The sequence below is a fragment of the Enterobacter sp. DC4 genome, from assembly GCF_000568095.1.
In the GTDB taxonomy this organism is placed as follows: domain Bacteria; phylum Pseudomonadota; class Gammaproteobacteria; order Enterobacterales; family Enterobacteriaceae; genus Enterobacter; species Enterobacter pseudoroggenkampii.
Genome location: NZ_AZUB01000001.1, coordinates 1 through 57,487, shown reverse-complemented (window position 1 = coordinate 57,487; position 57,487 = coordinate 1). Strand labels below are relative to the sequence as shown.

General features: G+C 57.5%; 52 protein-coding genes and 1 pseudogene (1 of these 53 cut by a window edge). 36 read left to right on the top strand and 17 right to left on the bottom strand.

Annotated elements, in window-relative coordinates; genetic code table 11:
- Window positions 1-534: the beginning of a (2,3-dihydroxybenzoyl)adenylate synthase EntE gene (entE, locus tag P349_RS23710; protein ID WP_032649606.1), read on the bottom strand. It extends 1,077 nt beyond the left edge of the window; 534 of the gene's 1,611 nt are visible here — the first part of the coding sequence; it begins with the start codon at window positions 532-534; the stop codon falls past the left edge of the window.
- A gap of 9 nt (window positions 535-543) precedes the next feature.
- A complete protein-coding gene (entC, locus tag P349_RS23715; protein ID WP_032649608.1) occupies window positions 544-1,719 on the bottom strand; it encodes an isochorismate synthase EntC in 1,176 nt (391 codons plus the stop codon).
- 188 nt (window positions 1,720-1,907) lie between these two features.
- Here entC and fepB point away from each other — a divergent pair, with 188 nt between their 5' ends.
- Window positions 1,908-2,867: a Fe2+-enterobactin ABC transporter substrate-binding protein gene (gene fepB, locus P349_RS23720; RefSeq protein WP_032649610.1), complete on the top strand. Its 960-nt coding sequence runs from the start codon at window positions 1,908-1,910 to the stop codon at window positions 2,865-2,867.
- 83 nt (window positions 2,868-2,950) lie between these two features.
- Here fepB and entS read toward each other — a convergent pair whose 3' ends face one another.
- Window positions 2,951-4,186, bottom strand: a complete 1,236-nt coding sequence (gene entS / locus P349_RS23725; protein ID WP_032649611.1) for an enterobactin transporter EntS — start codon at window positions 4,184-4,186, stop codon at window positions 2,951-2,953.
- A gap of 108 nt (window positions 4,187-4,294) precedes the next feature.
- Here entS and fepD point away from each other — a divergent pair, with 108 nt between their 5' ends.
- From fepD to fepC, 3 genes are read left to right on the top strand one after another with little or no spacing between them, the layout of a single operon-like run.
- Window positions 4,295-5,299: a Fe(3+)-siderophore ABC transporter permease gene (fepD, locus tag P349_RS23730; RefSeq protein ID WP_032649613.1), complete on the top strand. Its 1,005-nt coding sequence runs from the start codon at window positions 4,295-4,297 to the stop codon at window positions 5,297-5,299.
- Complete coding sequence (gene fepG / locus P349_RS23735; protein ID WP_152540083.1) at window positions 5,299-6,288, top strand: iron-enterobactin ABC transporter permease; 990 nt, start codon at window positions 5,299-5,301, stop codon at window positions 6,286-6,288. Before fepD ends, fepG begins: the two co-directional genes overlap by 1 nt.
- Complete coding sequence (gene fepC, locus P349_RS23740; RefSeq protein WP_032649617.1) at window positions 6,285-7,085, top strand: iron-enterobactin ABC transporter ATP-binding protein; 801 nt, start codon at window positions 6,285-6,287, stop codon at window positions 7,083-7,085. Before fepG ends, fepC begins: the two co-directional genes overlap by 4 nt.
- A gap of 67 nt (window positions 7,086-7,152) precedes the next feature.
- On the opposite strand, the gene entF is transcribed toward fepC, so the two are convergent.
- The 3 genes from entF to fes are packed head-to-tail and all read right to left on the bottom strand — an operon-like array spanning window position 7,153 to window position 12,429.
- On the bottom strand, window positions 7,153-11,010 hold the full coding sequence (gene entF, locus P349_RS23745) for an enterobactin non-ribosomal peptide synthetase EntF (protein ID WP_032649619.1): 3,858 nt from the start codon (window positions 11,008-11,010) through the stop codon (window positions 7,153-7,155).
- Window positions 11,007-11,219 carry an MbtH family protein gene (locus tag P349_RS23750; RefSeq protein ID WP_032649621.1) on the bottom strand — a complete coding sequence of 71 codons (213 nt, stop codon included), beginning with the start codon at window positions 11,217-11,219 and terminating at the stop codon, window positions 11,007-11,009. The genes entF and P349_RS23750 overlap by 4 nt, the downstream gene beginning before the upstream one ends.
- A 10-nt stretch (window positions 11,220-11,229) precedes the next feature.
- The gene (fes, locus tag P349_RS23755) at window positions 11,230-12,429 is read right to left on the bottom strand and encodes an enterochelin esterase (protein WP_032649622.1); all 1,200 of its coding nucleotides are present in this window, start codon (window positions 12,427-12,429) and stop codon (window positions 11,230-11,232) included.
- A 144-nt stretch (window positions 12,430-12,573) separates the two neighbouring features.
- Here fes and P349_RS23760 point away from each other — a divergent pair, with 144 nt between their 5' ends.
- The 7 genes from P349_RS23760 to P349_RS0123960 all read left to right on the top strand — a co-directional run bounded on the left by P349_RS23760 (window position 12,574) and on the right by P349_RS0123960 (window position 22,223).
- Complete coding sequence (locus P349_RS23760) at window positions 12,574-14,823, top strand: TonB-dependent siderophore receptor (RefSeq protein WP_032649624.1); 2,250 nt, start codon at window positions 12,574-12,576, stop codon at window positions 14,821-14,823.
- Window positions 14,824-14,985: 162 nt separating this feature from the next.
- Window positions 14,986-15,639 (top strand): enterobactin synthase subunit EntD, encoded by a 654-nt coding sequence (entD, locus tag P349_RS23765; protein WP_032649626.1) that lies wholly within the window; start codon window positions 14,986-14,988, stop codon window positions 15,637-15,639.
- 348 nt (window positions 15,640-15,987) lie between these two features.
- Window positions 15,988-16,206 carry a hypothetical protein gene (locus P349_RS0123965; protein WP_045909632.1) on the top strand — a complete coding sequence of 73 codons (219 nt, stop codon included), beginning with the start codon at window positions 15,988-15,990 and terminating at the stop codon, window positions 16,204-16,206.
- 140 nt (window positions 16,207-16,346) lie between these two features.
- Window positions 16,347-16,589, top strand: a complete 243-nt coding sequence (locus tag P349_RS23770) for a hypothetical protein (RefSeq protein ID WP_032649628.1) — start codon at window positions 16,347-16,349, stop codon at window positions 16,587-16,589.
- 132 nt (window positions 16,590-16,721) lie between these two features.
- Window positions 16,722-17,996 carry an HlyD family secretion protein gene (locus P349_RS23775; RefSeq protein ID WP_032649630.1) on the top strand — a complete coding sequence of 425 codons (1,275 nt, stop codon included), beginning with the start codon at window positions 16,722-16,724 and terminating at the stop codon, window positions 17,994-17,996.
- A complete protein-coding gene (locus P349_RS23780) occupies window positions 17,989-20,121 on the top strand; it encodes a peptidase domain-containing ABC transporter (protein ID WP_032649631.1) in 2,133 nt (710 codons plus the stop codon). The genes P349_RS23775 and P349_RS23780 overlap by 8 nt, the downstream gene beginning before the upstream one ends.
- The gene (locus tag P349_RS0123960) at window positions 20,118-22,223 is read left to right on the top strand and encodes a prolyl oligopeptidase family serine peptidase (protein WP_071995262.1); all 2,106 of its coding nucleotides are present in this window, start codon (window positions 20,118-20,120) and stop codon (window positions 22,221-22,223) included. The genes P349_RS23780 and P349_RS0123960 overlap by 4 nt, the downstream gene beginning before the upstream one ends.
- Window positions 22,224-22,269: 46 nt before the next feature.
- On the opposite strand, the gene betT is transcribed toward P349_RS0123960, so the two are convergent.
- Window positions 22,270-24,303, bottom strand: a complete 2,034-nt coding sequence (betT, locus tag P349_RS23785; protein WP_024906970.1) for a choline BCCT transporter BetT — start codon at window positions 24,301-24,303, stop codon at window positions 22,270-22,272.
- 128 nt (window positions 24,304-24,431) lie between these two features.
- Here betT and betI point away from each other — a divergent pair, with 128 nt between their 5' ends.
- From betI to P349_RS23825, 8 genes are all read left to right on the top strand, one after another.
- Window positions 24,432-25,019 carry a transcriptional regulator BetI gene (gene betI / locus P349_RS23790; RefSeq protein WP_032649635.1) on the top strand — a complete coding sequence of 196 codons (588 nt, stop codon included), beginning with the start codon at window positions 24,432-24,434 and terminating at the stop codon, window positions 25,017-25,019.
- A gap of 13 nt (window positions 25,020-25,032) precedes the next feature.
- Window positions 25,033-26,505, top strand: coding sequence for a betaine-aldehyde dehydrogenase (gene betB / locus P349_RS23795; protein WP_032649637.1), 1,473 nt, complete (start codon window positions 25,033-25,035; stop codon window positions 26,503-26,505).
- Between the two features lie 13 nt (window positions 26,506-26,518).
- Entirely contained in the window at window positions 26,519-28,183 is a 1,665-nt protein-coding gene (gene betA, locus P349_RS23800; protein ID WP_032649639.1) for a choline dehydrogenase, read from the top strand.
- 153 nt (window positions 28,184-28,336) lie between these two features.
- Window positions 28,337-28,900 carry a fasciclin domain-containing protein gene (locus P349_RS23805; RefSeq protein WP_024906966.1) on the top strand — a complete coding sequence of 188 codons (564 nt, stop codon included), beginning with the start codon at window positions 28,337-28,339 and terminating at the stop codon, window positions 28,898-28,900.
- 43 nt (window positions 28,901-28,943) lie between these two features.
- Complete coding sequence (locus tag P349_RS23810; protein WP_032649640.1) at window positions 28,944-29,498, top strand: RNA polymerase sigma factor; 555 nt, start codon at window positions 28,944-28,946, stop codon at window positions 29,496-29,498.
- Complete coding sequence (locus tag P349_RS23815) at window positions 29,495-30,142, top strand: anti-sigma factor (protein ID WP_032649642.1); 648 nt, start codon at window positions 29,495-29,497, stop codon at window positions 30,140-30,142. Before P349_RS23810 ends, P349_RS23815 begins: the two co-directional genes overlap by 4 nt.
- A 273-nt stretch (window positions 30,143-30,415) precedes the next feature.
- Entirely contained in the window at window positions 30,416-31,156 is a 741-nt protein-coding gene (locus tag P349_RS23820) for an SDR family oxidoreductase (protein WP_032649644.1), read from the top strand.
- 33 nt (window positions 31,157-31,189) lie between these two features.
- The gene (locus P349_RS23825; RefSeq protein WP_032649646.1) at window positions 31,190-32,884 is read left to right on the top strand and encodes a thiamine pyrophosphate-binding protein; all 1,695 of its coding nucleotides are present in this window, start codon (window positions 31,190-31,192) and stop codon (window positions 32,882-32,884) included.
- A 33-nt stretch (window positions 32,885-32,917) separates the two neighbouring features.
- Here the strand turns inward: P349_RS23825 and P349_RS23830 are convergent, their stop codons facing one another.
- A complete protein-coding gene (locus P349_RS23830) occupies window positions 32,918-33,616 on the bottom strand; it encodes a GNAT family N-acetyltransferase (RefSeq protein WP_032649647.1) in 699 nt (232 codons plus the stop codon).
- A 201-nt stretch (window positions 33,617-33,817) separates the two neighbouring features.
- Here P349_RS23830 and P349_RS23835 point away from each other — a divergent pair, with 201 nt between their 5' ends.
- The 5 genes from P349_RS23835 to P349_RS23855 all read left to right on the top strand — a co-directional run bounded on the left by P349_RS23835 (window position 33,818) and on the right by P349_RS23855 (window position 38,850).
- Window positions 33,818-35,386 carry an ABC transporter substrate-binding protein gene (locus P349_RS23835; protein ID WP_032649649.1) on the top strand — a complete coding sequence of 523 codons (1,569 nt, stop codon included), beginning with the start codon at window positions 33,818-33,820 and terminating at the stop codon, window positions 35,384-35,386.
- A 97-nt stretch (window positions 35,387-35,483) separates the two neighbouring features.
- On the top strand, window positions 35,484-36,497 hold the full coding sequence (locus tag P349_RS23840) for an ABC transporter permease (RefSeq protein WP_032649651.1): 1,014 nt from the start codon (window positions 35,484-35,486) through the stop codon (window positions 36,495-36,497).
- Complete coding sequence (locus tag P349_RS23845) at window positions 36,497-37,330, top strand: ABC transporter permease (RefSeq protein WP_032649652.1); 834 nt, start codon at window positions 36,497-36,499, stop codon at window positions 37,328-37,330. The genes P349_RS23840 and P349_RS23845 overlap by 1 nt, the downstream gene beginning before the upstream one ends.
- Window positions 37,323-38,159 carry an ABC transporter ATP-binding protein gene (locus P349_RS23850; RefSeq protein WP_032649654.1) on the top strand — a complete coding sequence of 279 codons (837 nt, stop codon included), beginning with the start codon at window positions 37,323-37,325 and terminating at the stop codon, window positions 38,157-38,159. Before P349_RS23845 ends, P349_RS23850 begins: the two co-directional genes overlap by 8 nt.
- Window positions 38,146-38,850 (top strand): ABC transporter ATP-binding protein, encoded by a 705-nt coding sequence (locus P349_RS23855; RefSeq protein ID WP_032649656.1) that lies wholly within the window; start codon window positions 38,146-38,148, stop codon window positions 38,848-38,850. Before P349_RS23850 ends, P349_RS23855 begins: the two co-directional genes overlap by 14 nt.
- Before the next feature lie 43 nt (window positions 38,851-38,893).
- Here the strand turns inward: P349_RS23855 and P349_RS23860 are convergent, their stop codons facing one another.
- The 4 genes from P349_RS23860 to budA all read right to left on the bottom strand — a co-directional run bounded on the left by P349_RS23860 (window position 38,894) and on the right by budA (window position 42,763).
- Entirely contained in the window at window positions 38,894-39,367 is a 474-nt protein-coding gene (locus P349_RS23860) for a cold-shock protein (protein ID WP_028019531.1), read from the bottom strand.
- A gap of 132 nt (window positions 39,368-39,499) precedes the next feature.
- A complete protein-coding gene (locus tag P349_RS23865) occupies window positions 39,500-40,270 on the bottom strand; it encodes a (S)-acetoin forming diacetyl reductase (protein WP_024906954.1) in 771 nt (256 codons plus the stop codon).
- A 20-nt stretch (window positions 40,271-40,290) separates the two neighbouring features.
- Entirely contained in the window at window positions 40,291-42,012 is a 1,722-nt protein-coding gene (gene alsS / locus P349_RS23870; RefSeq protein ID WP_443112202.1) for an acetolactate synthase AlsS, read from the bottom strand.
- Entirely contained in the window at window positions 41,984-42,763 is a 780-nt protein-coding gene (gene budA, locus P349_RS23875) for an acetolactate decarboxylase (RefSeq protein WP_061098944.1), read from the bottom strand. The genes alsS and budA overlap by 29 nt, the downstream gene beginning before the upstream one ends.
- Window positions 42,764-42,868: 105 nt before the next feature.
- On the opposite strand from budA, the gene P349_RS23880 reads away from it, so the two are divergent.
- Window positions 42,869-43,750: a LysR family transcriptional regulator gene (locus P349_RS23880; RefSeq protein WP_032649661.1), complete on the top strand. Its 882-nt coding sequence runs from the start codon at window positions 42,869-42,871 to the stop codon at window positions 43,748-43,750.
- Window positions 43,751-43,872: 122 nt separating this feature from the next.
- Here P349_RS23880 and P349_RS23885 read toward each other — a convergent pair whose 3' ends face one another.
- The 3 genes from P349_RS23885 to P349_RS23895 all read right to left on the bottom strand — a co-directional run bounded on the left by P349_RS23885 (window position 43,873) and on the right by P349_RS23895 (window position 46,779).
- Window positions 43,873-44,235, bottom strand: a complete 363-nt coding sequence (locus tag P349_RS23885) for a cupin domain-containing protein (RefSeq protein ID WP_032649663.1) — start codon at window positions 44,233-44,235, stop codon at window positions 43,873-43,875.
- 75 nt (window positions 44,236-44,310) lie between these two features.
- Window positions 44,311-45,129, bottom strand: coding sequence for an AraC family transcriptional regulator (locus tag P349_RS23890; RefSeq protein WP_032649665.1), 819 nt, complete (start codon window positions 45,127-45,129; stop codon window positions 44,311-44,313).
- A 96-nt stretch (window positions 45,130-45,225) separates the two neighbouring features.
- Window positions 45,226-46,779, bottom strand: a complete 1,554-nt coding sequence (locus P349_RS23895) for an MFS transporter (RefSeq protein ID WP_050597457.1) — start codon at window positions 46,777-46,779, stop codon at window positions 45,226-45,228.
- A gap of 106 nt (window positions 46,780-46,885) precedes the next feature.
- Here P349_RS23895 and P349_RS23900 point away from each other — a divergent pair, with 106 nt between their 5' ends.
- The 9 genes from P349_RS23900 to P349_RS23940 all read left to right on the top strand — a co-directional run bounded on the left by P349_RS23900 (window position 46,886) and on the right by P349_RS23940 (window position 54,915).
- Entirely contained in the window at window positions 46,886-47,770 is an 885-nt protein-coding gene (locus P349_RS23900) for a LysR family transcriptional regulator (protein ID WP_032649666.1), read from the top strand.
- A gap of 111 nt (window positions 47,771-47,881) precedes the next feature.
- Window positions 47,882-48,472 carry a hypothetical protein gene (locus P349_RS23905; RefSeq protein ID WP_032649668.1) on the top strand — a complete coding sequence of 197 codons (591 nt, stop codon included), beginning with the start codon at window positions 47,882-47,884 and terminating at the stop codon, window positions 48,470-48,472.
- A 232-nt stretch (window positions 48,473-48,704) separates the two neighbouring features.
- The gene (locus tag P349_RS23910) at window positions 48,705-49,562 is read left to right on the top strand and encodes a MurR/RpiR family transcriptional regulator (protein WP_032649670.1); all 858 of its coding nucleotides are present in this window, start codon (window positions 48,705-48,707) and stop codon (window positions 49,560-49,562) included.
- Between the two features lie 127 nt (window positions 49,563-49,689).
- Window positions 49,690-51,018: an aspartate aminotransferase family protein gene (locus tag P349_RS23915; RefSeq protein WP_032649672.1), complete on the top strand. Its 1,329-nt coding sequence runs from the start codon at window positions 49,690-49,692 to the stop codon at window positions 51,016-51,018.
- The gene (locus P349_RS23920; protein WP_032649695.1) at window positions 51,018-51,569 is read left to right on the top strand and encodes a carboxymuconolactone decarboxylase family protein; all 552 of its coding nucleotides are present in this window, start codon (window positions 51,018-51,020) and stop codon (window positions 51,567-51,569) included. Before P349_RS23915 ends, P349_RS23920 begins: the two co-directional genes overlap by 1 nt.
- Before the next feature lie 125 nt (window positions 51,570-51,694).
- The gene (glnH, locus tag P349_RS23925) at window positions 51,695-52,447 is read left to right on the top strand and encodes a glutamine ABC transporter substrate-binding protein GlnH (RefSeq protein WP_032649674.1); all 753 of its coding nucleotides are present in this window, start codon (window positions 51,695-51,697) and stop codon (window positions 52,445-52,447) included.
- A 51-nt stretch (window positions 52,448-52,498) separates the two neighbouring features.
- The gene (gene glnP / locus P349_RS23930; protein WP_024906945.1) at window positions 52,499-53,155 is read left to right on the top strand and encodes a glutamine ABC transporter permease GlnP; all 657 of its coding nucleotides are present in this window, start codon (window positions 52,499-52,501) and stop codon (window positions 53,153-53,155) included.
- Window positions 53,156-53,157: 2 nt separating this feature from the next.
- Window positions 53,158-53,880: a glutamine ABC transporter ATP-binding protein GlnQ gene (gene glnQ, locus P349_RS23935; RefSeq protein WP_024906944.1), complete on the top strand. Its 723-nt coding sequence runs from the start codon at window positions 53,158-53,160 to the stop codon at window positions 53,878-53,880.
- A 21-nt stretch (window positions 53,881-53,901) separates the two neighbouring features.
- A complete protein-coding gene (locus P349_RS23940) occupies window positions 53,902-54,915 on the top strand; it encodes an acyl-CoA--6-aminopenicillanic acid acyl-transferase (protein WP_032649676.1) in 1,014 nt (337 codons plus the stop codon).
- Here the strand turns inward: P349_RS23940 and gstA are convergent.
- On the bottom strand, window positions 54,909-55,514 hold the full coding sequence (gstA, locus tag P349_RS23945; protein WP_032649677.1) for a glutathione transferase GstA: 606 nt from the start codon (window positions 55,512-55,514) through the stop codon (window positions 54,909-54,911). The two genes, P349_RS23940 and gstA, sit on opposite strands and share 7 nt — an antisense overlap.
- Window positions 55,515-55,633: 119 nt before the next feature.
- On the opposite strand from gstA, the gene P349_RS23950 reads away from it, so the two are divergent.
- Entirely contained in the window at window positions 55,634-56,518 is an 885-nt protein-coding gene (locus P349_RS23950) for a LysR family transcriptional regulator (RefSeq protein WP_032649679.1), read from the top strand.
- Between the two features lie 294 nt (window positions 56,519-56,812).
- Window positions 56,813-57,268 (top strand): hypothetical protein, encoded by a 456-nt coding sequence (locus tag P349_RS23955; protein WP_032649681.1) that lies wholly within the window; start codon window positions 56,813-56,815, stop codon window positions 57,266-57,268.
- A gap of 132 nt (window positions 57,269-57,400) precedes the next feature.
- On the opposite strand, the pseudogene P349_RS26730 reads toward P349_RS23955, so the two are convergent.
- Window positions 57,401-57,487 (bottom strand): annotated as a pseudogene (locus P349_RS26730) (LysE family translocator); the annotation flags it as partial.

Sequence of the window (57,487 nt, the reverse complement as noted above, 5' to 3'; positions counted from 1 at the left end):
CGGGTTCGGGATGAAGTTGTCCGCCGGGCGCGCAATCGCCGCGTCCAGGGCATATTCACCCTTATCGCCGCGCAGGAGCACGACGCGCACCGAGCGATGTTCATCCACAAAGGCATGAAGAAAATCATCGCCCGCAAACAGCGCATGGTCGCGATCGGCGATCAGCACGGCGGGGTTGATCTGCGCCGCGTAGGCGTTCAGCTCGCTGCGCTGGTGGCTAAAGAGCGCGTTGACCGGCGCGACGCCGATTTGCAGCAGCGCGAAGAAGGTCATGTAGAACTCGGCCACGTTGCCAAGCTGCACCAGCGCCGTCTCGCCACGCTGCAGTCCACGCGCCTGAAGGGCTGAGGCCAGGTTGTTTACGGCCTGATTCAGCGCGCGGTAGGTAATGTGGCGATCGCCATCGATAATCGCCACCGCATCGCTGTCCGCCCGATCGGTCAGGATGTGGGTCAACGGCAGATCCTGCCAGTAGCCTTTTTCACGGTAGCGGCGGGCAAATGCCTCAGGCCAGCGGGTAAAGGGAATGGTCATGAGTCTTCCTTAGTGCAAACCAAACACGTTGAGCATGGTGGAGAGCTTCACGCCGGTTTCGCGCCACTCGCCCACCGGCGAGGAGGCAGGCACAATGCCCGCACCGGCAAACAGGCGAACGGTATTTTCGCGAAGACGCGCGCAGCGGATGGTCACCACCCACTCGCCGTTGCCTTCGCTGTCGCACCAGCCGACGATGCCGCCGAACAGCTCGCGGTCGAACGGCTCCAGCTCGGCGATCAGCTCTTTCGCCACCTGATGCGGGAAACCGCTCAGCGCCGGCGTCGGGTGCAGAAGGCAGGCCAGGGTCAGGGCGTTTTCGTTTTCACGCGCGTCACCTTCAACCGGCGTCGCCAGATGCCACAGCGTCGGCGTGGTAATCAACTGAGGCGAATCCGGCATGCTGAGATGGTGGCTGCGCGGTGCCAGAATGGCTTTCATCGCCTGGGTCACCAGGTCGTGCTCGTGACGGTCTTTTTCAGAGGCCAGCAGCTTGTTGCCTGCTTCACGATCAAGCACGTCGTCCGGCTGACGGCGCGCGGAGCCTGCCAGCGGCAGCGAGCTAAAGTGCCCACCCTCTTTGCGCAGCAGCAGCTCCGGGCTGGCGCCCAGCAGCACGCCGCCGTCTTCCAGCGGCACGTGGAAGTTAAAGCTCGCCGGGTTCTGGGCGATCAGGCGCTCCATCAGCGCGCCGCTATCAATGTGTTTGTCGGTCGCGATATCAATCAGGCGCGACAGCACCACCTTGTTCACCTGCGGCGTGGCAGTGAGCGACGCGGCGCGGGCGACCATCTCTTCGAACACAGGCTGCGGCGGGATCTCGGTGCGTTGTTCCACCTTCAGCGCCTGCGAGCCGGAAAAATAGCGTGAAGACTGCTGACGCGCCGGACGGGAAAAGGTCTGCCAGCGCTGTGGAATAAACAGAGAGGATGGCTTGCGGGTATCGAACGGGATAGCCCCTACCATCACCGGATGGGCGATGCCGCTGGCCTTCGCGTTCTGGAAAGCCTGGGCTAATTTCTGCTGGAAACGGCCTGCCGGATCGTCGCCGCCAACGGCGGGTTCACTGAAGCGGGCAAAGCAGCCGGACGTGGTAAAGCTGCGGTAAGGCGACATAAAGAAAAAGCGGTCTGATTCGAGCGTGGTTGCGGTGTGCTGAACTTCCTCAGCCAGGGACGTATCCATATCATCCTCCTCAAAATGATAAAAGAAGCAATAATGATTATCATTTATATTTTCGTCGGCTAACCTAATCCCACATCGCTTCGCTGTCAACCGTCGGGCAAATAACTTGTGCGACAAAAGCTTGCATCCCTTCGCGGCAACCATAAAAATGAGAAGCATTATCTTCAACAAAAACAGGATGTCGCGCTGTGAAATTCCCCGCCGTATTTCGTATTACCCTGCTTTTACCTGGACTTATTGTTTTCGGACTTGCCTCAGCCGCTGCCGCCGACTGGCCGCGTCAGGTAACCGACAGCCGCGGCGTTCACACGCTTGAGAGCAAACCGACGCGCATTGTCTCCACCAGCGTGACCTTAACCGGCTCCCTGCTGGCGATTGACGCACCGGTCGTCGCCAGCGGCGCGACCACGCCGAATAACCGCGTGGCTGATGGGCAGGGCTTCCTGCGCCAGTGGGGTGATATCGCGAAGCAGCGGAAGGTTGCGCGACTGTACATTGGCGAGCCGAGCGCTGAAGCGGTCGCCGCGCAAATGCCGGACCTGATTTTGATCAGCGCCACCGGCGGGGATTCCGCGCTGGCGCTGTACGATCAGCTCTCCGCCATCGCCCCAACGCTTATCATCAACTACGACGACAAGAGCTGGCAGGCGCTGCTGACCCAGTTGGGCACCATCACCGGACAGGAAAAGCAGGCCGCAGAGCGCATTGCCGCGTTTGATAAACAGCTCGCGCAGGTGAAACAGCAGATGAAGCTGCCGCCGCAGCCGGTGAACGCCATCGTCTACACCGCCGCCGCGCACAGCGCCAACCTGTGGACCGCGGAATCCGCGCAGGGCAAGCTGCTGCACCAGTTGGGCTTTGCGCTGGCGGAGCTGCCTCCCGGATTGCAGACCTCAACTAGCCAGGGTAAGCGCCACGACATTATCCAGCTGGGCGGGGAAAATCTGGCGACGGGGCTGAACGGCGAGGGGCTGTTTGTGTTTGCCGGTGACGAGAAAGACGTGAAGGCGATTTACGCCAACCCGCTGCTCGCGCATCTGCCGTCGGTGAAGAACAAGCGCGTCTGGGCGCTGGGAACGGAGACGTTCCGCCTGGATTATTACAGCGCGATGTTGGTGTTGCAGCGTTTAGAGGCAATTTTCGGGTAATGCCTGCGCCCGGTGGCGCTTCGCTTACCGGGCCTACGGGTGCAAAATGTAGGCCCGGTAAGGCGCAGCCGCCACCCGGCAAATCACACCGGGGCACTCTCCTGCCTGAACCGCCGCAATTCCACCAACGCCACGAACAAAATCCCACCAACCATCGCTAACGCAAACCCGCTGCTGCTCGCCGACGCCGCCGGGGTCATTATCGCCCCCAGCCCGCCGAGGATCGCCGCGCCGATGGCATCACCCGTCACGTTCTGCGCCGTCCACAGGCCGTTGATGCGCCCGAGCATCCCTTCCGGCGTCTGGGTCTGGATCAGGGTGTACTGCAACAGCGAGCTGATGGCGCTCAGCCAGCCGAAAATCACCAGACACAACACGCCCAGCGCCCACACCGGCATCAGGCTAAAGAAGCCGATGGCGATAAACGACGCCAGCGTGGCAAGCAGCATAATCAGCCCCGGACGCTCGCTCTGCGCCAGGTTCCCGCTGGTCAGCGCCCCGCAGGCCGCGCCGAGCGGAATGGCGGCGTACAGCACGCCAATTTCCGAGGCGCTCATTTGCCACTCTCCCGCTAATGCCGGGTACAGCACGCGCACGGCGCTCGCCATCGTCAGCAGGCCGCCGAGCAGCGCAATCCCGCCAATCAGCGGGTTGCTGAACAGAAAACGAATAGCGGCCATCAGCGATTTTAGCGGATGCTCGCGCGGCTGCGGCGGAGGCGGCAGCAGCGGCAGGCGCAGCAGGGTCAGCGTGGTGATAAAGGTCCCCGCCGCCGCCAGCCCGTAGTTCCACGCCACGTTGCCGGTCGCCAACAGCAGGCCGCCTACCATCGGTGAAATCACCGAGCCGAGGCGCACGGTGAGCATAGTAATCGCCCCCGCCTGCATCAGGTTCTCGCGCCCGACCAGCGCGGGCGTCGCCGCCAGCAGCGCCGTCACGCCTAAGGAGGCAAAGAAACCGTCCCACAGCCCGAGGGCATAAATGGCGATCAGCGACGGCTCCGGCAGCATCGCGTTCAGGCACAGCCCGATAAAGCCCACGCCGCAGGTGCCGCGCGCCAGCAGGATCAGCTTCTTGCGCTCGTAGCGGTCCGCCATTACGCCGCCGACCATCAGGCCGATAAACATCGCTCCGCCGGTTAACGTCACCGATAACCCCACCAGCCAGCTGGAGTGGGTCATAGTCTGGATCTGGACCGGCACGGCCACGCCGAGCAGGCCGAGGGATAAAATGGAGATAAAACGAGCGATAAAAACGGCGCGATACGCCGGGTGCGTTTTGAGCAGGCTGAGGTTGAGCAGCCAGGATTTTTGATTCATGACAAAGCCTTGAGTGTAATTCTACCCATTCCATGGGCGCACATGCTAACATAGCCAAATAAGATAGATAACGATAATCACTATCATTACCAAATCATGGATGTTGCTATGTCGTTTTCCTCTTCTTCGGTGCGCGCCGTTGCCGTGCCCGTTTTATTGCTGCTATTGAGCCTGGCGATTGCACTCAGCCTGCTGGTTGGCGCGAAGCCTCTGCCCGCGTCCGTTATCGTTGATGCGCTCTCCGGTACCTGCCAGAGCGCCGACTGCGTCATTGTGCTCGACGCCCGCCTGCCCCGCACCCTTGCCGGACTGCTGGCCGGTGGCGCGCTCGGCCTTGCCGGTGCCCTGATGCAAACCCTTACCCGTAATCCGCTGGCGGACCCCGGCATTCTCGGCGTCAACTCCGGCGCCAGCTTTGCCATCGTGCTCGGCGCGGCGCTGTTCGGTCTGAGCTCGCCCTCTGAGCAGCTGGTAATGGCCTTCTGCGGCGCGCTGGCCGCCTCGCTGGTGGTCGCGTTTACCGGCAGCCAGGGCGGCGGGCAGCTGAGTCCGGTACGCCTGACGCTCGCGGGCGTGGCGCTCGCGGCGGTGCTGGAAGGCTTATCCAACGGCATCGCCCTGCTCAACCCGGACGTTTACGACCAGCTGCGCTTCTGGCAGGCCGGTTCGCTGGATATCCGCACTCTTGAAACCCTAAAAGTGGTGGCATTCCCGGTCATTATCGCTGCCGCCGTGGCGCTGTTTTTAAGTCGGGCGCTCAACAGCCTGAGCCTCGGCAGCGACACCGCAACAGCCCTCGGCAACCGCGTGGCACGTACGCAGATGATTGGTCTGTGCGCCATCACCGTGCTGTGCGGCAGCGCGACCTCCGTGGTCGGCCCGATCGCCTTTATTGGCCTGATGATGCCGCACATGGCGCGCTGGCTGGTAGGTGCGGATCACCGCTGGTCGCTGCCGGTGACGCTGCTGGCCACCCCTGCCCTGCTGCTGTTTGCCGACGTGCTGGGCCGCCTGCTGGTGCCCGGCGAACTGCGCGTCTCGGTGGTCAGCGCCTTTATCGGCGCGCCGGTGCTGATCTTCCTGGTTCGTCGTAAACGCGGAGGTGGCGCATGATGGCCCCGTCCCGTCGTTTACTCACCAGCGTCTCGCTGCTGCTCATCGCCATTCTGTTGCTGGCGGTCTGGAGCCTGCAAAGCGGCGCGGTGATGCTCGATTTTGCACAGGTCTTTGACGCCCTGCTCGGCAGCGCGTCACGCAATATCACCCTGGTTGTCACCGAATGGCGACTGCCGCGCGTGGCGATGGCGATTCTGGTCGGCGCCGCGCTCGGCGTGAGCGGTGCGATATTCCAGTCGCTGATGCGCAACCCGCTCGGCAGCCCGGACGTGATGGGCCTCAATACCGGGGCCTGGAGCGGCGTGCTGGTGGCGATGGTGCTGTTTGGTCAGCACCTGACGGCCATTACCTTTACGGCAATGGCAGGCGGCATTCTGACCTCCTTACTGATCTGGGCGCTGGCCTGGCGCAACGGCATCGATACCTTCCGGCTGATCATTATCGGTATCGGCGTACGTGCGATGCTGATGGCCTTTAATACCTGGCTGCTGCTGCAGGCCTCGCTGGAAACGGCGCTCTCCGCCGGGCTGTGGTACGCCGGTTCCCTCAACGGCCTGACGTGGGGCAAAACCTGGCCCGCCGCGCCGCTGATTGTGCTGATGTTTATCGGCGCGCTGCTGCTGGTGCGGCGTATGCGCCTGCTGGAAATGGGCGACGACAGCGCCTGCGCGCTGGGCGTGGGCGTCGAGCGCTCGCGCCTGATGCTGATGCTGGTCGCCGTACTGCTGACCGCCGCCTCCACCGCGATTACCGGGCCGATCTCGTTTATTGCCCTCGTCGCCCCGCATATCGCACGACGTCTAAGCGGGACGGCGCGCTGGGGATTAACTCAGGCGGCGCTGTGCGGCGCGTTGCTGCTGCTGGCCGCCGATCTCTGCGCCCAGCGGCTGTTTATGCCTTACCAGCTTCCGGTGGGCGTGGTGACCGTCAGCCTCGGCGGTATTTACCTTATCGTCTTGCTCGTTCAGGAGTCTCGCAAGAAATGACAGATTCAACCACCCGCTTGCGCGGCGAAAACCTCACTCTTGGCTACGGCAAAAAAATCATTGCCCGTGACTTATCCGTTGCCATTCCGGACGGCCACTTCACGGCAATTATCGGGCCGAACGGCTGCGGCAAATCGACCCTGCTGCGCACCCTGAGCCGCCTGATGACGCCGGCTGAAGGCAGCGTATTCCTCGACGGGGAGCAGATCCAGCGCTTCGCCAGCAAAGAGGTGGCCAGGCGCATCGGGCTGCTGGCGCAAAATGCCACCACGCCGGGGGACATCACGGTGCAGGAGCTTGTTTCTCGCGGACGCTATCCGCACCAGCCGCTGTTTACCCGCTGGCGCAAGGAAGATGACGAGGCGGTGAACCGCGCGATGCGGGCGACGGGGATTACCGATCTGGCCCAGCAGAGCGTAGACACCCTCTCCGGCGGACAGCGTCAGCGGGCGTGGATCGCGATGGTGCTGGCGCAGGAAACGTCGATTATGCTGCTGGACGAGCCGACGACCTGGCTCGACATCAGCCATCAGATTGACCTGCTGGAGCTGCTGAGCGAGCTCAACCGCACGCAGGGGTATACGCTGGCGGCGGTGCTGCACGATTTAAACCAGGCGTGCCGCTACGCCACGCACCTGATTGCCTTGCGAGACGGTGAGATTGTGGCGCAGGGCGCGCCGAAAGAGATTGTGACGCCGGAGCTGATCGAGCGGATCTACGGCATGCGCTGCATGATTATTGACGATCCGGTGGCGGGCACACCGCTGGTGGTGCCGTTGGGAAAACGTGCGGTCTGATGCCCTCACCCCGGCCCTCTCCCACGGGGAGAGGGAGCAAACCCAACACCACCCGGCGCTTTTGACGTTACCCCAATATCTCCCTCAACACCGACCCTATCTTCTCAAACGCCTGCGGTGAAATGATATCCACGTGGGCGCAGTCCTGACTGTACACCTCCAGTTCCGCCACCCACGGCGCCCAGGCAACCTGCGGATCCATCGTTCGGGTGCGCTCGGCGACGAACAGCGTCGCTTTGCCGTCAAACCGCGCGCTGTGCGCCGTGGTGAGCAACCGCACCGCGTCGGCATAGTTGCCTTCAATCGCGTTAAACAGCTCGCTGGAGCCCTGCCCCTGCTGGGCGGCGATAAACGCCTGACGCTCGCGCTCGATTTCCGCCAGCACTTCCGGGTCGAGGCCGTTGGCCTCTTTCTCCGCCCAGTTCTGGGTTTCCGGCGGCCAGGTATCCAGCAGGCCGAGGAAGGCCACCTCTTCACCCTGCTCGCGCAGACGGGCTGCAATCCCTTGTGCCAGCGTACCCCCGAGGGAATAGCCGAACAGATAATACGGCCCTTGCGGCTGCTGCATACGCAGCGTATTCAGATGATGCTCAATCACTCCATCCAGATCCGCACACTGCTGCATCGGCCCGTCCGGACGCGGCGACTGAACGCCGACGATTGACCAGCGTGGGCTGAGGTAGCGCGCCAGCACGCTAAACTGCCAGGCGAAGCCGGACGCCGGATGGAAGCAGAATAGCGTCGGGCCGTCGCTCTCGCGCAGCGGCAGAAGCGTTTCATACCCCAGACGCTGCGCCTGCTCGTCACTCATCTGCGAGTCCAGCAGCGCGCCGAGCTTGCTCACCGTCGAGGCGACCATAATCTGCCCCGGCGTAACCTTGCGCTCGAACGCGCGGCTTAGCTGCGCGGCCAGGCGCATCGCCAGCAGCGAGTGGCCGCCGAGGGCAAAGAAGTCGGCCTCAATGTCGTTCACCTCGCAGCCCAGCAGCGCGGCAAAGGCCTGAGCGACGGCGATTTCGGATTCGCTTTCCGGCGCACGTCCGGAGGTTTTACCCGTCAGCTCCGGCAGCGGCAGCGCCTTGCGGTCTAGCTTCCCGTTCGCACTCAGCGGCAGCGCGCTGATTTGCAGCAGCACCACCGGCACCATATGCGGCGGCAGCTGCGCTTTGAGCGATTCCAGCAGCGCGTCGCGATCCAGCGGTAAGCCGGATTCGGAAACCACGTACCCCACCAGCTGCCGGGCATCGCCGCCCGTTGCCGCCGCCTGGTTGAACACGCAGGCGTGCGCCACGGCCTGGGCTACGTCCGGCAGCGACAGCATCGCCCGGTCGATTTCACCCAGCTCGATGCGCTGGCCGCGAATTTTCAGCTGATCGTCGCTGCGGCCGAGATATTCCACCGCGCCGTTGTCCAGCCAGCGGGCAACGTCACCGGTGCGGTACATCCGCTCGCCCGGCGCAAACGGGTCGGCGATAAAGCGGCTGGCGGTGAGATCCGGACGGCCAAGATACCCCTGCGCCAGCTGAATGCCAGTGAGGTAGAGATCGCCCGCCACGCCGAACGGCACCGGGCGCATCATCGCGTCCAGAATGCGCAGCCCCGTGTTCCATACCGGGAAGCCGATCGGCACGCTGTTGCCCTCCACCGCCGCCAGCTCGGGACCAAACGCCGGATACCAGCTGACGTCCACCGCCGCTTCGGTTGGGCCATAGAGGTTGTGCAGCGGCGCATGGGTCAACTGCTCCCACTCGCAGCACAGTTCGGTTGGCAGCGCTTCGCCGCTGCAGAACACCTGCTTAAGGGTTTTACAGCACGCAACGTTTTCCGGCGTCAGCGAGGCAACAAACGCCGCCAGCATCGACGGCACGAAGTGGGTGGTGGTCACTCCGTACCGGGTGAAGAAGCTCTGCATCGCCTGAGGATCGCGGTGCGCGTCCGGCTCGGCCATCACCAGCTTCGCCCCGGCGATAAACGGCCACCAGAACTCCCACACCGACACGTCAAAGCTGCACGGCGTTTTCTGCGCCACCACGTCCGTCGCGTCCAGCGGGTAATGATCCTGCATCCACTTCAGGCGGTTAACGATGGCGGTTTGGCCGACCATGACCCCTTTAGGGCGCCCCGTCGAGCCGGAGGTAAAGATGATGTACGCCGTCTGCTCCGGCTTTGCCAGTCGCAGCGGCTCAGCACCCGCAGCCGGTAACAGTGTGTTGTAACTAAACGTCGTAATCGGCAGATCGCTAAAGCGCGGAAGCTGTTCGTCGGTAGTAATGAGCAGGGACGGCTTCGCGTCTTCAAGCATCATCCGCAGGCGGTCGTCCGGATAGCCGGTGTCGAGCGGCAGCCACGCGGCGCCCGCCTCCACAATGCCGTGCAATGCTAACGTCAGGAATACCGAGCGCGGCAGGGCCACCGCCACGCTGTCGCCCGGCTTCACGCCGCGCGCGCGCAGCAGGTTTGCCAGCGCGATGACCTGCTCGCGCATCTGGCGATAACTGAGTTCAACGTGCGCATCCGCCAGCGCGGGCGCGTCCGGCGTTTTGCTCGCCTGCTCCGCCACCAGATCCGCGAGCGTGGTGGACGGCAGCGCCAGTCCGGTATCGTTGATGCGGGCCAGCTGAGCGTATTCCTGCTCTGAAACGGTTTCCACTTCGCCACAGCGCAGGTCCGGATTAGCCGCAAACTGCATTAGCATCGAGTTCAGACGCGCGACGTGTCGGGAAAGCGTCACTTCATCGTAGCGCTGCTTATTGGCGAGGATCTCAATGCTCAACCCGCCCTGCTCGTCCGGGAACAGCGCCAGCTCAAGGTCGTTCACCGGGCCGGTCGCCAGCGTGTGGGTGATGGCCTCCACGCCGTCGATATCCAGCTGGTAGTCGAACACTTTAACGTTCAGCACCGGGCCGAACAGCGCTTCATCGCCCGCTGCTTTCCCGCTGTCGCGCACGATCTGCTCGGCGTCGTAGCGCTGGTGGCGGCGCATTTTTTTCAGCTGGTTCGCCAGGCGCAGCGCCAGCGAGGGCAGGCTCTCCTGCGGATCGATATTGACCGCCAGCGGCAGGACGTTAAGCACCGGCCCGGTCGCGGTGAGCGCCGCGGAACCCATGCGGCGCATAAAGATAAACCCGGCGGCGTAGTCCAGCCGTCCGGTCAGGCGGCCCAGCCAGAGCGCTACCAGCGCAAGCGCCAGGTCGGTACGCTGCGCCTGCCCTGCCGCCTGTGCAAGCTGGCTGAAGGCGCGGCCGTCGGCGGCGATTTTCAGGCGCAGGATATCCGTTGTCGCGGCTCGGCCCGGCAGCGGCGTGGAGGAGAGCGAGACCGGAGAAGGCAGTTCCTTGCGCTGCTCTGCCCAAAAGGCACCGTCGCGCGCATACGCCTCGCTGTCGCGATAGCGCTGATACTCGTCCACCACCTCGGCAAACGGCGTAAACGGAGATGCGGGCGTAGGTTCGCCCTTTTTCCACGCGGCGTAAATCGCGGCGATCTGGCGGGTAATCGCCGGGAAACTGAAGCCATCCACCACCAGATGATGATATCGCTGATACCAGTACCAGTGGCTTTTACCCACCTGAATCAGTTGCTGAAACGCCAGCGGCTGACCGCTGTCGACGCGCAGGTTCTGGTCAAGATCGGATTCCATCAGCGTCATGGCGTCGTCATGAGAGTTAACGCGAACGATGGACGGCTCAGGCAGGATCGTGGACTCGTCCACCCACTGCCACACCTCGCCGTTCTCCTCGGCAAAACGCATCCGCAGGGTATCGGCCTGCATCATGCCTTCAGCAATCGCTTTTGCCAGCAGCGGCGCGTCGATCTCGCCTTTCAGCTCGGTGTAGTGCGCCACGCTCCAGGCGTTTGGCAGCGTGGACAGCTGTTCCGCCATCCAGATCCCCGGCTGGGCGGCGACGAGAGGAAGACGGATCATGCGTTCTCCCTCGCAAAATAAGACGGCTCAAGCGTTTGCCAGTGCCCGACAAGCCACTGCTGGCACGCCTCCTGAGACTGTGCTTCACACACCACGTGCCACCCCGCCGGCAGTTCGCACTGCTGCGGCCACAGGCTGTACTGCCCCTGGTCGTTTTGCAAAATGGCGAACTGTCCCTGCGGATTATCGAAAGGATTGCTGAATTCCATACAGACTCCGTTAGTGAATTAGCGGCTGCCAGAGGGTCATCAGCCCCTGCGTCAGCCCACCGCGCCAGCAAAGCGCATCGTGTCCGCCGTCAACCTGACGCCAGATAACCGGTTGGTGCGTGTGCAGCTCGGCGTAAATCGCCTGATTCGCGCGGAAGATGAGCGGCTCGTTGCGCCCGGCTTCGAGAATGATGCGTAGCCCGCGAGGGGATATTTCACCGGCTTTAAGTTGTTCGATTAACAGCCCGTCCTGCTGCCCACCGCGGTGTGGCCACCAGAAGGATCCGGACTGGCTGAGCACGCAGCCAAAACGCTGCGGCCAGTTGAGGCCAGCATAAAGAGACGCGAGACCGCCAAAGCTCTGGCCTGCCACCACCGTACGGTCGGCGCGGTCGCTGAACGGCGCGTGTTTCTGGACAAGGGGGAGAAGTTCTTCCTGCACCGCCAGCCAGAAATCGGGATTGCACGGCAGCTCGCGGTTGCGATGCTCCATGTCGATAACATCGATTAAGACGTAGACCGCGGGCGGCAGTTTGCGCTCGCTGGTGAGCGACGCCAGCGCAGGCCAGACGGGCATGCTTTCGGCCCAGAACTGGCCGTCGAGCAGCACCGCCAGCGGGCGTTCCGGGTTATCGTCCCCGCTGGTGAAAATCCAGACGCGGCGGCGGTTGTTCAGGCGCGCGCTTTCCCACTCAATGCAGACTGGCGGCTGATACGACGTATCGGGATGATTCCACCCCGGCTGAACGGGCGCGCCCGGCATTTCCAGCGCCGAGACGGCATGACCGCGCCCGCCGCGCCAGCTTTGCGGATTCAGCGGATCAGACACCGCGTGCGGCAGCAGCTTGCGCCACCCTTCGCGCAGCGCCATGCGTTCCGGCTGCTCGCCTTCAAACACTACGCTGGCAAAATCGTTTTCATTCACGGAAGGGATAAAACAGTAGCTTCCGCGCCACTCGGGGCTGAACTCGCCCTGCCACTGCCAGACGTCGGTATCCGGGATGCGCTCAAGAGATTGCGGGCGGGCATTTTGGTGGTGATCGGTCACGCCGGTGACGTAGAGCCAGACGCGTTTGATCGGTGACGTTCTTTGCGTTCCTGCCGGGTCACGCCACCAGAACGTGACGCGATAGTTTCCCTTTTCCGGCTTCCATTCAGGCCCGTTTTTCGACTGCCACCACGCTTCACTTCCCGTTGTTAACGCCGTCACCCTTATAACCTCATGTTTAACAGTCTTTTTTGTTTCAGAGCAAATTTTATTGATAATATTATTGATAACTATTTGCATTTGCAATAGCGTAGTGCCCGCGCTGTGGGAAGCGCTCATAAAACAACCACAAAAGCAGGACGTACAATGAATAAGAAGATTCACTCTCTGGCCTTGCTGGTCAATTTAGGGATTTACGGCGTCGCGCTGCCCGCTCTGGCAGACGACAGCACCGCCTCTGCGCAGCACGAAGACACGATGGTGATCACCGCCGCCGAGCAGAATCTGCAGGCGCCAGGGGTATCGACCATCACCGCCGATGAGATCCGTAAAAACCCGCCCGCGCGGGACGTGGCGGAAATCATCCGCACCATGCCAGGCGTTAACCTGACCGGTAACTCCACCAGCGGCCAGCGCGGGAATAACCGTCAGATTGATATCCGCGGCATGGGGCCAGAAAATACCCTGATCCTGATCGACGGCAAGCCGGTCACCAGCCGTAATTCCATCCGTCTGGGCTGGCGCGGCGAGCGTGACACGCGCGGCGATACCGGCTGGGTGCCGCCGGAGATGATCGAGCGCATCGAAGTGATCCGGGGTCCGGCCGCCGCGCGCTACGGCAACGGCGCGGCAGGCGGCGTGGTCAACATCATCACTAAAAAATTCGACGACCAGTGGCACGGCTCCTGGAACACCTACCTGAATGCGCCTGAGCACAAGGATGAAGGGTCTACCAAGCGCACCAACTTTAGCCTGAGCGGCCCGCTGGGCGGCGACTTCAGCTTCCGCATGTACGGCAATCTGGACAAAACCCAGGCCGACGCGTGGGACATCAACCAGGGTCACCAGTCTGACCGAACCGGTGCCTACGCCGACACGCTGCCCGCGGGCCGTGAAGGGGTGGAAAATAAAGACATCAACGGCGTGGTGCGCTGGGACTTTGCGCCGATGCAGTCTCTGGAATTTGAGGCGGGCTACAGCCGTCAGAATAACCTCTACGCAGGCGACACGCAGAACACCAACAACGACAACAGCTCCAGCGGTCTGGTGAAAAAGAACTACGGCAAAGAGACCAACCGCATCTATCGCCAGAACTTCGCGGTGACCTGGAACGGCGGCTGGGATAACGGCATTACCACCAGCAACTGGGCGCAGTACGAGCACACCCGCAACTCCCGTCTGGGAGAGGGGCTGGCGGGCGGTCTGGAAGGTCTGTTCAACAGTAATAAATTCACCGACACCGATCTGGCCGACGTGATGCTGCACAGTGAAATCAACCTGCCGATTGATTTCATCGTTAACCAGAACCTGACGCTCGGCACCGAGTGGAACCAGCAGCGCATGAAGGACTCGACCTCCTTCACCCAAACCCAGCAGGGCGGCGCGATCCCGGGAATGAGTAACGATCGCAGCCCTTATACCTCGGCAGAGATTTTCTCTCTGTTCGCCGAAAACAACATGGAGCTGACCGACAGCACCATGCTGACCCCTGCCCTGCGCTTCGACCATCACACCATCGTCGGCAACAACTGGAGCCCGTCACTTAACCTGTCGCAGGGTCTGGGGGATAACTTCACGCTGAAGATGGGGATCGCGCGTGCCTATAAGGCGCCGAGCCTGTACCAGACCAACCCGAACTACCTGCTCTACAGCAAAGGCCAGGGCTGCTACGCAAGCTCCGACGGCGTGGGCTGCTACATGATGGGTAACGACGACCTGAAGGCCGAAACCAGCATCAACAAAGAGATTGGTCTGGAGTGGAAGCGCGACGGCTGGCTGGCGGGCGTCACCTGGTTCCGCAACGACTACCGCGACAAGATTGAAGCGGGCTACGCGCCGATTGGTCACACCTCTTCCGGTAAAGTGCAGACCGACATCTACCAGTGGGAAAACGTACCGAAGGCGGTGGTTGAAGGTCTGGAAGGCTCCCTGAACGTGCCGGTCAGCGACACGATTAACTGGACCAACAACATCACCTACATGCTGCAGAGCAAGAACAAGGAGACCGGCGACCGTCTGTCGATCATTCCGGAGTACACGCTGAACTCAACCCTGAGCTGGCAGGTGCATCAGGACGTGTCGCTCCAGTCGACCTTTACCTGGTACGGCAAGCAGCAGCCGAAGAAGTACAACTACAAAGGTCAGCCGGTGACCGGATCTGAAAAAGACGAAGTCAGTCCGTACAGCATCGTTGGCCTGAGCGCGACGTGGGACATGACCAAAAACGTCAGCCTGACCGGCGGCGTGGACAACGTCTTTGACAAACGCCAGTGGCGCGCGGGTAATGCCCAGACAACCGGAAACACCACCACCGGTGCGTATATGTACGGTGCGGGTGCGTATACGTATAATGAACCGGGTCGCACCTGGTACATGAGCGTGAATACGCGTTTCTGATACAGGCAGTAACTCCCCCTCTCCCTGTAGGAGAGGGTCGGGGTGAGGGCGAGGTGAAAGCAAAACGGCAACCCTGTTGCCGTTTTTAGTGTTTGCTCCCTCTCCCCGTGGGAGAGGGCCGGGGTGAGGGCATCAGGCCGCACAATTCTGAAGGAAAAAACCATGCACACCACCCACAGCACGTTCATTCTCGCCGGCCACACCGTCCACCACGTTACCTTCGACCCAACCACCTTCACCGACGCCGATCTCCTCTGGCTCCCCCACAACGCTGAGCTTTCAAACGCCGGGCGCAAACGCAAAGCCGAGCATCTGGCAGGCCGCATCGCCGCCGCCCATGCCTTACCTGACCACATCGTGCCCGGCATCGGCCCCAGCGGTGAACCGCTCTGGCCGGAAGGCGTTTCAGGAAGCATCACCCACAGCGGCACGCAGGCGATGGCGCTTGCCGTCCGTCATCCAGATGCGCTTGTGGGTATTGATTCCGAAGCCATTCTTCCTGACCGTGAAGCCCGCGAAATCCAGGACGGCATCATTGATGCACAGGAAGCGATGTGCCTGAAGCGTTCGGGCTACCCCTTTGCGCTGGCATTGACGCTTGCATTCAGCGCCAAGGAAAGTTTGTTTAAAGCCCTGTTCCCTACGGCAAGGCACTACATGGGATTCGACTGTGTACGGGTCACTGCGTTGAATCAGAAAACTATCGCGTTGACGCTCAGCCATCCGGCGGGCCGTTATCAGCAGGGAAAATGCTTTAGCCTCGCCTGGCAACGTGTTAATGAAGAGGTATATACCTTGATTGTCGTTCAGGAATAATGCTGTCCTGTTTATTGCTCCAGCAATTTAGTTTTAATTAATACCAGATGAATAATAACAAAACCATCTTCCCCTATAGCCACCAATCAAATAAACGTACACCCCCAGAAAAAAAATGTTAAGCCCCTCCCTACCATTTATAATAGCCACCAAAATCTTCCTTGAGCTTTTAAAAGTATGCGAGCAGGTTTTTTCATAACAGAACTCAGCCATAAAACCTCGAGCCAGATCAAAAATGCTAAGATAAAAAAATCAATAAACACAAAATAAATTATTTCAATTTTATAACTTTAGGAACATTATGCTTTCGCTGTTTTACATTAACTCAATATCACTAAGGAAAGTATAATGCGTGAATTAAACCAAAATGAAATGAGCAGTGTCGCTGGTGGAATTGGTGCTGGTAACGGGAACGGTAATCATAGTGGCAATGGCAACGGCAACAGTGGTGGTAATGGCGGAACCTGTAACGGTGGCAATGGCGGTAATGGCGGTCGCGGAGGTAATGGCGGCAACGGCGGTAATGGCGGAAACTGCGGCGGTGGTAATAATGGCGGTCGCCGTTAATCACCCATAAAAGCAAATACGACGGCTCACGATATATTGTCATTGTGGGCCATCGTAAAGGATGGCCTTATTTCATCAGGAGATGAAAATGCGAGAACTACTGAATTCTGAGATGCAGCTTATTTCCGGAGGATCACAATGTGACGGCGGTAATGGCGGCAACGGGGGCGCCGGTGGGAACGGAGGCCGTGGAGGAAACGGTGGCACCTGTGGCTCAGGTAATGGCGGCAACGGCGGCAATGGCGGGCGCGGGGGTAACGGAGGAGATGGCGGTAACGGTGGTCCCGGCGGAAAAGGGGGGAAAGGAGGCAAAGGAGGCCCCGGTGGACATGACGGACGCAACGGTAAGGATGGCTGAATCTTTGCGGGGTCAGCACTACTGACAGAAAGCTAATGACCAGGACAGTATGTGAACGTTCTGGAACAGGCGGAATAACCAGGCGCCATTCAGCTAAAATTGTCGCCTGGAATCAGGCTAAATCTCATAAACTCGTTTTACAAAAGGAATAGCATGCGTGTATCGCCAACAAGCGGTTGAACACAAAAAAATGCGATGGCAGGGAAAGGCCTTATTGCTGCCTGGCATTCCGATTTGGCTTGTTGCCGGATTATCTGTTTTTTTTATTATTGCCTTTATCGTTTTTATTTTGACATTCAGCTACACAAGAAGGATCACAGTGATGGGTGAGATATCCACGTATCCCCGCTCATCAAATGTGTATGCCAGTGTCCAGGGCGTTGTGGTTAAACAGTTTGTCACTGAAGGTCAACTGCTCAAAACAGGCGATGCTATCTACATGATAGATGTCAGTAAAAGCACGCGTAGCGGTGTTGTGAGCGATAACCAGCGAATGGATGTCGATAACCAACTTACACGTATTGCTCAAATCACGGATCTTCTTCAGGAGAATAAAAGAAACACCCTGGAAATGCTAAAAAAACAAAAAGAGCAATACAGTGTGGCCCTCAAACGATCCTCAGACATAATCGCACAAGCCCAGGAAGGCATTCGCGTCATGAAAACGAACATGGAAAACTATCGGCATTATCAAGCGCGCGGACTTATTACGCAGGATCAGCTGATAAACCAGATAGCCTTATACTACGAGCGACAAAATAACATGCTTAATTTGTCTGCTCAAAGCGATCAGAACGCGTTGCAGGTGACCACCCTCGAAAGTCAGATTCAAACTCAGGCTGCCGAATTCGATAATCAGATCCATCAAATGGAGCTTCAGCGTTACGAGCTGCAAAAAGAGCGTCTGAATATTGATGCCGGGGGCGCAATTGTCATCCGGGCAATGGCTGACGGGCGGGTAGACTCCCTGAGCGTTACGGTTGGTCAAATGATCAAACCTGGCGACAGCCTCCTGCAAATTATCCCTCTGACTATCGATCATTTTTCTCTTGTCACCTGGGTGCCTAATGATGCCGTCCCCTACCTTTCTCCTGGCGACCGGGTAAACATCCGCTATGAGGCGTTTCCAGCACAAAAATTTGGCATGTTTGGCGGCACCATTGCGGTCATCTCACGTTCCCCTGCCTCCCCTCAGGAGATGCAAACCTACCAGGGGGCACTTAAAGCGACCTCACCCGGGGCCGCCCCTTACTACAAAATTATTATCAGGCCTGACAGACAAAACATTGCCTATGCGGGCAAACGTCTGAGTTTAGGCAATGGTATGCAGGCTCAAAGCACCTTATTTCTGGAAAAAAGAAAAATCTACCAGTGGATGCTTTCACCCTTCTACGATATGAAAAATAGCGCCGGGGGTCCGGTAAATGAGTAAACGCTCTCTTAAAACCCTCATCGAACAGCTGGATCTCCAGTTGCGCTCCCGGGTTCCGCTGGTCCACCAGACGGAATCGTCAGAGTGCGGCCTGGCCTGCCTCGCGATGATCTGTAGCCACTATGGCAAACAGAGCAACCTCATCGCCCTGCGTCAACAATTTAACCTGTCGGCACGGGGCACCACACTGGCAGGCATGACGCAAATTGCTGAACAACTTGGACTCGCAACACGCTGTTTATCCCTCGATCTCAATGAACTCAGCGCGCTTAAGACTCCTTGCATCCTGCACTGGGATTTTAACCATTTTGTGGTACTCGTCAGCGTGAAGCAGAATCGAGCCATACTTCACGACCCCGCTCGGGGGCGAAGAAAAGTAGGTATGGAGGAGATGTCGAAATACTTCACCGGCATAGCGCTCGAAGTATGGCCCGGAAGTACATTTGCCGCACAGCCAACAAGCCATCAGTTCAGCCTGAGGTCCCTGGCCGCGAAGGTGCACGGCCTTAAGGGAATGTTAGGCAAAATATTTTTCTATTCGCTCATTATTGAAACCATCAACCTGCTTATACCGATAGGCACTCAACTCGCCCTGGATCATGCTATTCCCGCCGCAGATATGGGCTTGTTAACGGTGATTTGTATCGGCCTGTTTCTCTTTACTTTACTGCGCGTGGCGTTGAGTGCTTTACGTTCATGGTCCTCGCTGATAATGACGACGCTTATCAATGTGCAGTGGCAGTCCGGGCTTTTTACCCATCTCGTGCGGCTGCCTCTAAGCTATTTTGAGCGGCGCAAGCTGGGCGATATTCAGTCGCGCTTTGGATCACTGAACACGCTTCGGGAAACTTTTACCAGCAGCATCATTGGGGCATTTATCGATGGAACCATGATGATGGGTGTCATCGTGATGATGATACTTTATGGCGGCTGGCTGACTGGCGTAGTCATAGGCTTTACTGCGCTGTATGTTCTGACCAGACTAATGACCTACAGTACCTATCGCGAGTTATCGGAAGAAACCCTCATCAGAGATGCCCGCACCCGGTCCTATTTCATGGAAACGTTGTACGGTATCGCGACCGTAAAAATGCAGGGTTTGAGTGAGAGACGCGGCACTCACTGGTTAAATCTGGAAATTGACACGATCAATACAGAGATAAAAATCACCAAAATGGATCTGCTTTTTGGTGGGGTAAACGCTTTTATTATTGCCTGCGAACAAATAACAATGTTATGGCTGGGTTCAAAACTCATCATAGAAAACGCGATGACAATTGGGATGTTCATCGCTTTTGGCGTGTTCAGAGAACAATTTGCCGACAGAATCTGGTCACTGACAAATTTTCTGATGAAGTTGCGCATGATGCATCTTCATAACGAACGCGTATCCGATATTGCGCTTAACGTAAGAGAAATGAAAAAGCCTGACAGAGAAATCATAAATACCATGCAACCTGTTACTCTTGAAACCCATGCGCTGAGCTATCGCTATGACGAGCATTCCGCTGATGTTTTTCGCAATCTCTCATTCAAGGTTTCAGCAGGTGAAAGCGTGGCGATTACAGGACCGTCAGGAGCGGGGAAAACCACGCTTATGAGAGTACTTTGTGGGTTATTTGAACCACTTTCGGGCTCCGTCACAATCGACGGTTATGACATTCAGCAGCTGGGTTTAAACAACTATCGTAAAATTATCGGCTGCGTTATGCAGGATGATAAGTTGTTCTCTGGATCAATCAGGGAAAATATTTGTGGCTTTGATGACAAAGGCGATAAGGAGTGGATGGAAGCCTGCGCCCGCGCCAGCTATATCCATGACGTGATTATAAAAATGCCTATGGGATACGAGACCCTAATTGGTGAACTCGGTGAAGGATTATCAGGTGGACAAAAACAGCGACTCTTTATTGCGCGCGCGCTATATCGCAAACCCGGAATATTATTTATGGATGAAGCGACCAGCGCGCTGGATGAAGAGAGTGAGAGCTATGTCAATGCAGCCATCAAAAAGTTAAACATCACACGCATTATCATCGCGCACAGAAAATCAACTATCGCATCCGCTGAACGTGTGATTCAACTAACGCCACTAACAGAACAACATGAGCCCAGCCAGAAATGAAACATTGCCTGATACCGAGAATAAAACCTATCAGCAAGCAGATAATTATTACGATCCTCGCATTTTTCGGCTGTCTCTTTTTCGCTCATGCTAACGAAAATCCCTATGAGGACGGCATGGATCCTTATCATTGGATGGAAACTCACCCCCAACAGACTGCTCGCTGGTTAAATCAACGCTCAAACCAGACGGTTAAGACACTCCAGGCCCTTCCATGGAGAAACACGCTGGCGAAAAGGTTAAGCGAGCTGGAGAATACGGCCCCCACTATTTCTGATATTTATGATGCGGGACAAAATCGTTTTTATCTACGCTCAACGGTCGAACACCCATACCTGCGGCTGTTTGTAAGACAGAAGAGCAAACCGGAACGGGTGCTCATTGATCCGCCTGTTGGCTATGGGATTAATTTTTTTAGCCCTTCACATGATGGTCGCTATGTGGCTTTTGGGCTCTCAAGAAACGGGACTGAAAGCACGAGAATTACCGTTATCCGGGTTGTGGATAATGTCGTATTAGATACGCATATCCCCGACGTTCGCTATCCCAGCGTTGTCTGGGCCGCGGATAATCAGTCCTTTTATTATAGTCTCAACACCATCACTCAGGATTCAGGACGACAAACCTGCGGCAAGGTCTACCTCCATCGTATAGGGCACGACAGAGACGTTATGACGCTTGACTGGCGCACGCTCCCTGAACTCGCACAAAAAGCCTGCGAAAACGTTAATCTGTACACCTCTCCTGATTCTGAATATCTGATTGTTAACGTTTCAAAATCCATCAGTGGTTATGGAGGCTACCTTTTTGCCGCTAAAAAAGACCCGGATGACAAAAGCACACTCACCTGGAACAAAATTGTTGATACCGATAAAAATGTTTCTGCCTTTGTTTATTCCGGGAAGTGGATTTATCTGGCGAGCTATAACGCCTCCTCAGGCTATGATATTTCACGCATCAATCTGGCGGCTCCTGCCTCCACCAAAGAACCCGTGATGAGCTGGTCGAACGGAGAGTTAACACAATTAAGCCTGAGTAGGGATTCACTTTATGTTGCTTATCATAACGCCGGAAGCAGTAAATTCATGCGTATTCCGTTTGCTGATATCCGTCACCACCAGGCAATTCCGGTCCCTGCAGATGAAGACGTGAGTGCGATATTTGCCAGCAGCGATAGTCAGGACATTCTCTTTACCCGCCAGGGCTGGCTGAAGCCCCCCGTCATTTATCATTATCAACCTGCAGATAACATTATCCAGAAAACAGAGTTAATACCGCCGTTAAGCCAGCCCCTGACAGACTATGTAACGGAAGAAAAATGGATCACTACAGCAGAGAATATTCGCGTCCCACTGACCCTCATATACCGTAAAGGCATTGCGCGCGATGGTTCGGTCCCTACCTGGTTGACGGCTTATGGCGCGTACGGCGTGAGTACGTTTCCTTCATTCGATCTGACCCGTCTGCTCTGGCTGGAACAAGGCGGTATTCTCGCTATCGCGCATGTACGCGGAGGCGGTGAAATGGGCCCTGAATGGCACGAAGCAGGAAGAGCAGATAAGAAAGAAAATTCCATTACCGATTTTATCCGTTGCGCGGAATATCTTATCGACAGTCGCTACACCTCACCGTCAAAACTGGCAATCGGGGGTGAAAGCGCGGGGGGAATTATCGTGGGTATGGCGATGACCCGTCGCCCGGAACTGTTTTCCGCAGTGGCCATAGACGCCGGGATGCTGAATACCAGCCGACTGGATAACATTCCGATAGGCGTGATGAACTATGACGAACTGGGATCGCCGCTGACGCCGTCTGGCAGGCTAAACTTACTGAAAATAGATGCTTACCGGCATCTGGTACCTGAAAAACGTTATCCTCCCGTCCTGTTAACCGTAGGCCTGCATGACCAGCGCGTTTCCCCGTGGCAAACAGCAAAATTCGCCGCCCGTTTAGAGGAAATAGGCTCGCCGCGCAGCGTGCTGGTTCTGGCTTACCGTCAGGGAGGACACAGTGCGGCAACCTATGCCGAGGCCGATTCAAAATTAGTCGACACGGTAAGCTTCTTTATCTGGAAAACCGGTCTTCACGTTCAGGATAGATGATAGCGGCACCCGTTACGGGTGCCCTGTCATTCATACACGTAATGACTCAAACATCCGGGAACATCACGCTATTCCCCGGCGCTTCCCTGTGCAGATGGATAAAGTTCAGATGCCGTTCATACTGATCCAGAATGTCCGTAATTACCTGCTCCTTGCTGTAGTCCATCAAATCGTTCCCCTGGCTACCCTCCAGCAGGAAAGTCTCAAGCCGGTAGTAGGTCGACTTCCCGCTGCGCGCCCGATAGGTAAAGCCGGGCACCGAGTACTGCTGCGGCCAGATCTGGTAGACAAAATTCTGCTCGTCGCCCATGTGCACCAGCAGGTCCAGGTGCCCCAGGGTCTCGCCCTCCTCCGGCGGCAGGTTTTTCAGCTCCACGTAGGCGCCGCGCAGCTTCAGCTCCTGGGCTACCTCTTCCATGGCGGGGAAGCAGACCGTCTCCATCATCTGTTTGGTGTAGCGCGTGCCCGGGTAGTTCATCAGGCGCGACAGACGTTTCTTCCAGCTCAGCCGGTCCTGCGCGCCCATCGGACGCGGTGCGGTGTCGCGGCTGGCGCTGACGCGGCGGTAATCTTCCACCTTGAGGGACTTATATAACCCGGCCATCACGAAGAAGATAACGAAGCTGAACGGCAGCCCCATGATCACCGTGGTGTTCTGCAGCGCAGAGATGCCGTTGGTCATCAGCATGCCGAGCGTCAGCAGGCCGATGGCGACGGACCAGAAGATGCGCAGCCAGTTCGGGGCATCGCTGTTGATGTCCTTCAGCTTCGAAGTGAAGTTGCCCAGCACCAGCGCGCCGGAATCCGCCGAGGTGACGTAAAACAGCAGGCCGGTAATAGTCGCCACGGAGGCGCTAAAGGTGAACGCCGGATACTGCGCCAGCAGGCTGTAGAAGCCTCGCTCCGGGTGCGCCATCGCTTCCTGCGCAAAGGTAGCATTGCCGTGGATAATCTCGTGCAGCGCGCTGTTGCCGAACACCGACAGCCAGAGCAGCGTAAAGGTGAACGGGATGATCAGCGTGCCCATCACAAACTGGCGGATGGTGCGGCCACGTGAAATGCGCGCCAGGAACAGGCCGACAAACGGCGACCACGCCACCCACCACGCCCAGAAGAACAGCGTCCAGTTGTTCATCCACTCTACAGGGCGGTCGAAGGCGAAGCTGTTCAGCGTCATGCCCATAAAGCGATTTACGTAGTCGCCCACGTTGAGCACTAAGGCATTGAGCAGGAACGAGGTGTCGCCCATAAACAGCACGAACAGGATCAGGCCCAGCGCCAGCGCCACGTTCAGTTCGGAGAGCACGCGGATGCCCTTATCGACGCCCGACGTAACCGAAATGGTGGCGATAATGACGGAGAGCGCAATCAGCGCCGCTTTCGCCGCCATCGAATCCGGAATATCAAACAGCACGCTCAGCCCGTAGTTGAGCTGCACCACGCCAATCCCGAGCGTCGTCGCGATACCGAAGATGGTGCCGATCACCGCCGCAATGTCGACGCTGTGGCCAATCGGGCCGTTGATCTTTTTACCGAAAATCGGGTACAGCGCGGAGCGGATGGTGAGGGGCAAATTATAACGATAGCTAAAGTATCCCAGCGCCATGCCCATCAGGGCGTACATTGACCAGCCGGTCAGGCCGTAGTGGAACAGCGTCCAGACCATCGCCTGGCGCGCGGCCTCCATCGTCTGCCCTGCCCCTTCCGGCGGCTGCATATACTGCGTGACCGGTTCCGCCACGGAGAAGAACATCAGGTCAATGCCGATGCCCGCGGCAAACAGCATTGCGGCCCAGCTCAGCAGGCTGAACTCGGGCTTTGACTGCTCAGGCCCGAGCTTCACCGAACCGAAGCGCGAGCAGGCAATGCAGACCACGAAGACGATATAGAGCGTCGCCGCCAGCAGATAGTACCAACCGAAGGTCTTCGACACCCAGTTCAGGGTGCGCCCAATCCACTCGGCAGAAAAATCGCGAAAGAAGATCGTTGTCAGGGAAAACAACAAAATCAGCCCGGCAGACGTATAAAAAACGACTGGGTTGATTTTGTCTTTTTCTCTGTCCTGTGAAAGGTCTGTCATCCAGTATCCCCACTGTTTTTGTAACTATTAAAATCCAAATCCGCAACAATTAAGACACATTTTATATTGAACGTCCAATCAAAAACCGCTTTAATGGTTAACCAACGCTGATGAATGGAGTGGCAAAAATGCCCAAAGTGGGGATGCAGCCGATCCGGCGCAGGCAGCTTATCGACGCCACGCTGGAAGCAATAAATGAAGTGGGAATGCATGACGCGACGATCGCGCAGATCGCCCGTCGGGCGGGCGTTTCCACGGGGATCATCAGTCACTATTTCAAAGACAAAAACGGTCTGCTGGAAGCAACCATGCGCGATATCACCGGCCAGCTGCGCGACGCGGTATTGAGCCGCTTACGCGCCCTGCCGGACGCCAGCGCGGAGCAGCGCCTGCAGGCGATTGTCGGCGGCAATTTTGATGAAACCCAGACCAGCGGCGCGGCAATGAAGGCCTGGCTGGCCTTCTGGGCAAGCAGCATGCACCAGCCGATGCTCTACCGCCTGCAGCAGGTAAGCAGCCGCCGCCTGCTGTCGAACCTGGTGTACGAGTTCCGCCGCGAACTGCCGCGCGAACAGGCCGAAGAGGCGGGCTTCGGCCTGGCGGCGCTGATCGATGGGCTGTGGCTGCGCGCCGCACTAAGCGGCAAGCCGCTGGATAAGACCCTGGCCCAGTCACTGACCAGCCACTTTATCAGCCAGCATTTACCGACCGAATAACCGAGGAGAATTTATGTCCCGAATGGCAGAACAGCAGCTTTATATCAATGGTGGTTATACATCGGCCACCAGCGGTCGCACCTTCGAGACCATCAACCCGGCCAACGGTGAAGTCCTGGCGACCGTACAGGCCGCCGGGCGCGAAGACGTCGATCGCGCCGTTGAAAGCGCAACGCGCGGGCAAAAAGTCTGGGCGGCGATGACCGCCATGGAGCGCTCTCGCATCCTGCGTCGCGCCGTCGACATCCTGCGCGAGCGCAACGACGATCTGGCAAAGCTGGAAACCCTCGACACCGGTAAAGCGTATTCCGAAACCTCAAGCGTGGATATCGTCACCGGTGCGGACGTGCTGGAGTACTACGCGGGTCTGATCCCGGCGCTGGAAGGCAGCCAGATCCCCTTGCGCGAGACCTCATTCGTCTATACCCGCCGCGAGCCGCTGGGCGTGGTGGCGGGTATCGGCGCATGGAACTACCCGATCCAGATCGCCCTGTGGAAATCGGCCCCGGCGCTGGCGGCGGGCAACGCAATGATCTTCAAGCCGAGCGAAGTGACCCCGCTCACCGCCCTGAAACTGGCCGAGATCTACACCGAAGCGGGCCTGCCGGACGGCGTGTTTAACGTCCTGCCGGGCGTGGGCGCGGAGACCGGCCAGTACCTGACCGAGCATCCGTGCATCGCCAAAGTCTCCTTCACCGGCGGCGTCGCCAGTGGCAAAAAGGTGATGGCGAATGCCGCGGCCTCGTCCCTGAAAGAGGTGACGATGGAGCTGGGCGGCAAATCGCCGCTGATTATTTTCGACGATGCCGATCTGGATCTCGCGGCGGACATCGCCATGATGGCCAACTTCTTCAGCTCCGGCCAGGTGTGCACCAACGGCACCCGCGTGTTTGTTCCGGCCAAGTTCAAAGCCGCGTTTGAGCAGAAAATCGTCGAGCGCGTGGGCCGCATCCGCGCGGGCGATCTGATCGATGAAGCTACCAACTTTGGTCCGATGGTCAGCTTCCCGCACCGCGAAAGCGTGATGCGCTACATCGCCAAAGGCAAAGAGGAAGGCGCGCGCGTGCTGTGCGGCGGCGACGCGTTGAAGGGCGAAGGCTTCGATAACGGCGCGTGGGTGGCCCCGACCGTGTTCACCGACTGCACTGACGAGATGACCATCGTGCGCGAAGAGATCTTCGGCCCGGTGATGTCCATCCTCACTTATGACACCGACGAAGAAGCGATTCGCCGCGCCAACGACACCGACTTCGGGCTGGCGGCAGGTATCGTCACGGCCGACCTGAACCGCGCCCACGGCGCCATTCATCAGCTCGAGGCGGGCATCTGCTGGATCAACACCTGGGGTGAATCCGCCGCAGAGATGCCGGTCGGCGGCTACAAGCACTCCGGCATTGGCCGCGAGAACGGCGTCATGACGCTGCAGAGCTACACCCAGGTGAAGTCCATCCAGGTTGAGATGGGTAAATTCCAGTCCATATTTTAACCGGGAGGTTTATTTGCAATTTGACTACATCATTATCGGGGCCGGTTCTGCCGGCAACGTGCTGGCTACACGACTGACTGAAGATCCGAACACCACCGTCCTGCTGCTTGAGGCAGGCGGACCGGACTACCGCTTTGACTTCCGTACCCAGATGCCCGCCGCGCTGGCGTTCCCGCTGCAGGGCAAGCGCTACAACTGGGCATACGAAACCGAACCAGAGCCGCACATGAACAACCGCCGCATGGAGTGCGGGCGCGGCAAAGGGCTGGGCGGCTCGTCGCTGATCAACGGCATGTGCTACATCCGCGGTAACGCGATGGACCTCGACCACTGGGCAAAAGAGCCGGGTCTGGAGCACTGGAGCTACCTCAACTGCCTGCCCTACTACCGCAAGGCAGAGACGCGCGACGTGGGGCCGAATGACTACCACGGCGGCGACGGTCCGGTGAGCGTCACCACTTCGAAACCGGGTGTGAACCCGCTGTTTGAGGCAATGGTGGAGGCGGGCGTGCAGGCGGGCTACCCGCGCACCGAGGATCTCAACGGCTACCAGCAGGAAGGCTTCGGCCCGATGGACCGCACGGTCACGCCGCAGGGCCGACGCGCCAGCACCGCGCGCGGCTATCTGGACCAGGCGAAACCGCGTCCGAACCTGACCATCCGCACCCACGCCATGACCGATCGCATTCTCTTTGAGGGCAAGCGCGCGGTGGGCGTCGAGTGGCTGGAGGGTGAAAGCACCATCCCATCCAAAGCGACGGCAAAAAAAGAAGTGCTGCTGAGCGCCGGGGCGATTGCCTCTCCGCAGATCCTCCAGCGCTCCGGTGTGGGCAACGCTAACCTGCTGAAGCAGTTCGATATCCCGCTGGTGCACGATCTGCCCGGCGTGGGCGAAAACCTGCAGGATCACCTGGAGATGTACCTCCAGTACGAATGCAAAGAGCCGGTCTCCCTCTACCCTGCCCTGCAGTGGTGGAACCAGCCGAAAATTGGCGCCGAGTGGCTGTTTGGCGGTACCGGCGTGGGCGCGAGCAACCACTTCGAAGCGGGCGGGTTTATCCGCAGCCGCGAAGAGTTTGAATGGCCGAACATCCAGTACCACTTCCTGCCGGTGGCGATTAACTACAACGGCTCGAACGCGGTAAAAGAGCACGGCTTCCAGTGCCACGTCGGATCCATGCGTTCGCCAAGCCGCGGGCACGTGCGTATCACGTCCCGCGATCCGCACCAGCATCCGGCGATCCTGTTCAACTATATGTCCCACGAGCAGGACTGGCAGGAGTTCCGCGACGCGATCCGCATCACCCGCGAGATCATGCACCAGCCCGCGCTGGACAAATACCGGGGGCGCGAAATCAGCCCGGGTATCGAATGCCAGACCGACGAGCAGCTGGACGAGTTCGTGCGCAACCACGCCGAAACCGCCTTCCATCCGTGCGGCACCTGCAAGATGGGCTATGACGAGATGGGAGTGGTTGACGGTGAAGGCCGCGTTCACGGACTGGAAGGCCTGCGCGTGGTGGATGCGTCGATCATGCCGCAGATCATCACCGGCAACCTGAACGCCACCACCATTATGATCGGCGAAAAGATTGCCGACGCCATTCGCGAACGCGAGCCGCTGGCGAAGAGCACGGCGGCGTATTATGTGGCGAACGGAGCGCCGGTTCGCCGCTGAGGATATTTCCCCTCACCCTGGCCCTCTCCCCATAGGGGAGAGGGGATCCCCCTCTTCAAAAATTTATTTTTATTTACCTGCATCCAGTTTCCCCCCGCCTCTCGTATATGAGTCTGTGAGCAACCCCTTTGCTCCCCAATCCGAGGAAAGATGATGAAAAAGCTAACCCGTGTTGCATTCGTAACCAGCGCTTTACTCTTCTGTGCAGGCGCATCAGCCGCCATGACGTCAGGCTCCGTGATGGTGGGCGGAGCGGAAATGTTCCCGAGCAAAAATATTGTTGAAAACGCCATAAACTCGAAAGATCACACCACGCTGGTAGCCGCCGTCAAAGCGGCAGGACTGGTGGATACGCTTCAGAGCAAAGGGCCGTTCACCGTGTTTGCGCCGACCAATGCGGCGTTTGCGAAATTGCCTGCCGGCACGGTCGAGAACCTGGTCAAACCCGAAAACAAAGCCACGCTCACCAGCATCCTGACCTATCACGTGGTCGCCGGTAATTACGATATGAAAGCGCTGGAGCAGAAAATTAAACAGGGCGGCGGCCACGCGGAGCTGAAGACCGTTAACGGTCAGCCGCTGTGGATCATGAGCAACGGTCCGCACAATATTCAGCTTAAGGACGGTAAAGGCAATGTGGCGAACATTAGCACCTATGACGTTCATCAAAAAAACGGTGTGATCGATGTGATTGATACCGTCCTGATGCCTAAGTAGTTGTCTATACTTCGGAAGTGTGACGTTGCCTTCCGGGAAAAACATGGATAACGCGCTGGCTGAACAGCAACTGAAATTAATGCAGGCGGTCGCAAACGGCGATCGCCGTGCATTTGAACAACTTTATCGACTCACGTCGCCACACCTGTTTGCCGTCGCGCTGCGCATGCTGCGTGACCGCGCGTGGGCAGAAGAGATCCTTCACGACTGTTTTATCACCGTCTGGAGTAAAGCCGAAACCTACAACGCTGCACTGAGCTCCCCGATGACCTGGCTTACGCACATTGTGCGCAACCGCTGTATTGACTGGCTGCGCAGCGGGCAAACCCGCGCTGCCGACCGCGAGACGGCGTATAACGACGCGATTCTGCCTTGCGAGAACGATGAGCAGAATAACTGGCACGACGATGTGCAGGCAGAACGGCTCAGGCAGTGTCTCGAACATTTGAGCAGCGAACAGCGCCAGAGCATTACGCTCGCCTACTATCAGGGAATGTCTCACAGCGACATTGCCGACTGGCTCCAGCAGCCTCTGGGCTCGGTGAAAAGCTGGATACGTCGGGCAATGGACCATCTTCGGGAGTGTGTCGGGCTATGAATGACGCAGAAAAACGCGACGACATGCTGGCAGCAGAGTATGCCCTCGGCACGCTGCGGGGAGGAGCGCGGCTTCAGTTCCAGAAAAGGGTCCTCCATGAACCCGCTCTGGCCGCCCGCGTGGCGTACTGGCAGGACATGTTCAGCACACTGGATAGTCATCTTGTGCCCGTCCCTCCACCCGAGACGGTGTGGAAGAGAATCGCCCTCGATCTGCCGCCCAAAAAGCCTTTACGCAAAAGTCGGCCTTATGTCGGCTGGATGGCTGCGGCCTCCCTCGCCGCCCTGTCGGTCGTTGCCTGGTATGCCATCCGTACCCCGGAACTCGCTCCGCTGATGGTACTCAACGATACCCAACAGCACGGACAGTGGGTCGTCAGCGCGGACGCCAGCCGTCAACACCTGAGCATTGCCCCTCTTCGACCAACGGCCGTCGCGGCGCAACACAGCCTGCAGCTTTGGCTGATCCCAGGCGGGCAGGCGCCGGTATCCATGGGGCTGCTGCATAACGACATCCCCACACGCGTCACTCTCAGGAACACAACGCTTCCACCTGACGCCACGATAGCCATAAGCCTTGAACCAGAGGGCGGCTCGCCCACTGGACTTCCCACTGGCCCGGTGCTTTACAGTGGCAAATTGTAATCCTCAGGCCCTGTTCGCAGGGCCGCTATCGTGACCCCATTTCATTTATATACTATTATCGGTTACCTATAAGAATTAAATATTAAGCCTGTAATTAATTTAATTATAAAAAAACGACATTGACAGACTCTCCCGCACTCCATTAAGTTTTAAACGAACATCATTTTATTCCCGATACACAATATATCCAAAACCGCGTTAATGAATTTGTCATTATTCATTAACGCTTCTCTGCCTTTTATTTTTTGCATCACTCAATAGCGAGATAAGATCATGAATAATAGTGCAAACAAGGTTGTTGTCATTACCGGTGCCAGCAGCGGTATTGGTCAGGCGATTGCCCTCCATTTAGCGAATAACGCGTTTTCGCTGGTGCTGGTGGCGCGCCGTCTGGACAGAATTAATGCCCTGGTGGATCAGATTATTCAGCAAGGCGGCAAGGCTATTGCCGTTAAGGCCGATGTCACCCGTCAGGAAGAGGTTCAGTGCGCCATTGACGCTGCCGTTGCCGCCTACCAGCGCGTGGATGTGCTGATCAACAACGCGGGCTTTATGGCTATCGCCCCCCTTAGCGAGCTGAAAACCGACGAATGGGACAAGATGATTGATACCAATCTGAAAGGGGTGCTATACGGCATCGCTGCCGCTTTCCCGGTGTTCCAGCGTCAGGGCAGTGGGCATTTTATTAACGTTGCCTCCGTCGCGGGCATCAAGGTGCTGGCGCCTGGCGGCGTGGTGTACAGCGCCACGAAATTCGCCGTCCGCGCGCTGAGTGAAGGCTTACGTCAGGAAGCGGGTAAAACCCTCCGCACGACGCTTATTTCCCCCGGCGCCGTTGAAAGCGAACTGCAATTCGGTAGCTCTGACGAAGAGAGCAAAAAATTTCTCCATGAGTTTTATAAGCAGGCTATTCCGGCTGACGCGATTGCCCGCGCGGTTTTATTTGCCATAGAACAGCCTGGCAACGTTGATATTAATGAAATTGTTGTTCGGCCAACGCAGGAAGAATTTTAGCCTGGATTAAATAATACTGAATGAGGTGTCAGTATGATTAAATCATTAACGTCCTTATCAGATCTCAATATGCGAACGGGTGCCGATATTCTTCTTGAAGTGCTGGAGAGTGAAGGCGTGGAATATATTTTTGGCAACCCCGGTACCACCGAGCTTCCGCTCATTGATGCCCTGCTTCGCCATGAAAATATTCATTATATTCTGGCGCTACAGGAGAGCACCGTAGTGGCGATTGCTGACGGCTATGCGAAAGCCTCCGGCAAAACGGGCTTTATCAATTTGCATACCGCCAGCGGTCTGGGGCACGGCATGGGGAATCTGATTAATTCGCGGATCATGAAAACCCCGCTGGTGGTCACCGTCGGACAGCAGGATACGCGGCACTATGTCCGCGATCCGCTGCTGTATGATGATATTGTTTCCATTGGCTCCCCGGTCATGAAATGGGCGCAGGAGGTCACCAGCGCCGACCAGCTCCCGGTGCTGGTGCGCCGCGCGTTTCACGCTGCCAGCTATCCTCCGGCCGGTCCGGTGCTGCTCTCTCTGCCAATGAACGTGATGGAAGAGCTCAGCGACGCCGGGATACAAACGGCCTCTAAAGTGAACTACCACACCGTGGCGGGCTCGCTGGACGAACTGGCCGAAGAACTGAGCCAGGTTACGCCCGGCAGGATCATGATTGTGGCGGGCGATGAGGTGCACTCCAGCGGCTCGACGCAGGAGATTGTCCAGTTGGCGGAAGCGCTCAGCGCCCACGTCTATGGCTCCTCCTGGCCGCTGAATTTGCCTTTTCCCACTCAGCACGCGCTCTGGCGGGGCAATATGCCCACCACCGCCAGCGAAATCGCCAGCATCATCAATGCCTACGATGCCGTATTCATCATCGGCGGCAGAAGCCTGATCACTATTTTGTACAGCGAAGGGGACGCGATCCCGGGTTCGTGCGCGGTTTATCAGCTTTCAGCCGACATGAACGAGCTGGGCCGCACCTACGCCACCCGCCTCTCGGTGATGGGGGATATCAAACTCTCCCTGAAGGAGCTGTTACCGAAGCTTGAGCAACGCCGGGTGGCAAGCAAACTGACACATCAGCGGCTGCTCAAAACGGCACGTGCTGAACGTGAAAAAGAGTGGCGGCAGCAGGAAGAACGTCTGGCTGCCGAGCGGCTGCGCCCGGCGATTTCGCCGATGGTCGCGGCCTACGAGGTGATAAAATCCGTTCCGCCGGGCATCACGATTGTCGACGAGGCGATTGCAACGGCCAGACACGTTCGCCGGTTTATTTCCGACCAGCAGCACCCGCGCTACTACTTTATGCGCGGCGGCGGACTGGGCTGGGGGATGCCTGCCTCAGTAGGGCACTCGCTGGGACGCGGACGGGAGCCGGTGGTCTGCCTGATAGGTGACGGAGCCTCCCTGTACTCGCCGCAGGCGCTCTGGACGGCGGCACACGAAAATCTGCCGGTCACCTTTATCGTCATGAATAACAGGGAGTACAACATCCTGAAAAACTTTATGAAGAGCCAGGCCGACTACAGCTCAACGCGGCTGGGGCGTTTTATCGGGATGGACCTGGTGAACCCGCATATCGATTTTCAGTCGCTGGCCACCGCCATGGGCGTCCACTGCTGCCGGGTAACCGAGGCTGCAGATATCGCCGAAGCGGTAGCGCGCGGGCTACAGTCAGGAAAAACCAATCTGATAGAAATCGCGATTTCCGCGGATTAGCCGCGCGTTTACGCTGTACCCTACATAAAAAACTTATAACCGAAACGCCTCAAGACGCTTTATCTGACGCCCGTCGTCGTCAAAATTCTCCGCCGCCAGCCAGGCGCGCAGCTCCGCGTCTCTTTGCGGCCATTCGCCGTCAATAATAGAAAGCATATCGCTGTCGCGGTTGCGCCCTTTGCGCACCAGCTTCTGGCGCAGGCGCCCTTCCCAGACAAACCCCAGCCGCTCCGCCGCCCTGCGTGAGGCAACGTTCATCGAATCGCACTTCCACTCGAGGCGCCGGTAGCCGTGCTCAAACGCATTTTTCAGCAGCAGCCACACCGTTTCAGTGCCGATGCGGGAACCTTTCATCTTGCGCGACCAGGTGACGTGCCCGATCTCCACCGACCCCAGCAGCCGCTCGTTGGCCATATAGCTCACCAGCCCCACCGCACGTTCGGTGCGTAAGTCAATGACGGCAAACGGCACCAGCTCATCGTCCATCACCTTCGCCATGACCCAGTGCGCGGTGGCTTCCACGTTCGCTGGCTGCGTGCTGGCAAGCCACGTCCAGTCGCTATCGTCGCCCAGCGCGTAGGCCTCATAGAGATCGGCCGCGTGGCGATCGGCGTCCAGCGGCTCCAGGCGGCAATACTGGCCGAACAGCGGCGTGCGGGTTAACACGCGCGCGCCTTTCCAGTCGGGTACGAGATCGTTAACGGTTTGACCATGTTGATTGATTTCGGGCACGGCGGTGACTCCCTGAAAGGTAAGGCATTTGTTATATCAGGTTAAAAAGTGCGCGAAAAGCAGCATATTTTAATAGCCCGAGCGCATGCGATATTCCCGGAAGGCATAAGTAAAGCTGAATTTCGACTTTGTGGAATGTCACAGTCGACCTAACGTAGCGGAGCATAAAACAATCACAATATATTCTTCTCAGGGATCGCTATGACGAAAAAACTGTTGCCGTTACTGGTGCTGGCTGCGCTCTCAGGCGCAGCCCACGCCGCTACTCCGCCCAACACGCTGGTGGTTGCCCAGGGGCTTGATGACATCGTGAGCCTCGACCCGGCCGAAGCCAACGAGCTCTCCAGCATCCAGACCGTGCCGAGCCTGTACCAGCGTCTGGTCCAGCCGGACCGCGATAATCCGGAAAAAATCACGCCGATTCTGGCAGAAAGCTGGGAAGCGGACGCGGCAGCAAAAACCCTGACCATCAAGCTTAAACCCGATGCGAAATTTGCCTCCGGCAACCCGCTGCGCCCGGAAGACGTGATTTTCTCTTACACCCGCGCCGTGACGCTGAACAAATCCCCGGCCTTTATCCTCAACGTGCTGGGCTGGGACGCGAGCAACATCGCCAGCCAGCTGAAAAAGGTGGACGATCACACCCTCCAGCTGCACTGGACGGCGGACGTCAGCCCGTCGGTGGCGCTGAATATTCTCTCCACGCCGATTGCCTCTATCGTCGATGAAAAGCAGGTCGCCGCGAACGTGAAGGATAATGACTTCGGTAACGCGTGGCTGAAAATGCACTCGGCGGGCAGCGGCGCGTTCAAAATGCGCGTCTATCAGCCGCATCAGGCCATCGTACTGGAAGCTAACGACTCCGCGCCCGGCGGCGCGCCGAAGCTGAAAAGCATCATAATTAAAAACGTCCCCGATCCGGCTTCACGCCGCCTGCTGATCCAGCAGGGTGATGCGGATGTGGCGCGCGATCTGGGTGCAGACCAGATTAGCGCGCTCGACGGCAAGCCGGGCGTGAAGGTGCTGAGCATTCCATCCGCCGAGCAGAATTACCTGGTGTTTAACACCGGCAACAGCGCTAACCCGCTGCTGAATAACCCGGCCTTCTGGGAAGCGTCGCGCTGGCTGGTGGACTATGAAGGCATTACCAAAAACCTGCTGAAAGGCCAGTACTTTGTTCACCAGAGCTTCCTGCCGGTCGGCCTGCCGGGCGCGCTGGAAGACAATCCGTTTAAATTTGACCCGGCAAAAGCGAAAGCCATTCTCGCCAAAGCGGGCATTAAGGACGCGCACTTCACGCTGGACGTGGAGAACAAGCCGCCGTTTATCACCATCGCCCAGTCGATGCAGGCGAGCTTTGCTCAGGGTGGCGTGAAGGTGGATCTGCTGCCTGCCGCCGGGAGCCAGGTCTATGCCCGCGTGCGCGCTAAGCAGCATCAGGCGGCGATTCGTCTGTGGATCCCGGACTACTTCGATGCGCACTCTAACGCCAGCGCCTTCGCGTGGAACGACGGGAAGTCCAGCACCGTGGCCGGTCTGAACGGCTGGAAAATCCCGGAGCTGAACAAGGCCACGCTGGCGGCGGTTGCCGAACCGGATCCGGCGAAGCGTCTGGATCTGTACAAGAAGATGCAGGAACAGCTGCAGCAGAGCTCGCCATACGTATTTGTCGATCAGGGCAAAACCCAGATCGTGGTGCGCGATAACGTGAAGGGGTATCAGCAGGGGCTGAACGCGGATATGGTCTGGTACGATCGCGTTACGAAGTAGGCTTGTTGCCGGGTGGCGCTGCGCTTACCCGGCCTACGTTCTCGGTTTTTGTAGGCCGGGTAAGGCGAAGCCGCCACCCGGCGTGAAGAGATTTCCCATGCCACATCTTTCCACCCGCGTGCTCCAGGGTCTGCTGACCCTGCTGCTCACGCTCTTCGGGCTGCTGCTCGTCACGTTTGCGCTTTCGGCCTTTTCACCTGTCGATCGCGTGCTGCAGATCGTCGGCGATCACGCCAGCCAGTCGACGTACGATCAGGTTCGCCACCAGCTCGGGCTGGATCGGCCCCTGCCCGTGCAGTTCTGGCACTATCTGCAAAACCTCGCCCACGGGGATTTAGGCACCGCCAGCGCCACCGGACAGCCGGTGCTGCAGGATCTGCTGCACGCCTTCCCCGCCACGCTGGAGCTGGCGACCCTTGCCTTGATCATCGGAGCCGTGCTCGGCGTGATTGGCGGGGTGCTATGCGCCCGCTACGCCGGTTCGCCGCTCGATCTCGCCATCAGAACCCTCACCCTGCTCGGCAACTCGGTACCGATTTTCTGGCTCGGCCTGCTGATGCTGGCCCTGTTCTACGCGAAGCTGCAGTGGAGCGCGGGTCCCGGCAGGCTGGACGATATCTGGCAGTTTACCGTCGAACCGCGCACCGGCTTTGCGCTGGTGGATACCTGGCTTTCCGGCGACCGCGAGGCGTTTCGCAACGCCCTCAGCCACCTGGTGCTGCCGGTGCTGCTGCTGGCCTATTACTCGCTGGCGAGCATCACCCGCCTGACGCGATCCGCCTGCCTGAGCGAAATGAACAAAGAGTACATCCTGCTCGCCCGCGCCAAGGGAGCCGGGGAAATGACCATCCTGCTGCGCCACGTGCTGCCAAACATTCGCGGCACCCTGCTGACGGTGATTGCCCTGGCCTACACCAGCATGCTGGAAGGCGCGGTACTGACCGAAACCGTCTTCTCCTGGCCGGGGATCGGGCGCTACCTCACCACCGCCCTGTTCGCCGGAGACACCACCGCCATCATGGGTGGCACGCTGCTGATTGGCGTCTGCTTCGTGCTGATCAATAACCTTACCGACCTGCTCGTGCGGGCGACCGATCCCAGGGTGCGCTGATGCCGTTTTATCTTTTCTTAAGCCGCCTGCGCCGCTCCCCTGCCGCGTTTTGCGGGCTGGTGGCCATCGCGCTGCTGGTGTTTATCGCCCTGTTCGCCCCCTGGCTCGCGCCGCTTGACCCGAACTGGCAGGACGCCGCCGCGCGCTTACAGGCCCCGAACGGCCAGCACTGGCTGGGTACCGACAGCTACGGGCGCGACCTGCTCTCGCGCCTGATTTATGGCACCCGTCCGGCGCTCGGGCTGGTGGCGCTGGTTACCGTTATCACCCTGCCTGCCGGGCTGCTGGTGGGGATTTTGTCCGGCTACTACGGCGGCTGGATGGAGCGCATCCTGATGCGCTTCACCGACGTGGTGATGTCGATGCCGCGCCTGATCCTCGCCTTCGCGTTTGTGGCGATGCTCGGTCCGGGGCTGGTCAACGGCGCGCTGGCGCTGGCCTTAACCACCTGGCCTGCCTATGCGCGTCAGGCGCGGAGTGAAATTCAGCGTCTGCGCCACAGCGATTATCTGGCCGCCGCCGAGATGATGGGCATTCGCGGCCTGCGCCTGCTGGTCGGCCATATTCTGCCCCTGTGCCTGCCATCCGCGATTGTGCGCCTGGCGCTGGATCTGGCGGGGATTATTCTGGCCGCCGCCGGTCTGGGCTTCCTCGGCCTTGGCGCACGGCCGCCCATGGCCGAATGGGGCGCGATGATCGCCGACGGCATGCAGGTCATTTTCGACCAGTGGTGGATTGCCGCCATTCCGGGCGGGGCGATTCTGTTTGCCAGCCTGGCGTTTAACCTGTTAGGCGACGGCCTGCGCGACGTACTGGAGCCACAGCATGACTGAAGACCGCGTCATCGTCGATGCGCTGAATATCGACTACCCCGCCGCGCGCGTGGTCAACAACCTGAGCTTCACGCTTGGCAACGAGCGGCTGGCGCTGGTGGGGGAATCCGGCTCCGGCAAGTCGATGTCCGCCCGCGCCCTGATGGGGCTGGTGCGTAAGCCCGGCATCGTAAGCGCTAACCGGCTTAACGTGCTCGGCAACGACCTGCTGACCCTAAGCCCCCGCCGCTGGCAGGCGCTGCGCGGCAACGGGATTGCGATGGTCCTGCAGGACCCGCGCTACGCCCTTAACCCCGTGAAAACCGTCGCCGCCCAGCTTGATGAGGCGCTTACGCTACATCAGCGGCTGCCGCGTTCAGAACGCCAGGCACGCATTCACGACATCATCCGCGCCGTCGGGCTGAGCGAGAACGTGCTGTCCCGCTACCCCGGTGAGCTTTCCGGGGGCATGGGCCAGCGGGTGATGATTGCGATTGCGCTCGTCAACAACCCGCAGGTGCTGATTGCCGACGAACCGACCTCCGCGCTGGACGCCCGCCTGCGTAGCCAGATCCTCGAACTGCTGGTGCAGCAGTGCGAAGAACGCCGGATGGCGATGCTGTTAATCAGCCACGATCTGCCGCTGGTGGCGGAGCACTGCGACCGCGTGCTGGTGATGTATCAGGGCGAAAAGGTGGATGAGATGACAGCGAGCCAGCTCCCGCAGGCGACGCATCCGTACACGCGAACCCTGTGGACCTGTCGTCCAGACGCCCATACTTATGGACAGATGCTGCCGACGCTCGACCGTTCACAGCCGTGGAAGGAGGCCAACGATGGCGCTCGTTGAGGTTAACCAGGTGCAGGTCACCTTCGGGGAAAAAACGGCGGTCTCTGCCGCCAGCTTTAGCATTGAGAGAGGCGAGACGTTCAGCCTGATTGGTGAATCCGGCTGCGGCAAATCGACCCTTCTGCGCGTGCTGGCTGGGCTGCAGCGCGAGTGGCGCGGCAATATTGCGCTGCTGGGAAAAGCGTTAACGCCAGGGCGACGTTTTGAAGGCGAGCTTCGCCGCAACGTGCAGATGGTGTTTCAGGATCCGTGGGCGTCGCTGCATCCGAACCACACCATTGCGCGCACGCTGTCGGAGCCGTTAAGCATCCACGGCGAGACGCAGATCGCGGAAAAGGTGGCCAATGCGCTGCTGCAGGTGGGGCTCTCCGCCGACGCGGGCAGGCGCTACCCGCACCAGCTTTCCGGCGGCCAGCGTCAGCGCGTGGCCATTGCCCGCGCGCTGCTGCTGCGCCCGCAGCTTCTGCTGCTGGACGAGCCGACCTCGGCGCTGGATATGTCCGTGCAGGCGGAGATCCTGAACCTGCTCAACCGCCTGAAGGCCGAGCACGAGATGACCTATCTGCTGGTGAGTCACGATGCGGACGTGATTGCCCATATGTCCGACCGGGCGGCGTTTATGTCGCACGGGGAGATCCAGAAGGTGTTTGACCGTGAGGCGATGTTACGGGGCGAGCACAGGATGGGTTAAGTTTTCCAGGCCGGGTAAGGCATCGCCGCCACCCGGCAAACAATCACTTCAGCAGCTTCACCGTGGCATCAATATCGATCTCATCTTCGGTGAAGATCAGCGTCGTGTTCTGGAAGGTGGTGATCGCCAGCTTCTTCACCGTGCGCATTTCGCCCGGCTTTTTCTCGGATTTCGGCTTGATGCTGTTCATCAGCAGCCCCACCGACAGCACCGCATTCTCTTTGTCGATTTTGGTATCAACCGGCTCTTCTTCGTTAAACACCACGAAGGATTTGATGGAGGTGAGCTTCACGCGCTCGCCTGCGATATAGAGATGTTTGCTTTCCGGGATCACCTTCACCGCGTAGGCGGAAAGGCCTTTGTTGTTGGTGGTTGGCTCGAAGGTCACCGCGGCATCTTTCTTAATCAGATCGGGGTTCGCGACCTTAATCACATGAAAATAGCGGTTATCGCCGTTTTCATCTTTGATAAATCCAAAGCCTTTATCTTTAAACCACGTTGTGATTGTACCGTTCATCGCTGTTACCGCCTGTCAGATCGTAATGACTAAAGTTTTGCAGCGCGCAGTGTAATGCACAATGGCGGGGGAGACAAAAAAAAGCCCCTGCACGGGTGCAGGGGAAAAACTCATGTCAGAGCTTATTAGAATTTAGTTGAACACCATCCCACCATCAATTAAGAGCGACTGGCCGGTCATGTAGTCGGAATCCGGCCCAGCCAGGTATGAGACGCAGGCGGCGACATCTTCCGGTTCGGACAGGCGGCCAAGCGTAATGCGTTTGGCAAAGGTTTCAGTCCCGTAACCGAGCGGTTTACCCGCCGCCTCGGAGACCTGACGGTCGATCTCTGCCCACATCGGCGTTTTAACGATGCCCGGGCAGTAGGCGTTAACGGTTATCCCCAGCGGCGCGAGATCCCGTGCCGCGGTCTGGGTTAAGCCGCGCACCGCGAACTTGCTGGAACTGTAGACGGCCAGCTCCGGGTTGCCGGTGTGGCCCGCCTGGGAGCAGGCGTTGATGATCTTGCCGCCGTGCCCCTCTTTGCGGAACGCGTCAATCGCGGCCTGGATCCCCCAGATCACCCCTTTCACGTTAATGTTGTAGACCTTGTCGACAATATCCGGCGTGATGGATTCAATTGGGGTAGACGGCGCAATCCCGGCGTTATTGACGATCACGTTGAAGCCGCCCAGCGCGGTGCGGGCTTTCTCCACCGCCGCAAATACCTGTTCGCGGTCAGAGACATCCACCTTCACGGCGACGGCGTTCCCGCCGTTACGGATGATTTCATCGGCGACGGCTCTTGCCGTCTCAACGTTATAGTCGGCGATGGCGACGGCAAAGCCATCCTTCACCAGGCGAAGCGCGATCGCTTTACCAATCCCCTGGCCTGAGCCTGTTACGAGAGCAACTTTTTGCATTTCTCTGTCCTTATGTTGATTCACAAAATCTGGCTGAGATGGAGCTGGCCCATCAGCAGCGGGTTATCGCTGTAGTCGACGGGAATGGCCACCACGGCCGGGCCATCCACATCCATCGCCGCACGCAGCGTGGGTTCGAGCGCGTCGGCGCTCTCCACGGCAAAGCCTTTCGCGCCAAAGGCGTCGGCATAGACTTTGAAATCGACCGGGCCGAACTCGACGCCGGAAAGACGCTGGTATTTTTTATCTTCCTGAATGGCAACCATGTTGTAGCCGTTATCCACCCAGATGATGTGCAGCACGTTAGCGTTGAGGCGCACCGCGGTTTCCAGCTCCATGCTCGACTGCAGGAAGCCGCCGTCACCGGAGACCGAAACCACCTTGCGGCTCGGGTTGACCAGCCACGCGCCAATGGCCCACGGCAGCGCGACGCCCATGGTCTGCTGACCGTTGGAGATCATCACCTGACGCGCCCGGAAGCTGTAGAGATAGCGGGCGATCCAGATGTGGAAGCTGCCCATGTCGACGGTGAGCGTCACGTCGTTATTCACGATGTCCTGCATGGCGCGCACGATGCGCAGCGGATGCAGGGCAAACTGGTTGAGCGAGGCGCCGCGACGATCGAGCAGATCGCGCTGATGCTGGCGATCGACCAGAATTTCGGAGGCCCGCTGGCTTAGCTCAAGCTTATGGTCGATACGGTTAGCGAGCTGATTCAGCGTTTCGGCGATGTCCCCCACCAGCTCCAGATCCGGCACGTAGTTTCGTTCTTCATAGGCAGGCAGCACATCGATGTGCACCAGCGTGGCGTCGCCGCTGTTCCACATGGACGGCTCGTATTCCACCGGGCTATAGCCGATGCAGATAATCAGATCCGCCAGATGGAGCAGCCGGTCGCCCGCCTGGTTATTGAAGAGACCGACGCGTCCGGCGAAGCGGGTGAAGTGCTCCTGGTTCACCGCCCCGGCGGCCTGATAGGTGCTGGTAACCGGAATGCGGCTTTTCTCCAGCAGCTTGCGCAGCGCGGCACTGTTGGCTGGCTGGCTCGCCATCAGCCCCAGCAGAATGACCGGGTTTTTGGCCTTCTCGATAAGCTTCGCCACGTCGTTGATGGCGGATTCCGGTGCCGGCCCCATCAGCGTGGGACCGCTGGCGGGCAAAATTGCCCCCGTGGCGGGCTGGTCAACAATATCCTGCGGCAGGCTGACGAATGCGCCCCCCGGCCTGCCGTGCTCGGCGGCGCGAAACGCGTTGGAAACCACCTCAGCAATCGCGTCCGGCGCACTCACCTCCACGGCGTATTTGGTGACCGGGCTGAACATGGCGACGGTGTCCATGCTCTGGTGCACCAGCTTGGCTTTATCTGCCCGCTTCACCGCCCCGCCCAGCGCCACCACCGGGTCGCCTTCGCTGTTGGCGGTGGCAATGCCGGTGATCAGGTTGGAACAGCCGGGCCCGGAGGTCACCAGCGCTACCCCGGCCTTGCCGGTCAGACGCCCTACCGCCGCCGCCATAAACGCCGCGTTGGCTTCGTGACGCACCGGAATAATTTCGATGGAGGAATCCAGCAGGGAGTCAAAGACCTTGTCGATTTTCGCCCCCGGGATCCCGAACACCTGCTTCACGCCCTGCGCTTCCAGCTGGCCAACAACCAAATCGGCGCCGTGCGCCCACTGACGTGACTGTTTCTCACTGTTCACGGTAGTTCTCCTGTTAGTTTTCGACGGCACGGATCGCCGCATCCAGATTGCTGGGGTGAAGGTTGGCCTGTAAAAAGGCGCTGTCGGCGGGCAGATCGATCATCAGCTTGTGAATTTCACCGAAGGTGAGGACGCCGCTCTCCAGCTGGTAGTCGAGCAGATGGCCCCCGCCCTGACGGTCGTCGGTGATGAAATGCTCGTGATAGCCCGCCACGTTGATGCCCTGCATATGCTGCGGCGTGCGGAACCCGACCAGCACACCCTCGCGCTGGTTAAAGCGGAACACCGGCTGGTCGTCCAGCACGTCGGTCATCGCGCGGTACGGCGGCTTCTGGCGCGGTACGGTGCGGGTGTGGGCGTGACGGAAGTTGCCGTCGATGCGCAGCGCGCAGAACAGGTTATCGGAGGGGATCTGCTGGTCGATGACGTCGTGGATCTGCTGACGGCTCACCGGCGCATCGAAAGTTTTGCGGTACTGCGGCTGGAACCAGGTCATGACCGCGAACGGCGTTTTCTGCTCCGGCTTCGCGGCCCGGGCGCTGCCGTCGGCGCGCAGCTGGTACACCTGGCTGCTGAAGGCAATCATTTCGCCGTCCAGCTCGTTGAAGGTACCCAGACCAAAATCACCGTGTGCCAGCAGATCGGCGATGGTGGTCTCTCCTTCATACACGCCGCTTAACAGGGCGCTCATTAGCGATGTCTGATAGATCACGCTGTCAGGATGCTGGGCGGAGAACCCGCGCAGGGTCTCGCACAAACTGGCCTCACAGTCGCAGGCAGATGAATGCATCATCATGCTCTTCCTCTTCAACTTTATTTAGAAAGGTTAAATAAATGTTGACCCGATTCAGCAGAGAGTTCCAATATAGAAACCATGCTGGTTTGAGACGTTTTAGATATGGAACTTCGTTATCTGCGGTATTTTGTCGCGGTAGCACGCGAGCGACACTTCACCAGGGCGGCCGAAGCGCTGGGTATTTCACAACCTCCTCTGAGTCAGCAAATCAAACGGCTCGAAGAGGAAGTGGGTACGCCGCTGTTCAGACGTCTGACGCGAGGCGTGGAGCTGACCGAAGCGGGAGAAGCCTTCTACGAGGATGCCTGCAAGATCCTGGCGCTGAGCGATGCCGCGCTGGAGAAAGCCCGCGGCATCGCGCGCGGGCTGAACGGCAACCTGTCGATTGGCATTACCAGCTCCGACGCTTTTCATCCCAAAATCTTTACCCTGATTCGCCAGTTTCAGGTGCAGAACATGGCGGTGCAGGTTCACCAGGTGGAAGCCAATATGTCGTCGCTGACGACGATGCTGGCAGAGGGTGAACTGGATATCGCCTTCGTGCGCCTGCCGTGCGAGAGCAGCAAGGCGTTCGAGTTAAAAATCCTCGATCGGGAGCCGATGGTGGTGGCGCTGCATCGCGATCATCCGCTGGCGGCGTGCGATTCGCTGGCGTTAGAGCAGCTTCGGGAGACGCCGGTGGTGTTGTTCCCGCAGGAGGTCGCGCCGGGCCTGTATGACCGGGTTCACGGCTGCTGCGAGCGGGCCGGGATTGACGTGCAGCACGCGCTGCAGTCGTCGCAGCTTTCGTCCTCCCTGAGCATGGTTTCCGCAGGCGGCGGGTTCGCGCTGGTCCCCAAATCCATGGCGGCCATTTCGCCGCCGAATGTCACCTATCACACGCTGAGTTCACCGGAGCTTTATACCGATATCGCGCTCTGCTGGCGGCGGTTTGAACGCTCGCGGACGGTGAAGCGGTTTTTGACGATGCTGAGCGAAGGGTGACGGCAGTGTGGCTGTGCCCGGCGGCGCTTCGCTTGCACGGGCCTACGGTTCGTGTCGCTTTTCTTTTTTCTCTTGTAGGCCGGGTAAGGCGCAGTCGCCACCCGGAAATGCAGCCTCCGACGTTAAATCCAGACATCGTTCTCTGCGGTGCGATCCCCGCCTTCGTGTCCGGTATTCAGGACCCCGCAAGGTTCTATCATCATCATTTTTACCGTCGTTTCAGCAGACGTTTTATGTTCAACGCCTTTTGGCACTACGTACATTTCCCCCTGATTGACGAGCACATGTCCGTCACGAAAATCAATACGTAACACGCCCTCGACCACGATGAATGCCTCATCGGTTTCAGGATGCGCGTGCCATATAAAATCACCCGATATTTTGACGATTTTAAACTGATAGTCGTTCATCCGGGCGATGACTTTCGGCTGCCAGTGCGCGTCGAAGAGAGAAAATTTATTTTCTAAATTAACAGGTTGATACATGGAGACACTTCCTATGGTTGAGAAGCGTCCAGGATAGAATAAGGTCAGCGTGCCGGTCTTGAACGATCGTGCAAATCAGGCACGGCTGTTTTGGATGAATTTTTGCCAGCGTCCCGGAGAGATCCCTAACGTTTTTATAAACTGTCGTGTCATATGACTTTGATCGGAAAACCCCGCGGCAGCGGCAGCCTCAGCAAGCGACAAGCCTGCCTGAATTAGGCGTCGACAGTATTCAAGACGACGCATGGTCACATAGCGATAGGGACTCGTTCCATAAAGCGCACGAAAATCCCGGCTCAGGCTCCAGCGATCCCTGCCACTGACGGTGGATAAGGTATCCAGCGTAATGTTCTGAATGAATTCAGTGTGTATATATTCGCGCGCGCGCTCTGCGGATTGATAATCCACCTTGTTCCGGCGAAAACGTTGCCCTCCCACGATGGCCAGCGCGTGGGCGAGATCGTAGAGCGCATCGTCTTCTTCCAGCGTATCGACAGATTCTTCTGGCGCTTTTAACAGCGGTTCGGTCGCGGCAAAAAGCCGGGGATCGGATGAAATCCCGCCGGGAATAAATGGCAAAGGCTTTCCGCCCAGGATTTTTTGAATTAACGCCGGATCGATATACAGCATTCGATACTGGAATCCCTCTGTTGTTCCCGCTTCTCCATCATGCACTTCGTCCGGGTGCAGGACCATCGTTCCGCCCGGAAGGCTATGTTGTTGACTCCCCCGATAGTGAAAACTCTGCACCCCGGACAAGGTCCGGCCTATGGCGTAAGTGTCATGGCGATGCGGCTCATAGCCATGGCCGCTGAAATACGCCTCAATGCGCTCTATTTTCCCGGGTTGTTGCGCCAGTCTGACCCAGTCTTTGTTGGCTTTTGCATTCGTCATAGATGACACCTGATGCCCTGTGAGGGTGAAACAACACCATAAACGCATAGGGTGCAGTTTGGAAAGTCGTCGCTGGCAACGCGGCAAGACCTTGCGCTAACGCGGGGGTCGGGGCCGGGACTCCGCTGAAGGTAAGGAGGTATAAACGGGACTTATCCGCCCTAACATTCGCCAGACCAGGAATGCGCAAAGCGCAGTGATGACGGCGAGGAGACGAAAGAGCCAGACATAGGCTGAATCATAACTTTCCCTGAGTAATGGATGAGAAAGTTCCGGCAAAAGAGCGGCGGCCCGTTCAATATTGCCACTTCCCAGCCATGAAGCGGCACTATCAATACTTTTTGACGCATAACCGGAGAGGTTCTTTCTAAGATTGAGCGCGTTCATTTCCACTAAAAATGCTGACACCATAGCAAGCGCAATGCCCTCTCCCGCAACGCGAACAGTATTAAACAGGCCTGCTGCCATACCGGATTTTTCGACAGGCACGGAGGAAATAGCCAGGCCATCCATCAGCCCCCATGGAAGCGCGGCGCCCGCACCGGTTAAAACCAGTGAAAACACTAAGAGGTTGCTACTGGTGCTCTGTAAAGCCTGCCCGAGAATAAGCAATCCGGCTGCGGATAACATGAGTCCTGCGGCAGAAACAGCCCCGGGATTAAACCACCGGGTCATTAAGGCGGCGAGTGAGGGAACGATCAGCATCGGAGCCGTCAGTGCCATGAGATAAAACGCACTCTGTGTCTCGCTCAGGCCGTCACCGCCCATAAAATGCAGCGGGAGGATTATCAACAGTACAACATAGCAATAGCAGGTTGCTACCGGCAGCAACAAGACGCCGGCAAAACGCGGCTCGCGCACAAGAGATAAGTCGAATACAGGATTTTCGACGTTCAGGCAGCGCACTATAAACGTGATAAAAAGCAGTAAATCGGTAGCAAACAGAGCAAGGTTGGAGAGGGATAAGAATCCCCAGACAGGCACCAGCATGACCCCCGCGGTAAACAGAACCAGCGCAGCGGTAAACAGCGCTAAGCCTGCGTAATCCACCTGTCGGTGTTCACTTTTTTCCGATATGGAAATAAACAACGAGCCCGCCAGCATGACCGTTCCGGAGATCAGCGCCATCAAGGCATATACCCACCGCCAGCCCAGAACATCAGTGATAAACCCAATAACCAGAGGGCCGAAGGCTAATCCTGTGCCAAACATCGTCCCCAGGATACTGAATGCCCGGGTTCGGGCAACGCCCTCATAGAGCTGAGCGAGCACAGCACTCCCGCCCGCTAAAGTCATCGCTGCTGCGATACCCTGTAGTGACCTGAGCACGCTGATTAAAAAGAGATTATTGGCCAAGAATATGAGCGAACTGCTGAGGCCAAAGATCAATAATCCCAGGATGAATACCCGTTTTCTGCCTGCTGCATCTGCCATTATGCCTGCTGACAGGAGAAAGCTACCGAAGGTCAGCATGAATCCATTCGTCAACCATGAGAGTGCCGCAGCGGAACCGCCAAGTGCATGGCTGATTGCAGGGGTGGTCACCACTCCACCGGTAAAACTGACCGGCAGCAGTATGGCCGCCACGAAAATTGAGGCGGCGGCGGGGCTTCCTGCAAGCCGGAGAAATGAAGTTATGAAAGAACGCATCGGGTTATCCTGGTTCGCGAGAAATACGTGAAACATGTTATTGCGGACAATTAGCAAGATAAATAGACTGAAAATACCAACTGAATAGAGATAAAGTTCATAATCAATGGATAGTTTGACGTCACTCACCTCGTTTGTCAGGACCGCGGAAACGCTGAGCTTTGTTCAGGCAGCAAGATTGCTAGGCATTTCAGCGTCAGCCGTTGGCAAAAATGTTGCCAGGCTTGAACAAAAACTGGGCGTCAGGCTTTTCAATCGCAGCACCCGGAGCGTAAGCCTGACGGCAGAAGGAGCGGTATTACTGGTTCGTTGTCAGCAGATCCTGGAACAGTTGCAGGACGCGGAGGCCGAACTGACCCGCCATATTGCTCAGCCTTCTGGCAAACTCAGGGTTTCTCTTCCGGTAACAGGCTATCGATTGCTGTTATCCCTTCTACCATCCTTCACCCGCCGCTACCCAGCTATAGAGCTGGAGCTGGACTTCAGCGATCGGCTGGTAAACATCATTGATGAAGGGTTCGATGTGGCGATACGCAGCGGTGAAATTGCGGACTCCAGGCTCACATCGAAGAAGCTTGGTAACTTCCGTTTTGTTCTCTGCGCCAGCCCCGCTTATCTGCTGGAGTATGGTTCACCGGCATCCCCGGAAGATTTAAACAACCATAAGTGCATTCTCTACCGCTTTCCCTCAACTGGGTTACTACAGCCCTGGGAGATGCAGGGTGCGGATGGGATAAGTAATTTCACACCGGTTTCTGTCTTAACCGCCAACAATATTGAAGCCATCATCCGCATGAGCACTGCGGGAATGGGCATCAGTTACGTTCCTGATTTTGTCGTGAGTGACGCACTGGAAAAGGGAGAGTTAAGAGAAGTTTTATCGGGTTCATGTATACGACAAGGGCAATTTTCTGCGCTGTGGGCAACCAGACGCCACCTTTCCCCGAGAATTCGCTGCTTTATTGATTTCATGTCTGAAAACGGGATCTAAAAGCCGTAATTGTTTTGTTGATGCACGCTTCGGTACTACGTTTTCCTGGTAATTGTCTGCCGCAAACCATCTGTTACTCTGGCTGTGCTCAAAGGATGACAAGGAAGAACAATGCTGAACCCCGGATTCGTTACCCGAAAAGCGCTTGCTCAGTGGCGGGATGTTCCTGCTTTTCTCCCCCAGTTCCAGTTTCATGAAAAACACCGAGCGGTCATTCTTACTGCGCATCCTGAAAATATTCTGCCGTTGATTGCCAACTTTGACGTCCGGCAAGATGCCGTGATTCGTCGGCTGATGTCTTTGCGGCAATTGCCGCAAAGATTTCTGCGCAATCAGCAGGCTAACTCAATCAGCAACTTTGGGTTGCACAGCTTTACGCTTTTGAAAAGTTCAGCCTCAGAGCTCAGCTACGGCTTAAAAGGACAATTCTGGAGGACTGATTTCGGTCTGGAAAACGCACCGGATGCCATTGCTTTTCAGTCTCCAGCCGCGCCGGGCAGCGCAAAACTGTTGCTCCGCTACCAGGTATCGGAACTGGCGCCAGGTCAACATGAACTCTGTACGGAGACCTTCGTCTATTGTCCGGACAAACGTACTCACCTAAAAATGGCAGCCTACTGGCTGGCAATACGGGCCGGGAGCGGCTGGATCCGAAGAAGGACGCTGAAAGCGGTTAAGTCGAATATTGAAGGGCTGGAATGAGCGAGGAGCAGCGCTATGCTACATAGAAAACAGTCTTACCTTTGGCCTTTATCATAATGATCATCAGATTGGTTTCGCGCATCTGATAACCCCCCTGTTCAGCTCCCCGTTGACTTATTCACTCTGTGTTTTCATCATCCGTTTCTGAGACAACGCGAACCCGTTCGGTCTGTGAAGATCGAACGTAAGTTGACAACAGCAGCGCTAACCTTAAAAAGCGGGACTATTTGCTATGAATCCAAGGGAAAATATTGTCAGTACATTCAGTGAGTTGTCTGCAGAATTACAGCGTGCTGCCGAGTTCTCTCTACAGAATACCAATCAGCTGGTCGTGCTATCGATGCGTGCCTTCGCCAGCGAAGCCGGTGTAAAACCCGCCACGCTGCTGCGGTTAGCGCAACGATTGGGTTACAACGGCTGGGGTGAACTCAAGAACGCATTCATTGATGAACTCGGACTGCGCAATGATACATATGTATCCAAAGCCGAGAAATTGATTGCCAAAGGCACTCAGCCGCAGCTGTATGAAGAGGTGTTTCAGGCGCATCAGGCAAATTTGGCTTTCACACAGCATGAAAACCATCAGGCCATGGAGCAGGCTGTATCGCTGCTGGACGCGGCTGAGAATGTCTATATTTGCGGCTTCCGGGCCAGCTTTCCTATCGCCTGGTCGCTGTTTTATGTCTATCGACTGTTCAATCGGCAAGCATCACTCATTGATGGTCTGGCGAGCAATATCGAGGTGTTCACCCGCGAATTAACAGCACAAGATTGCCTGTTACTCACCAGTTTTGCCCCCTATTCGCGTGAGTCGCTCGATGTCCTGCGCGCGGCCCAGCAGGCAGGCGCGACAATCGTCGCCATTACGGATTCTCCCGTCTCGCCATTAGCCCAGGCTGCCGATTGCACGCTGCTGTTTTCCATAGACAGCCCGTCGTTTTTTCCTTCCGTGGTGTCTGGCATGGGACTCGCCGAGTGTTTACTGGCGATGCTGGTCGCGCGCCATGGTCGGGATGCAGTCAATAAAATCGAAAATGCTGAACGCTATCTTATCGACTCTGGTGCCTATGTGGTGCCCGGGAAACCCTGAAAAATAATTCATTTGCATCCGGCATAAGAAAACAGAATGCATTTGGATCAAAATGAAATTGACGTGATACAAATGGATCCTGCAAGATGCGCTTTATTAGCACAGCGAATTCAGGAGCAGGACCCGCATGACCCATATCATTCACCGCAGTCTACGCAACACGCCCGCCGTGGCGGTACGCGCCCAGGGGGCGTACATTTTTGATGCACAGGGAAAACAGTATCTGGATGCCTGCGGTGGCGCCGCCGTTTCCTGTTTAGGCCACGCGCATCCGGACGTTCTGGCTGCGATGCATCGCCAGATCGATCAACTGGCCTATGCCCACACCAGTTTTTTTACCAGCGACACCGTTGAACAGCTTGCTGAACAGCTGACGCGCACGGCGCCTGGCGATCTTAACTATGCCTATTTCGTTTCGGGCGGTTCGGAAGCGGTCGAAACCGCGCTCAAGCTGGCGCGTCAGTATTTTGTTGAGATCGGCCAGCCGTCGCGCACCAAATTTATCGCCCGTAAGCAGAGCTATCATGGCAATACCCTTGGCGCACTCGCGGTGGGAGGCAACGAATGGCGCCGCCGCCAGTTTGCTCCCTTGCTGATCGACGTTATCCGCGTTTCGGCCTGCAACGAGTATCGCGACCGCCGCGCAGACGAAACCCAGCAGCAATACACCACGCGTCTGCTCAACGAGCTGGAGCAAGCCATTATTGAGGCCGGTCCCGACACCATTATTGGTTTCTGTGCAGAAACCGTGGTGGGAGCCACCACCGGCGCCACGCCGCCTACCCCGGGCTATCTTAAAGGTGTACGCAACCTGTGTGATAAATACGGCATCCTCTATATCGCGGATGAAGTCATGTGCGGCATGGGACGCACCGGCACATTGCATGCGTTTGAACAGGATGATGTGGTGCCGGATTTGGTGACCATCGCGAAGGGGCTGGGGGGCGGCTATCAGCCGATTGGCGCAGTATTAGCGAGCGAGAAGATTGTCTCAGCGCTGCAGGCCGGGAGCGGTCTGTTCCAGCACGGGCACACCTACATTTGTCACGCGACCGCCGCGTCCGCAGCCCTGGCCGTGCAGCAGGTGATCGCGCGCGATAATTTGCTGCAGGCGGTCAGGCAACAGGGGGCTTACCTGCACAGCGCATTGCGTGAAGTGCTGGGGGAATTACCGCATGTCGGTGATACGCGTGGACGCGGCTTGTTTGCGGGCGTTGAGCTGGTACGCGATAAAGCCAGCAAAACCCCCTTCGATCCTGCCCTGAAACTGCACGCAGCAATCAAAGCAAACTGTATGTCACGTGGGCTGATGGTCTATCCAATGGGTGGAACGATTGACGGGCAGTATGGCGACCATATCCTGATCGCCCCCCCGTTTATTGTCACGCCTGGCCAGCTCGACTTTGTAGTGGACACGCTGAACACCGTCATTCGCGAAGAGACCGGCAAATTGTGATCAATCGTTTACCCCCACTGGCGGAGCATGAATGGGACGACCAGCAGCGTGCTTTGGCCGAAGAGATAATCAATGGGCCCCGCGGTGCGCTGCTGCCACCTTTCGAGCCGCTGCTGCGCAGTCCCGAGCTGATGGCGCATGCGCAACGCATGGGCGAATACCTGCGTTATCGCAGCGCGCTGGGACAGCGCCTGTCGGAACTGGCGATTTTGATGACCGCGCGGCACTGGTCACAGCCTGTGGAGTGGGCGATTCATGCGCCGATAGCGCGCGAGAAAGGTATTTCTGCCGCGGCAGTGCAGGCGATTAATGAAAAGCGTCTTCCAGAGGATCTGCAGCCGGATGAATGGGCGGTCTATCACTTTTGCAAGGAGTTACAGGAGCAGCAGAAGGTCAGCGATACCACCTGGCAGCACGCTATCACGCTGTGGGGCGAGAAAGGCGTGGTGGATCTAATCGGAATTAATGGTTATTACAGTTTTCTCTCGATGGTAATGAACGGCGCACAGACGCCGGTACCCGACACCCGGGATGAGATTATTCCCGCATAAGTATCGTTTTAATTTTGGCGCATGAAAGTGCGCCCTGCATATCAACTTTTTTATTTCCCCACCCTGCCGATATATTTCGCCGGGTGACATTCATGCACGCTACTTTACTGACGCCGAGGGTTATCATGTCTGGATTATTCACTAAATTAAAAGTTACGTTAGCACTGGTCGCTTGCTCCGCCAGTTTTGTGGCAGAAGCGCAGGATAAATTAACGGTTGGCGTTGATACCGCCTTTGTCCCCTTTGAATTTAAACAAGGCGATAAATACGTCGGCTTTGATATTGATTTGTGGGATGCTATTGCTAAAAAAATGCACGTCAGCTACGAATTACGCCCGATGGACTTCGGGGGACTGATTCCGGGTTTGCAATCACGTAATCTGGATGTCGCCATGGCGGGCATTACGATAACCGACGCGCGTAAACAGGTCGTCGATTTCAGCGACGGTTATTATGATGCTGATTTATTAATGGCGGTGAAAAGCAGCGATAATACCATTACTAAATTCAGCGATTTAGCAGGAAAGAAAGTGGGATTAAAGCAGGGAACGGCGGCGGCCAGCTTTATGAAAAGCAAATATAAGGCGAACTATGTCGAATTCCCGAATATCGATAACGCCTATCTTGATTTGCAGGCAGGTAACCTGGATGCCGTGGTGCATGATTCGCCCAACGTGCTCTATTACGTAAAAACAGCAGGTGATGGCAAAGTGAAATCGACCGGCGAGACTGACAGCATTCTGCCGCAGCACTACGGCTTTGCGATGCAGAAGAACAGCAGCCTGACGCCGAAGATCAACGCCGCACTGCAGGCGTTACGTGCGGACGGCACTTACAGCAAGATTTACGTGAAGTGGTTTGCTAAACAGCCAAAATAATCCCGCCAGGTCGGAGCGATCCGACCTCGTTACATCTTAACGGGTAACATGATGAATTTCGACAGTAAATATATTTGGGAGTCCCTGCCGCTGTTGTTGCAAGGACTACAGCTGACGCTGATTATTTCATTATCAGGTTTATTGGGTGGTTTTGTTATTGGCCTGCTGGCGGGAACCTGCCGGGCGCTCGGAGGAAAAATATCAAAGACAGTCTCGTTAGTCTTTGTCGAGTTAATCCGCGGGACGCCTATTATGGTGCAAGTGATGTTTATTTACTTCGCACTCCCCATGGTGTTACCGATTCATATTGATCCGGTAACGGCGGCCATTACGACTATTGTGATTAACTCGGGTGCTTATATTGCAGAAATCACCCGAGGGGCGATCCTCTCGATTAATAAAGGTTTTAGAGAGGCCAGCCTGGCAATGGGATTATCTCAGCGCAGCACGCTATGGCATGTCATTATGCCGCTGGCATTACGCCGTATGATCCCTGCGTTAGGTAATCAGTGGATTATCAGTATTAAAGACACCTCGCTGTTTATTGTGATTGGTGTGGCGGAATTGACTCGTCAGGGGCAAGAAATTATTGCCGGTAATTTCCGCGCGCTGGAAGTCTGGACCGCAGTGGCAATGATTTATCTGCTGGTGACGCTGTGCCTGAGTTTCCTGCTGAAGCAACTGGAGAAGAGGATCCATATTTTATGAGCATGGTTGAATTTAGCGCAGTGTCGAAAAATTTCGGTGCCACTCAGGTGCTGCACGACATCAATTTAAAAATTGACGCCGGCGAAGTCGTGGTGATCATCGGCCCTTCCGGTTCGGGCAAATCGACGCTGCTGCGCTGCATTAACAAGCTGGAGGAAATTTCCTCCGGCACGCTGCTGGTAGCGGGAATGCATATTACCGATCCTCACGCTAACGAATGTGATATCCGCCGCGAAGCCGGGATGGTGTTTCAGCAGTTCCATCTGTTCCCCCATCTGACGGCGCTGGAGAATGTGATGTTTGGTCCGGTTCGCGTACGCAAACAGAGCAAAGCCGCCGCGCGGGAGCAGGCGCTGGCGCTGCTGGACCGCGTTGGCTTACGCGAACGCGCCAGTCACTACCCATCAGAGCTCTCTGGCGGTCAGCAGCAACGCGTGGCCATCGCCAGAGCCCTGGCGGTGAAACCGAAAATGATGCTGTTCGATGAGCCAACCTCAGCGCTGGACCCCGAATTACGGCATGAGGTGCTGAAAGTCATGCGCTCGCTGGCCGAAGAAGGCATGACCATGGTGATTGTGACCCATGAAATCGGCTTCGCCCGGGATGTGGCATCCCGGCTCATCTTTATTGATGGCGGCACCATTGCCGAAGATGGTCCACCTGATATGCTGCTGAATAGCAGTCGCAATCCACGCCTGAAAGAATTTTTGCAACACGTATCCTGAACAGAAGTGAATGATAATACTATGAAAAAAATCGAAATTCGTGGTTCCGCTTTTGCAGTAGGTCAGGAACTTGGCGCCTTTGGCCGCGAGGCCTGGCATGCAAAACTCACGCAAACGGCGTTGTGGCAAACCGTTACCGCCATGAAAGACGCAGAACAGACCCGGAGCATGCGCTCGCGGGTCCAGTCACACTATCCCCTGATCTGGCAGGAGCTGGAGGGATTAGCCGAGGGTCTGGATGCACCGTTTGATGAGGTGTTTGCCTGGAACTGCCGCGGCGATCTGGTGCGCTCAACATCAGATGGCTGTACCACGGTAGCGGGAAGAACCGCAGAGGGAGAGCTGATTATCGCGCATAATGAAGACGGTTTCCCGCAGCTTCGCAATGACTGCGCCATCGTCAGCATCACCCCGGATGACGGCCTGGCGTTCACCAGTTTCGCTTATCCGGGATCGATTTGCGGACATACCTTCTCCGTAAACGAAAAGGGCGTGGTGAATACGGTGAATAACATTCGCGCTTTGCACCGTCCACGCGGAATGCCGCGCCAGGTATTAGCCCGCGCCGCGCTGAATGCCGCCAGCCTGGATGAAGCTATCACTATACTGACCTCATCACCACGCGCCGGAGCCTTTCATCATACGCTGGGGCAACGGGGAGACCGTCGTCTGTTTAGCGTGGAAGCGACGGGAACAGGCTGTTCCGTCATGCCTCTGCGGGACGTTTTCGCCCATGCTAATCACCTTATCCACCCTCAGCTTGACGCGGTTGAGCAGGTGATCACCGACAGCTCCCGGTCACGCCAGCAGCGGCTAAACGCCTGGCTGGAGACGCAATCTCACCTTGATGGTGCGGCGGCATTGGGTATTCTTTCAGACCAGCATGATCCCGCGCTCCCGATTTATCGTCTCTCGCCACGCGACCCGGATGAAGAGAACACGCTTGCCACGGCCATTTTTACCCTGAGCATGTCGGAGATAAAATGGCAGATATTCACTCACGATCGGCAAAAACCTGCTTTACAGTCTTACTGAGCCGCTTCCGCCCGTAATGCGGCCTGCACCGCTGGACGGGCATTAATTTTATCCCTGTACGCCAGCAGCGCAGGCCAGGGGCTCAGCTCAATGGAGAAGAACTTGCACCACCCCAGCACGGTAAAAAGATAGGCATCTGCCACGCTGAAGGTCGATCCCGTCAAATAAGCGCGAGTGGAGAGCGTTTCCTCAAGAAAACTGAACCGCCTGAAGAGCTTCTCACGAAAAATGGATTTGACCTCTTCGGGCAACACGCGATTGAAAAGAGGAGCCGATCCCGCGTGTATTTCACTGGTGATAAAGTTAAGCCATTCCTGAAGCCGCACCCGCTCCCAGCTGTCTGCGCGCGGTGCCAGCCCCCTCTCCGGCTTGAGGTCAGCGAGGTATTGCAAAATCGCTGGCCCCTCGGTCAGGACATTTCCGTCATCCCGTTCAAGCGCGGCGACATAGCCTTTAGGGTTAATGGTCAGGAAGTCGCGCCCGTCAGCGGTAAGCTTGCTCCTGTTGTCCACTTTAACCAGCTCAAACTCAATCGCCAGTTCGCGAAGTACGATATGGGGTGAGAGTGAACAGGTGTCCGGGGCGTAATAGAGTTTCATAATCTCTCCGTTAAAGCTGTGAGTGATAAACATTCGGTTTGCATTCACTGTGCTTAAAACCGTTATCACTGTAAAATTAATGATTCATAAATTAACTATTAGCTGAGCTACTTATACCCATGATGAATCTGTTGCACTGGCGCCTGGTGGTTGCCGTGGCGGACGCCAGTAATATTTCGCGTGCCGCTGAAGAGGTCGGCATGACGCAGTCGGGTGCCAGCCAGGCGATCGCTCAGTTAGAGGCTTCATTAGGATTTGCGGTATTTACGCGTGAGCGACGCCACGTCGGTGTTACAGCCCTGGGCGAGCGGGTTGTCAAAGAGGCAAGAAGCATGCTGGCACGGCTGGACGCCATCCGCACACTGGCGGATGAGAGCCGCGGGCTGAGTGGTGGGCGCATTCGACTTGCCAGTTTTCCGTCAGTAACGTCCACGTTTTTGCCGGGACTGCTGCGGGACGTGAAGCGCCTGCATCCTGAAATAGAGGTGGTCGTACTGGAAGGCACGGACCAGGAGGTCGAAGAGTGGCTTGCGGCAGATACGGTTGATCTCGGCGTGGTCATGAACCCTGTTCCCGGACGCGCGGATGCGATCCTGGGGCAAGATGCATGGGTCGCAGTGCTGCCAGCCAACCACCGTCTGGCTCGCTATGCACGCACGCGCGGCATCACCCTTGAGGAACTGGCAGACCAGCCCTTCGTACTCGCCACAGGCGGTTGTGCCGTCAATGGAAAAAGCCTGATGGAACAGGCAGGCTTGCAGTTGTCTGACGTGCAGGTGACCGTCCGCGACTGGATTAGTGCCTGCCTGCTGGTACGCGAAGGCTTGGGCGTCGCACTGATACCTGAATCCGCCCTGCCGGATGAATTACGCGGTTTGTGCATCGTGCCCGTGACGCCTTCCCTATGTCGGGAGTTTGGGCTGGTTTGTTCCCAGGCGGGCAAAGCTTCCCGCGCGACGCGGACGTTATTAGAAGGATTGATCAAAATGAAAAGGTCTGCGTAAAGAGTAACCGCGGTTCAAAATGTGCCCGGCGGCGCTGCGCTTGCGCGGGCCTACGGTTCGTGTCGCGGTGGGTTTGGTTGATGGTTTTGTAGGCCGGGTAAGGCGTAGCCGCCACCCGGCAACGCCCTTCTGGAAGCCGCCTCGCAAACCCGCAAGCAACCTGATGTAATTCAGGGTAATCCCTTTTCATCCCTTGTTCGCGGTCGTAAAGTGCCTGCGTTGCGGCACATCCGTAACCGGGCGTAGGAACCCGTTAGCATGACATGACTTTTTTTTGCACAACGAGGATGCTAAATGGCTACTACTCCTGAATTTTCTTACGCGCTCTCTGCGGAAAGCCCTGTTTGTCACCTCATCAACAATTCAATTTCCGAATCTGCGGATCTCTTCCAACTGGCCGATGCCTGTACTGCATATGTAAGCGTGCTGGTGGAAACTGACGACGCGGTGACGTTTGCTACGCTCTGTAAGCGATTGCTGGCTGCGCTGAAGCGACTGCGGGAGTGCTGTGATGCTGAACTCCCGCCGTATCTGGTTGAACAGTTGATTGCGGGGGAAAAGATAACCTCGTGTATGCCGGACTGCTGGCAGGAGACGACGCTACAGGTGGACTATGCCGTGGCGTTAACGCTGGCGGTGATGGGCGGAACACTGCCTGCGAGCGTGGCGAAAGAGCTGACCGGGCTTCTGCATGATATGGTCTGGCTGCTGGCGGAGTTTGTGAAGGAGCCGTATATCGCGGCGCACTGAGACGAAAGATGGGAGGCCGGAAAACTGTTGAGTAAGAAGCAGGAATTTCGGCCTTACGCAAAATACAATGTTGTTTGTTGAATGTCCCTTAAGAGCGAGGAGCGGACACTGGGTTTACCCTTTCGGTAAAACTTAACTGGAAGATTTCGATACGACACCAGACCCGCTAAACAACATGCGGATGCCGAGGCCTATCATGACAACGCCTGTAAATCGTTC

What these genes read in the sequence shown, in the direction of transcription:
- entC (WP_032649608.1), bottom strand. Translation starts at nt 1,719, where the DNA reads ATGGATACGTCCCTGGCTGAGGAAGTTCAGCACACCGCAACCACGCTC.
- entS (WP_032649611.1), bottom strand. Translation starts at nt 4,186, where the DNA reads ATGAATCAAAAATCCTGGCTGCTCAACCTCAGCCTGCTCAAAACGCAC.
- fepD (WP_032649613.1), top strand. Translation starts at nt 4,295, where the DNA reads ATGTCGTTTTCCTCTTCTTCGGTGCGCGCCGTTGCCGTGCCCGTTTTA.
- fepG (WP_152540083.1), top strand. Translation starts at nt 5,299, where the DNA reads ATGGCCCCGTCCCGTCGTTTACTCACCAGCGTCTCGCTGCTGCTCATC.
- fepC (WP_032649617.1), top strand. Translation starts at nt 6,285, where the DNA reads ATGACAGATTCAACCACCCGCTTGCGCGGCGAAAACCTCACTCTTGGC.
- entF (WP_032649619.1), bottom strand. Translation starts at nt 11,010, where the DNA reads ATGATCCGTCTTCCTCTCGTCGCCGCCCAGCCGGGGATCTGGATGGCG.
- P349_RS23750 (WP_032649621.1), bottom strand. Translation starts at nt 11,219, where the DNA reads ATGGAATTCAGCAATCCTTTCGATAATCCGCAGGGACAGTTCGCCATT.
- P349_RS23760 (WP_032649624.1), top strand. Translation starts at nt 12,574, where the DNA reads ATGAATAAGAAGATTCACTCTCTGGCCTTGCTGGTCAATTTAGGGATT.
- entD (WP_032649626.1), top strand. Translation starts at nt 14,986, where the DNA reads ATGCACACCACCCACAGCACGTTCATTCTCGCCGGCCACACCGTCCAC.
- P349_RS0123965 (WP_045909632.1), top strand. Translation starts at nt 15,988, where the DNA reads ATGCGTGAATTAAACCAAAATGAAATGAGCAGTGTCGCTGGTGGAATT.
- P349_RS23780 (WP_032649631.1), top strand. Translation starts at nt 17,989, where the DNA reads ATGAGTAAACGCTCTCTTAAAACCCTCATCGAACAGCTGGATCTCCAG.
- P349_RS0123960 (WP_071995262.1), top strand. Translation starts at nt 20,118, where the DNA reads ATGAAACATTGCCTGATACCGAGAATAAAACCTATCAGCAAGCAGATA.
- betT (WP_024906970.1), bottom strand. Translation starts at nt 24,303, where the DNA reads ATGACAGACCTTTCACAGGACAGAGAAAAAGACAAAATCAACCCAGTC.
- betI (WP_032649635.1), top strand. Translation starts at nt 24,432, where the DNA reads ATGCCCAAAGTGGGGATGCAGCCGATCCGGCGCAGGCAGCTTATCGAC.
- betB (WP_032649637.1), top strand. Translation starts at nt 25,033, where the DNA reads ATGTCCCGAATGGCAGAACAGCAGCTTTATATCAATGGTGGTTATACA.
- P349_RS23805 (WP_024906966.1), top strand. Translation starts at nt 28,337, where the DNA reads ATGAAAAAGCTAACCCGTGTTGCATTCGTAACCAGCGCTTTACTCTTC.
- P349_RS23810 (WP_032649640.1), top strand. Translation starts at nt 28,944, where the DNA reads ATGGATAACGCGCTGGCTGAACAGCAACTGAAATTAATGCAGGCGGTC.
- P349_RS23815 (WP_032649642.1), top strand. Translation starts at nt 29,495, where the DNA reads ATGAATGACGCAGAAAAACGCGACGACATGCTGGCAGCAGAGTATGCC.
- P349_RS23820 (WP_032649644.1), top strand. Translation starts at nt 30,416, where the DNA reads ATGAATAATAGTGCAAACAAGGTTGTTGTCATTACCGGTGCCAGCAGC.
- P349_RS23825 (WP_032649646.1), top strand. Translation starts at nt 31,190, where the DNA reads ATGATTAAATCATTAACGTCCTTATCAGATCTCAATATGCGAACGGGT.
- P349_RS23835 (WP_032649649.1), top strand. Translation starts at nt 33,818, where the DNA reads ATGACGAAAAAACTGTTGCCGTTACTGGTGCTGGCTGCGCTCTCAGGC.
- P349_RS23840 (WP_032649651.1), top strand. Translation starts at nt 35,484, where the DNA reads ATGCCACATCTTTCCACCCGCGTGCTCCAGGGTCTGCTGACCCTGCTG.
- P349_RS23845 (WP_032649652.1), top strand. Translation starts at nt 36,497, where the DNA reads ATGCCGTTTTATCTTTTCTTAAGCCGCCTGCGCCGCTCCCCTGCCGCG.
- P349_RS23850 (WP_032649654.1), top strand. Translation starts at nt 37,323, where the DNA reads ATGACTGAAGACCGCGTCATCGTCGATGCGCTGAATATCGACTACCCC.
- P349_RS23855 (WP_032649656.1), top strand. Translation starts at nt 38,146, where the DNA reads ATGGCGCTCGTTGAGGTTAACCAGGTGCAGGTCACCTTCGGGGAAAAA.
- P349_RS23860 (WP_028019531.1), bottom strand. Translation starts at nt 39,367, where the DNA reads ATGAACGGTACAATCACAACGTGGTTTAAAGATAAAGGCTTTGGATTT.
- P349_RS23865 (WP_024906954.1), bottom strand. Translation starts at nt 40,270, where the DNA reads ATGCAAAAAGTTGCTCTCGTAACAGGCTCAGGCCAGGGGATTGGTAAA.
- alsS (WP_443112202.1), bottom strand. Translation starts at nt 42,012, where the DNA reads ATGCGGCGATCCGTGCCGTCGAAAACTAACAGGAGAACTACCGTGAAC.
- budA (WP_061098944.1), bottom strand. Translation starts at nt 42,763, where the DNA reads ATGATGCATTCATCTGCCTGCGACTGTGAGGCCAGTTTGTGCGAGACC.
- P349_RS23880 (WP_032649661.1), top strand. Translation starts at nt 42,869, where the DNA reads ATGGAACTTCGTTATCTGCGGTATTTTGTCGCGGTAGCACGCGAGCGA.
- P349_RS23885 (WP_032649663.1), bottom strand. Translation starts at nt 44,235, where the DNA reads ATGTATCAACCTGTTAATTTAGAAAATAAATTTTCTCTCTTCGACGCG.
- P349_RS23890 (WP_032649665.1), bottom strand. Translation starts at nt 45,129, where the DNA reads ATGACGAATGCAAAAGCCAACAAAGACTGGGTCAGACTGGCGCAACAA.
- P349_RS23895 (WP_050597457.1), bottom strand. Translation starts at nt 46,779, where the DNA reads ATGCGTTCTTTCATAACTTCATTTCTCCGGCTTGCAGGAAGCCCCGCC.
- P349_RS23900 (WP_032649666.1), top strand. Translation starts at nt 46,886, where the DNA reads ATGGATAGTTTGACGTCACTCACCTCGTTTGTCAGGACCGCGGAAACG.
- P349_RS23905 (WP_032649668.1), top strand. Translation starts at nt 47,882, where the DNA reads ATGCTGAACCCCGGATTCGTTACCCGAAAAGCGCTTGCTCAGTGGCGG.
- P349_RS23910 (WP_032649670.1), top strand. Translation starts at nt 48,705, where the DNA reads ATGAATCCAAGGGAAAATATTGTCAGTACATTCAGTGAGTTGTCTGCA.
- P349_RS23915 (WP_032649672.1), top strand. Translation starts at nt 49,690, where the DNA reads ATGACCCATATCATTCACCGCAGTCTACGCAACACGCCCGCCGTGGCG.
- glnH (WP_032649674.1), top strand. Translation starts at nt 51,695, where the DNA reads ATGTCTGGATTATTCACTAAATTAAAAGTTACGTTAGCACTGGTCGCT.
- glnP (WP_024906945.1), top strand. Translation starts at nt 52,499, where the DNA reads ATGAATTTCGACAGTAAATATATTTGGGAGTCCCTGCCGCTGTTGTTG.
- glnQ (WP_024906944.1), top strand. Translation starts at nt 53,158, where the DNA reads ATGGTTGAATTTAGCGCAGTGTCGAAAAATTTCGGTGCCACTCAGGTG.
- P349_RS23940 (WP_032649676.1), top strand. Translation starts at nt 53,902, where the DNA reads ATGAAAAAAATCGAAATTCGTGGTTCCGCTTTTGCAGTAGGTCAGGAA.
- gstA (WP_032649677.1), bottom strand. Translation starts at nt 55,514, where the DNA reads ATGAAACTCTATTACGCCCCGGACACCTGTTCACTCTCACCCCATATC.
- P349_RS23950 (WP_032649679.1), top strand. Translation starts at nt 55,634, where the DNA reads ATGATGAATCTGTTGCACTGGCGCCTGGTGGTTGCCGTGGCGGACGCC.
- P349_RS23955 (WP_032649681.1), top strand. Translation starts at nt 56,813, where the DNA reads ATGGCTACTACTCCTGAATTTTCTTACGCGCTCTCTGCGGAAAGCCCT.